General features: G+C 68.7%; 49 protein-coding genes and 2 pseudogenes (1 of these 51 only partly in view). 19 read left to right on the forward strand and 32 right to left on the reverse strand.

The genetic code is table 11. From position 1 onward, the window contains the following. Positions 1-55 precede the first annotated feature (55 nt). The 4 genes and pseudogenes from ACSFA5_RS19640 to ACSFA5_RS19655 all read left to right on the forward strand — a co-directional run. A complete protein-coding gene (locus tag ACSFA5_RS19640; protein WP_165840364.1) occupies positions 56-226 on the forward strand; it encodes a hypothetical protein in 171 nt (56 codons plus the stop codon). A gap of 81 nt (positions 227-307) precedes the next feature. Then, positions 308-637 (forward strand): hypothetical protein, encoded by a 330-nt coding sequence (locus ACSFA5_RS19645; RefSeq protein ID WP_435445707.1) that lies wholly within the window; start codon positions 308-310, stop codon positions 635-637. Positions 638-656: 19 nt separating this feature from the next. After that, entirely contained in the window at positions 657-1,691 is a 1,035-nt protein-coding gene (locus ACSFA5_RS19650) for a MerR family transcriptional regulator (protein ID WP_435445708.1), read from the forward strand. Positions 1,692-1,725: 34 nt separating this feature from the next. After that, a pseudogene (locus ACSFA5_RS19655) lies at positions 1,726-2,769 on the forward strand (acyltransferase family protein); the annotation flags it as partial. A 115-nt stretch (positions 2,770-2,884) separates the two neighbouring features. Here ACSFA5_RS19655 and ACSFA5_RS19660 read toward each other — a convergent pair. The 13 genes from ACSFA5_RS19660 to ACSFA5_RS19720 form a co-directional block, all read right to left on the reverse strand. Then, positions 2,885-3,814 carry a fatty acid desaturase family protein gene (locus tag ACSFA5_RS19660; protein ID WP_435445709.1) on the reverse strand — a complete coding sequence of 310 codons (930 nt, stop codon included), beginning with the start codon at positions 3,812-3,814 and terminating at the stop codon, positions 2,885-2,887. A gap of 73 nt (positions 3,815-3,887) precedes the next feature. Next, entirely contained in the window at positions 3,888-4,556 is a 669-nt protein-coding gene (locus ACSFA5_RS19665; protein ID WP_435445710.1) for a GntR family transcriptional regulator, read from the reverse strand. A 26-nt stretch (positions 4,557-4,582) separates the two neighbouring features. Beyond that, positions 4,583-5,857, reverse strand: a complete 1,275-nt coding sequence (locus ACSFA5_RS19670) for an FAD-dependent oxidoreductase (RefSeq protein ID WP_435445711.1) — start codon at positions 5,855-5,857, stop codon at positions 4,583-4,585. Continuing rightward, positions 5,854-6,102, reverse strand: coding sequence for a (2Fe-2S)-binding protein (locus ACSFA5_RS19675; RefSeq protein WP_435445712.1), 249 nt, complete (start codon positions 6,100-6,102; stop codon positions 5,854-5,856). Before ACSFA5_RS19675 ends, ACSFA5_RS19670 begins: the two co-directional genes overlap by 4 nt. A gap of 61 nt (positions 6,103-6,163) precedes the next feature. Continuing rightward, positions 6,164-7,267: an NAD(P)/FAD-dependent oxidoreductase gene (locus tag ACSFA5_RS19680; RefSeq protein ID WP_435445713.1), complete on the reverse strand. Its 1,104-nt coding sequence runs from the start codon at positions 7,265-7,267 to the stop codon at positions 6,164-6,166. 16 nt (positions 7,268-7,283) lie between these two features. After that, positions 7,284-8,225: a 4-hydroxyproline epimerase gene (locus tag ACSFA5_RS19685; RefSeq protein ID WP_435445969.1), complete on the reverse strand. Its 942-nt coding sequence runs from the start codon at positions 8,223-8,225 to the stop codon at positions 7,284-7,286. Between the two features lie 14 nt (positions 8,226-8,239). After that, positions 8,240-9,382: a branched-chain amino acid ABC transporter substrate-binding protein gene (locus tag ACSFA5_RS19690; protein ID WP_435445714.1), complete on the reverse strand. Its 1,143-nt coding sequence runs from the start codon at positions 9,380-9,382 to the stop codon at positions 8,240-8,242. Between the two features lie 58 nt (positions 9,383-9,440). Continuing rightward, the gene (locus tag ACSFA5_RS19695) at positions 9,441-10,355 is read right to left on the reverse strand and encodes a dihydrodipicolinate synthase family protein (RefSeq protein ID WP_435445715.1); all 915 of its coding nucleotides are present in this window, start codon (positions 10,353-10,355) and stop codon (positions 9,441-9,443) included. A gap of 165 nt (positions 10,356-10,520) precedes the next feature. Then, the gene (locus tag ACSFA5_RS19700) at positions 10,521-11,252 is read right to left on the reverse strand and encodes an outer membrane lipoprotein (RefSeq protein WP_435445716.1); all 732 of its coding nucleotides are present in this window, start codon (positions 11,250-11,252) and stop codon (positions 10,521-10,523) included. Between the two features lie 169 nt (positions 11,253-11,421). After that, entirely contained in the window at positions 11,422-12,393 is a 972-nt protein-coding gene (locus ACSFA5_RS19705; protein ID WP_435445717.1) for a tripartite tricarboxylate transporter substrate-binding protein, read from the reverse strand. A 41-nt stretch (positions 12,394-12,434) separates the two neighbouring features. Then, positions 12,435-13,640, reverse strand: coding sequence for a M20 aminoacylase family protein (locus ACSFA5_RS19710; protein WP_435445718.1), 1,206 nt, complete (start codon positions 13,638-13,640; stop codon positions 12,435-12,437). An 87-nt stretch (positions 13,641-13,727) separates the two neighbouring features. Next, the gene (locus ACSFA5_RS19715; RefSeq protein ID WP_435445719.1) at positions 13,728-14,582 is read right to left on the reverse strand and encodes a pirin family protein; all 855 of its coding nucleotides are present in this window, start codon (positions 14,580-14,582) and stop codon (positions 13,728-13,730) included. A 67-nt stretch (positions 14,583-14,649) separates the two neighbouring features. Beyond that, positions 14,650-15,036, reverse strand: a complete 387-nt coding sequence (locus tag ACSFA5_RS19720) for a DoxX family protein (protein ID WP_435445720.1) — start codon at positions 15,034-15,036, stop codon at positions 14,650-14,652. An 86-nt stretch (positions 15,037-15,122) separates the two neighbouring features. Between ACSFA5_RS19720 and ACSFA5_RS19725 the strand changes: the two genes are divergently transcribed. The 4 genes and pseudogenes from ACSFA5_RS19725 (at position 15,123) to ACSFA5_RS19740 (ending at position 17,419) form a co-directional block, all read left to right on the forward strand. After that, complete coding sequence (locus ACSFA5_RS19725) at positions 15,123-16,037, forward strand: LysR family transcriptional regulator (protein ID WP_435445721.1); 915 nt, start codon at positions 15,123-15,125, stop codon at positions 16,035-16,037. Between the two features lie 81 nt (positions 16,038-16,118). After that, positions 16,119-16,436 carry a virulence RhuM family protein gene (locus tag ACSFA5_RS19730; RefSeq protein WP_435445722.1) on the forward strand — a complete coding sequence of 106 codons (318 nt, stop codon included), beginning with the start codon at positions 16,119-16,121 and terminating at the stop codon, positions 16,434-16,436. 16 nt (positions 16,437-16,452) lie between these two features. After that, positions 16,453-16,946: pseudogene (gene rhuM / locus ACSFA5_RS19735) on the forward strand (RhuM family protein). Beyond that, positions 16,943-17,419 (forward strand): FKBP-type peptidyl-prolyl cis-trans isomerase, encoded by a 477-nt coding sequence (locus ACSFA5_RS19740; protein WP_435445723.1) that lies wholly within the window; start codon positions 16,943-16,945, stop codon positions 17,417-17,419. The pseudogene rhuM and the gene ACSFA5_RS19740 overlap by 4 nt, the downstream one beginning before the upstream one ends. A 37-nt stretch (positions 17,420-17,456) precedes the next feature. Here ACSFA5_RS19740 and ACSFA5_RS19745 read toward each other — a convergent pair whose 3' ends face one another. Beyond that, a complete protein-coding gene (locus tag ACSFA5_RS19745) occupies positions 17,457-19,001 on the reverse strand; it encodes a CYTH and CHAD domain-containing protein (protein WP_435445724.1) in 1,545 nt (514 codons plus the stop codon). A 157-nt stretch (positions 19,002-19,158) separates the two neighbouring features. Between ACSFA5_RS19745 and ACSFA5_RS19750 the strand changes: the two genes are divergently transcribed. After that, positions 19,159-19,575 carry a VOC family protein gene (locus tag ACSFA5_RS19750; protein WP_435445725.1) on the forward strand — a complete coding sequence of 139 codons (417 nt, stop codon included), beginning with the start codon at positions 19,159-19,161 and terminating at the stop codon, positions 19,573-19,575. A 161-nt stretch (positions 19,576-19,736) separates the two neighbouring features. After that, complete coding sequence (locus ACSFA5_RS19755; RefSeq protein ID WP_435445726.1) at positions 19,737-20,807, forward strand: pirin family protein; 1,071 nt, start codon at positions 19,737-19,739, stop codon at positions 20,805-20,807. 22 nt (positions 20,808-20,829) lie between these two features. Here ACSFA5_RS19755 and ACSFA5_RS19760 read toward each other — a convergent pair whose 3' ends face one another. From ACSFA5_RS19760 to ACSFA5_RS19770, 3 genes are all read right to left on the reverse strand, one after another. Continuing rightward, positions 20,830-21,120 (reverse strand): YciI family protein, encoded by a 291-nt coding sequence (locus ACSFA5_RS19760; RefSeq protein WP_435445727.1) that lies wholly within the window; start codon positions 21,118-21,120, stop codon positions 20,830-20,832. Positions 21,121-21,238: 118 nt separating this feature from the next. Continuing rightward, positions 21,239-22,243: a Bug family tripartite tricarboxylate transporter substrate binding protein gene (locus ACSFA5_RS19765; RefSeq protein WP_435445728.1), complete on the reverse strand. Its 1,005-nt coding sequence runs from the start codon at positions 22,241-22,243 to the stop codon at positions 21,239-21,241. 107 nt (positions 22,244-22,350) lie between these two features. Then, positions 22,351-23,442 (reverse strand): tartrate dehydrogenase, encoded by a 1,092-nt coding sequence (locus ACSFA5_RS19770; RefSeq protein ID WP_435445729.1) that lies wholly within the window; start codon positions 23,440-23,442, stop codon positions 22,351-22,353. 117 nt (positions 23,443-23,559) lie between these two features. Between ACSFA5_RS19770 and ACSFA5_RS19775 the strand changes: the two genes are divergently transcribed. Next, on the forward strand, positions 23,560-24,498 hold the full coding sequence (locus ACSFA5_RS19775) for a LysR family transcriptional regulator (RefSeq protein ID WP_435445730.1): 939 nt from the start codon (positions 23,560-23,562) through the stop codon (positions 24,496-24,498). Here the strand turns inward: ACSFA5_RS19775 and ACSFA5_RS19780 are convergent. Beyond that, positions 24,485-25,810, reverse strand: a complete 1,326-nt coding sequence (locus ACSFA5_RS19780; protein ID WP_435445731.1) for an Nramp family divalent metal transporter — start codon at positions 25,808-25,810, stop codon at positions 24,485-24,487. The two genes, ACSFA5_RS19775 and ACSFA5_RS19780, sit on opposite strands and share 14 nt — an antisense overlap. Before the next feature lie 123 nt (positions 25,811-25,933). On the opposite strand from ACSFA5_RS19780, the gene ACSFA5_RS19785 reads away from it, so the two are divergent. The 3 genes from ACSFA5_RS19785 to ACSFA5_RS19795 all read left to right on the forward strand — a co-directional run bounded on the left by ACSFA5_RS19785 (position 25,934) and on the right by ACSFA5_RS19795 (position 27,526). Then, entirely contained in the window at positions 25,934-26,242 is a 309-nt protein-coding gene (locus tag ACSFA5_RS19785; RefSeq protein WP_435445732.1) for a putative quinol monooxygenase, read from the forward strand. A 94-nt stretch (positions 26,243-26,336) separates the two neighbouring features. Continuing rightward, positions 26,337-26,906 (forward strand): hypothetical protein, encoded by a 570-nt coding sequence (locus ACSFA5_RS19790; RefSeq protein WP_435445733.1) that lies wholly within the window; start codon positions 26,337-26,339, stop codon positions 26,904-26,906. 26 nt (positions 26,907-26,932) lie between these two features. Next, positions 26,933-27,526 carry a hypothetical protein gene (locus ACSFA5_RS19795; RefSeq protein WP_435445734.1) on the forward strand — a complete coding sequence of 198 codons (594 nt, stop codon included), beginning with the start codon at positions 26,933-26,935 and terminating at the stop codon, positions 27,524-27,526. Positions 27,527-27,616: 90 nt separating this feature from the next. On the opposite strand, the gene gap is transcribed toward ACSFA5_RS19795, so the two are convergent. Together gap and ACSFA5_RS19805 are read right to left on the reverse strand one after the other, a co-directional pair. Then, positions 27,617-28,618, reverse strand: coding sequence for a type I glyceraldehyde-3-phosphate dehydrogenase (gap, locus tag ACSFA5_RS19800; protein ID WP_435445735.1), 1,002 nt, complete (start codon positions 28,616-28,618; stop codon positions 27,617-27,619). Between the two features lie 63 nt (positions 28,619-28,681). Beyond that, positions 28,682-30,784, reverse strand: coding sequence for a transketolase family protein (locus tag ACSFA5_RS19805; RefSeq protein ID WP_435445736.1), 2,103 nt, complete (start codon positions 30,782-30,784; stop codon positions 28,682-28,684). A gap of 144 nt (positions 30,785-30,928) precedes the next feature. Between ACSFA5_RS19805 and speD the strand changes: the two genes are divergently transcribed. Genes speD through ACSFA5_RS19820 form a run of 3 tightly spaced genes read left to right on the forward strand, consistent with a single transcriptional unit; the run spans position 30,929 to position 33,467 of the window. Continuing rightward, positions 30,929-31,324: an adenosylmethionine decarboxylase gene (gene speD / locus ACSFA5_RS19810; RefSeq protein WP_435445737.1), complete on the forward strand. Its 396-nt coding sequence runs from the start codon at positions 30,929-30,931 to the stop codon at positions 31,322-31,324. Positions 31,325-31,338: 14 nt separating this feature from the next. Continuing rightward, positions 31,339-32,067, forward strand: a complete 729-nt coding sequence (locus tag ACSFA5_RS19815; protein ID WP_435445970.1) for a nucleotidyltransferase family protein — start codon at positions 31,339-31,341, stop codon at positions 32,065-32,067. After that, positions 32,064-33,467 carry an aminopeptidase P N-terminal domain-containing protein gene (locus ACSFA5_RS19820; protein ID WP_435445738.1) on the forward strand — a complete coding sequence of 468 codons (1,404 nt, stop codon included), beginning with the start codon at positions 32,064-32,066 and terminating at the stop codon, positions 33,465-33,467. The genes ACSFA5_RS19815 and ACSFA5_RS19820 overlap by 4 nt, the downstream gene beginning before the upstream one ends. Here the strand turns inward: ACSFA5_RS19820 and ACSFA5_RS19825 are convergent. Continuing rightward, complete coding sequence (locus ACSFA5_RS19825; protein ID WP_435445739.1) at positions 33,409-34,383, reverse strand: LysR family transcriptional regulator; 975 nt, start codon at positions 34,381-34,383, stop codon at positions 33,409-33,411. The genes ACSFA5_RS19820 and ACSFA5_RS19825 overlap by 59 nt on opposite strands. A 130-nt stretch (positions 34,384-34,513) precedes the next feature. Here ACSFA5_RS19825 and ACSFA5_RS19830 point away from each other — a divergent pair, with 130 nt between their 5' ends. After that, a complete protein-coding gene (locus ACSFA5_RS19830; RefSeq protein WP_435445740.1) occupies positions 34,514-35,608 on the forward strand; it encodes an aldo/keto reductase in 1,095 nt (364 codons plus the stop codon). Between the two features lie 5 nt (positions 35,609-35,613). Here the strand turns inward: ACSFA5_RS19830 and ACSFA5_RS19835 are convergent, their stop codons facing one another. The 11 genes from ACSFA5_RS19835 to ACSFA5_RS19885 form a co-directional block, all read right to left on the reverse strand. Beyond that, positions 35,614-35,976, reverse strand: coding sequence for a DUF3325 domain-containing protein (locus ACSFA5_RS19835; RefSeq protein ID WP_435445741.1), 363 nt, complete (start codon positions 35,974-35,976; stop codon positions 35,614-35,616). Next, positions 35,976-37,646: a PepSY-associated TM helix domain-containing protein gene (locus ACSFA5_RS19840; protein ID WP_435445742.1), complete on the reverse strand. Its 1,671-nt coding sequence runs from the start codon at positions 37,644-37,646 to the stop codon at positions 35,976-35,978. The genes ACSFA5_RS19835 and ACSFA5_RS19840 overlap by 1 nt, the downstream gene beginning before the upstream one ends. Beyond that, the gene (locus ACSFA5_RS19845) at positions 37,643-37,951 is read right to left on the reverse strand and encodes an iron transporter (protein ID WP_435445743.1); all 309 of its coding nucleotides are present in this window, start codon (positions 37,949-37,951) and stop codon (positions 37,643-37,645) included. The genes ACSFA5_RS19840 and ACSFA5_RS19845 overlap by 4 nt, the downstream gene beginning before the upstream one ends. A 177-nt stretch (positions 37,952-38,128) precedes the next feature. Then, positions 38,129-39,481, reverse strand: a complete 1,353-nt coding sequence (locus ACSFA5_RS19850) for an esterase-like activity of phytase family protein (RefSeq protein WP_435445744.1) — start codon at positions 39,479-39,481, stop codon at positions 38,129-38,131. A gap of 84 nt (positions 39,482-39,565) precedes the next feature. Next, complete coding sequence (gene pbpC, locus ACSFA5_RS19855; RefSeq protein ID WP_435445745.1) at positions 39,566-41,941, reverse strand: penicillin-binding protein 1C; 2,376 nt, start codon at positions 41,939-41,941, stop codon at positions 39,566-39,568. Positions 41,942-42,174: 233 nt separating this feature from the next. Further along, positions 42,175-48,204 (reverse strand): alpha-2-macroglobulin family protein, encoded by a 6,030-nt coding sequence (locus ACSFA5_RS19860; protein ID WP_435445746.1) that lies wholly within the window; start codon positions 48,202-48,204, stop codon positions 42,175-42,177. A gap of 341 nt (positions 48,205-48,545) precedes the next feature. Beyond that, positions 48,546-50,192 (reverse strand): FAD-dependent oxidoreductase, encoded by a 1,647-nt coding sequence (locus ACSFA5_RS19865; RefSeq protein WP_435445747.1) that lies wholly within the window; start codon positions 50,190-50,192, stop codon positions 48,546-48,548. A 7-nt stretch (positions 50,193-50,199) separates the two neighbouring features. Further along, a complete protein-coding gene (locus ACSFA5_RS19870; protein ID WP_435445748.1) occupies positions 50,200-51,750 on the reverse strand; it encodes a polyamine aminopropyltransferase in 1,551 nt (516 codons plus the stop codon). A gap of 101 nt (positions 51,751-51,851) precedes the next feature. Beyond that, on the reverse strand, positions 51,852-52,070 hold the full coding sequence (locus ACSFA5_RS19875; protein WP_435445749.1) for a DUF350 domain-containing protein: 219 nt from the start codon (positions 52,068-52,070) through the stop codon (positions 51,852-51,854). 48 nt (positions 52,071-52,118) lie between these two features. Then, entirely contained in the window at positions 52,119-53,600 is a 1,482-nt protein-coding gene (locus ACSFA5_RS19880) for a DUF4178 domain-containing protein (protein WP_435445750.1), read from the reverse strand. Between the two features lie 103 nt (positions 53,601-53,703). Further along, entirely contained in the window at positions 53,704-54,753 is a 1,050-nt protein-coding gene (locus tag ACSFA5_RS19885; RefSeq protein WP_435445751.1) for an SPFH domain-containing protein, read from the reverse strand. Positions 54,754-54,946: 193 nt separating this feature from the next. On the opposite strand from ACSFA5_RS19885, the gene ACSFA5_RS19890 reads away from it, so the two are divergent. Continuing rightward, on the forward strand, positions 54,947-55,805 hold the 5' end (the start) of the coding sequence (locus ACSFA5_RS19890) for an NADP-dependent malic enzyme (protein WP_435445752.1). The gene runs 1,490 nt beyond the window's last position; the window shows 859 of its 2,349 coding nt (coding positions 1-859); the start codon lies at positions 54,947-54,949; its stop codon lies beyond the right edge, outside the window.

Consider the following 55,805-nt stretch of genomic DNA (forward strand, 5'->3'; position numbering starts at 1 on the left):
CTTGAATGTGGCCTAATTGCCCCTCGAACATTCATCACTTTTACCCGAGCTTTTCATGCCCAAGACATTCCGTACCGAAGCCGAACGCGTTGCCACCCCCAAGCCGACGCCGCTGCCCGGCTACACCGCGCCTCGCTCCGGTGGCGGCCAGAAGGTCAGCCTCGAACGCGGCACCGCAACGCGCAGCAAGAAGAACCCTGGCAAGCGTCCCAAGAAGGGCGGCTGATCCAGCACCCATGGCTCCCACGAGCCACGACGAACGCGCCCCTGGGCGCGTTTTGTCATTGGGGCCTCTGAAAAAACCGCCATGTCCGACGACAACCAGATCTTCATTCCGCCCTCGTTCTTCGCGGTGTACAGCGACACGCGCCAACGCCTGAGCGAGCCGATCGCCGTGGTGCGCGCGCGCTACGAGATCTGCGAAGACCTCGCCAGCCACCTCGTGGGCCACGCGCAGATCCAGCACCACACCGAGGTGCCCGTCGAAAGCGAGATCCTGCGGCGCATCCACGCCGGGCTGGCGACAGCCGAGTCGGGCGTGTCCACGGCCGAGGCCACGTGGATCGTGCAGCGGCTGGCCGAGTTGCTGGGCTGGCCGGGTTGGGAAGAGCCCTCGCCGGAGCCCACGGGCGACTGACTTGTCCAGGGAGCGATCCGTGCTGCTGAAGGTCGGAGAACTTGCCAGGCACACCGGCCTCACGGTGCGCACGCTGCACCACTACGACGCCATCGGCCTGCTCGCGCCATCCGCGCGCTCCGATGCCGGCTACCGGCTCTACAACGCCGCCGACATCGGCCGGCTGCATGCCATCCAGGCGCTGCGGCTGCTGGGGCTTGCGCTGGCGGAAATCGGCGGGCTGCTTGGTGCCGAAAGCGGCTCGCTGCCCGCGATCATCCAGCGCCAGATCGCATCGCTCGACCAGCAGATCGCCCAGGCCACGGTCCTGCGCGAACGGCTTGCCTTGCTCGAAGAGCGGCTCGCCGAAGGCGCCCAGCCCGACATGAAGGACTGGCTCGTCACGCTGGCGCAGATGACCACCTACGGCCGCTATTTCAGCCCCGCCGAGATCAAGTCGGTGATGGCCAACTGGCGCGCCGTGGCCGACCAGTGGCCCCCGCTCATCGCCGACGTTGCCGCGCTGATGGTGCGCGGCGTGCCCGCCGATGCGCTCGAGGTGCAGCCGCTCGCCTACCGCTGGATGAACCTCATGGGCCAGTGGATGGACGGCAACTACGACCTCGTCACGCGCTGGGGCGAGATGTACCGGCGCGAACCGGTGGCACGGCGCGACGATGGGCCGTCGGCCGACTTGATCGACTACATCGGTGCAGCCATGGACCTGCGCATGGCCGCGCTGCTGCGCCACCTGGACACCGAGGACTTCGCACGCCTGGGCAAGCCGCCCGAAGACGAATGGCGCCGCCTTGGCGAAGAGCTCGCCGCCCTCCAGGCGCGCGGCATATCGCCCGGAGACGACGCGGTGCAAGCCGTCGCGCTCGCCTGGGTGCGACTCTTCGATGCCTTCACCGACCACGACCCGGTGCTGGCCGAGCGGCTGATGAAGGCCATGGCCACGGAACCGGTGCTGCAGGCGGCAGCCGTGGTCGGGCCAGCGGTGCGCGGCTACCTGCTGCAGGCCATCGCCGTGCACCCGCAAAGAACTTCGAAGCCCGGCCCCGCCACCCCTTGACCCTGACGTTGCGTGAGGCTCGACAGTCGGCCCCATGAACAACGCACACGCCCCCCGACGGCTCCACGCGCTCGACAACCTCCGTGCCCTGATGATGTGGCTCGGCATCGTGCTGCACGTGGCCCTCAACCACATCACCGTCAATTCGCCGCTGCCCTGGCGGGACCCGCAGACCTCACCGGTGGCCGACCTGCTGCTGCTCTTCATCCACAGCTTCCGGATGCCGGTGTTCTTCGTGCTGGCCGGCTTCTTCGTCGCGCTGCTGGTCGAGCGGCGCGGCGCGGGTGGCATGCTGAGGAACCGCGGCCTGCGGCTCGCGCTGCCCTTCGCGGTGTTCTGGCCGCCGCTGTTCGTGCTGACCACCGTGCTGGCGATGGTCTACATCCACCTGACGGTGCACGGCGTGCCGGGCATAGACACTGCACTGACCCCCGCGCGGCAGCCGGGCGGCTCGCCCTTCAACACGATGCACTTGTGGTTCCTGTACCAACTGTTCTGGTTCAGCGTTCTGGCCTGGGCCGGCGTGCGGCTGCAGCGCTTCGTGCCGGTGCGGCTGCGCGATGCCGTAGCCCGCAGCTTCGCCTTGTTGGCGGAACGCCGCTGGGGCTTCCTGGTGCTCGCACTGCCGCTGGCGGCGACAGGCGCCTTCCATCCGTCGGGCTTCGTGATGGAAAGCGGCTCGTTCCTGCCGCAGTTCTCCGAGTGGATGCAGAGCGGGCTGTTCTTCGTGTTCGGCTGGTACCTGCATCGCGATCAGGATCGCCTGCTCGCGCTTTTTGCTGCGCGCTGCAAGGGCCTCGCGTTCACCGGGTTGGCGTTCTTCGTCGCAACCTTCGCGCTGCTGGGCGCGCTGCACGGCCGCGCCCCGTACCGCCTGCCGCACCCCGAGTTCTGTATCGCCTTCGCCTACAACGCGACCTCGTGGCTCTGGAGCCTTGCGCTGATCGGGTGCTTCGTGCGCTACGTGCCGCGCCAGAACGCGGTGCTCACGTACCTCTCGCAAAGCTCGTACTGGGTGTACCTGGTGCACATGCTCGGCACCATCGGATTCGGCACCCTGCTGTTCAACGCGCCCTTCGGCGCGCTCACGAAGATGGGGCTGAACATCGCTGCCACTTCGCTGGCGGCACTTGCGAGCTACCAGCTGCTGGTGCGCTACACGCCCATCGGCACGCTGCTGAACGGCCAGCGACTCAGGCGGGCGCGGCGGTCGCCTGCCTCAGAAGGCTCAGATACCCCGGCTGCAACTCCATCCGCCCCGTCGCGCCCTGGCGCTGTAGCAACCGGTGCGCCTTCGGCAGCGCCCAGCACGGCAGGCTGGTGAACATGTGGTGCTCGCAGTGGTAGTTGACCCAGTAGGGCGCCACCAGCAGCCGCGCCAGCCAGCCGGCATGCGTGGTGCGGGCCTGGCGCATCGGGTCGGCCTCGTTCTGTGCGACCAGCGCATGCTCGGCGATGTTGCGCACACGGCTCACCAGCGGCAGCCATGTGGCCATCGGCAGCAGCCACATCGCCAGCCATGCCCACCCGTAGCCGGCCAGCACGAAGGCCAGCAAGCCCAGGCCGTTGCCGATCAGGAAGCGCCGGTCCTTCGCAAGCTCCCGGCCCAAGACCTTCAACGCCGATTCGCCCGGTGCACGCGCGCGGATGCCCTCGGCGACATGGCCAAAGCGCTGCTTGTAGAAGGTCTGCCCGCTCAGGTCGCGCGCCACCTTGCGCCACATCGAGGCGCGCGTGATCGGAAAGGGCGCCGACAGCACGAGGTCGGGGTCCTCGGTCTGCTGCACGAAGCGGTGGTGCTGCAGGTGATACGGCCGGTAGTCGCGCAGCGACGACGAGCACAGCCAGTGGCCCACCCAGTCGTTGACCTTGCGGTGGCGGTGCAGCCCCGCATGCGCCGCATCGTGCATGAGGATGAACAGGCCCAGCTGCCGCGCGCCCACGATGGGCACCATGAGCGGCACGGTCCACGGCCATGCGATGCCCACCAGCATCGCCGCGCCGATGGTGCCCCAGCAATGCGCCACCAGCCACAGCCCCTTCCACGACGAGCGCGCGGTGAGCGCGCGCCACTCGTCGGCGGTGAAGAAGTCTTCGGGTTGGGCACGGGGGGCGGCGGCCATGCGTTTCAGTATGCGCCGCGAGCCCCGGCGGCACACGCGGAATTCCCCGGGGTACGGACAGAGGCCGCAGGGCCTACTTGTCGATGATCTTGCGCGCGAAGACCTCGAGGTAGTCCATCAGCCGTTCGGCGCCCGCGACGGCGGCGGCTTCGTCGCCGGTGGCGATGCCCTGCGCCAGTTCGAGGTGCGCGTTGGCCCCTTCGACGATCTCGCCCTCGTGCTGGTAGGCGTACCAGAAGCGCCGGCACTGCACGATCAGCGGCACCACAGCCTGCACCGCCGAGTCGTTGTGGCTGGCCTGGTGGTTGACGAGGTCGAGCGCATGGTCGGCGCGCATGTAGTCGGTGAGGTCGCCGCGGCCCGCGGCCTCGACCATCGCCTGTGCGCAATGCACGATCTGTTCGCGCTGCAGCGCGGTGGCGCGCCGCGCCGAGCAGGCGGCCACCAGCCGTTCGAGCACGCGCCGGGTCTGGATCACGTCCAGGTGGTCCGCCAGGTCGATAGCCGACACCAGCAGGCCCCGGCGCGGCTGCTGCACGATGAGCCCGATGGACACCATGCGCATCAGCGCTTCGCGCACCGGCGTGCGGCCCAGGCCCGTGCGCTCGGCAAGCTCGGCCTCCACGACCTGGCTGCCGGGCTGGATCTGCAGGGTCGACAGCAGCGTCTCGATGGCGTCGTAGGCCACGTCGGCGGCACGGCGCTTGGGGAGAGGGCGGGAGTCGGGGGTCGGGGCGGCCATGGGGTTGTTCTGCGGATGCGGCGGCGTCATTGTCGAGGGTCGCCGGGCTCGGCGAGCGCGGCCAGTGTCGCGATGCGGACCGGCGACAGCGGCGGGCGCGGCACGGGCGGTGCCCAGCCAAAGAGGAACTGCGCGGCGTCGCCGCAGACGCGGCCCTGGCAGGCACCCATGCCGCAGCGATGGTGCAGCTTGGCGTCGGTCCAGCCGGTGCATGTCGACAGCGCGGACAGCGGCACGTCTTCGCAGCGGCACACGAGCGTGTCGGGCCAGGGCATCGTGCGGAGGTCCGGCGCCAGAGCAAAGCTTCGGTGCAGCTGCGCGGCAAAGGCATCCCACCTGGCGCGTTCGCCCTGGTGTGACTTGGCTTGGGTTTCGTCGCCGACGGCCGCATGGCCCGCGATGGCGCCCTGGGCCAGCGCGCGCTCGCTGCCGCCGAAGCCCGTGCACTCGCCGGCGGCATAGATGCCCGCGACGCTGGTGGCTTGCAAGGCATCGACCGACAGGCCTTGTGCCCCAAGCGCGCAGCCGAGCATCTGGCCCAGCTGCGTGTTGGGCACGAGGCCGAAGCCGCAGGCCACGCGGTCGCAGGCGATCCCGGCCTCGCGGTCGCCCTGCCTGAGCCGGACCGATTCGACCTGCGCCGTGCCCTGCACCGCCACGATGCGCGACCCGGTGCGGTACTGCGCATTGGCCAAAGCGACGGCCTGCACTGCCTTGCCGGGCCAGCGCACAAGGCTGGCGCCGAAGCGCGCGACCGATGCGAACGAAGCCTGCTCGGCGATGCGCAACACCTTCGCGCCCGCCGCGCGCGCCGTCGCCGCGGCGGCCAGCAGCAAGGGCCCGCTGCCAGCGATGACGATGCGTTGGCCCTCGACCGGCATGCCCGCCTTGACGAGCGCCTGCAGGCCGCCCGCGCCCGTCACGCCGGGCAGCGTCCAGCCGGGGAAGGGCAGCAGCAGCTCGCGCGCGCCGGTGCACAGGACGAGCTTCTTCCATTGCATGCGCGCGGCGCCCTCGGCGTCCTCCAGCAGCAGTTCATGGGCGGCGGACACGGCCACGACGCGCGTGCCGCTGCGCACGCGGACGTTCGCGTGTCGCCCGAGCGCATCGCGCCACCGGTGCGCGGCAGGTGGCAGCGCCGCGCCCGGACCGTCGCGCCAGATCTGTCCGCCTGGCGCGGGGTTGTCGTCGATGACGACGACCGATGCGCCGCTGGACGCAGCCGCCACCGCCGCGGCCATGCCGGCCGGTCCCGCGCCGACGATCAGCACGTCGCACCGTTCCAGCGCAATGCCGTTCATTCCGTCGTCTCCACGCGCATGCCTTCGGCGCACACCGTCTGGCACGCCAGTCGGCGCCGGCCGTCGACCCACACGCGGCATTCCTGGCACACGCCCATGCCGCAGAACGGAGCGCGCGGCTGGCCCGTGACCGAGGTGCGCGCCACGCCCATGCCGCCGGCCACGCACAGCGCGGCGGCGACCGAGCTGCCCGCCTTCACGCGCACCAGGCGGCCGTCGATGTGCAGCAGGGTATGACCGCTCATTGGAGGACCTCCGCGCTGCGCGCTACGGTGCGAGCTTGCTTGGGGCGGCCCGGCGCGGCGCTCATGTCCTTTCCCGCAGCCCGCGCGGCGCGTACGGCGCCGCGTCGAATTCGGGCGTCGTGCCGGTCATCCGTGCGGCCAGCAGATGCGCGCTGCCCGGCGCGGTCGTCACGCCCAGGCCTTCGTGCCCGACGGCCAGCCAGAGCCTCTCGCGCCATGGGTGCTTGCCCAGCAGCGGCAGGCCGTCGGGCGACGCGGCGCGCAGGCCGGTCCACGAGCGCACCGCGTTCAGGTTCGCAAGGCCCGGCAGGTAGTCGAGCGTGCGCTGCAGCATGCGCGCCAGCATCGGCGCCTCGACCGCCGGGTCGGTCGTGTCGAACTGGCGCGACGAGCCGACCAGCAGTTGCCCGGTCGGTCGCGGCTGCACGTTGAAGGCCACCGAGTCGCCGTCGCTGTGGTGCGCGCTGGTGACGTAGCCGAGCTCGACGAGCTGGTGGTGCACCGTGCCCGGATACCGGTCGGTGATCAGCAGGTGGCCCTTCTTCGGGCGAATCGGCAGTTCCGGGCACAGCGCCGTCGCCTGCATGCCGTTGGCCAGCACGACCTGCGGCGCGCTGCGGCGGTTGCCGTCGGTCAGGCGCAATGTGCCGTTGTCTTCGATGGCTTCGACCTTGGCGTGCTCGATGCGGACAGCTTGCCCTTCTCGAGCGAGCAGCCAGCGCGCCGCATTCGGCGCATAGAGAATGCCGTCGCCCGGCACTTCGAGCGCGCCCGCGAGGCCCTTGCGCAGCGCGGGTTCGGCGCTTGCCAGTTCGGCCGCGCCGAGCAGGCGGCTGTCGATGCCGTGCGCGTGCAACCGCTGCCGCTTGCGCTCGGCCTCGGCCATCTCTTCGTCGTTGGCGGCGATCCACAGCGTGCCGCAGGGGCTGTACGCGCAGTCTTCGCTCATGCGCGGGGCCAGCGCGCGCCACCGCGCCACCGAATCGCGGCTCAGCGCCAGCTCGGCCGGGTTGTCGTCCATCACCACGAGGTGGCCCATGCCCGCGCCGGTGGCGCCGCCGATGCGCGCATCGAGCACCAGCACCCGGGCGCCCTTTTGCGCGAGCGCCTGCGCGCAGGCCGCGCCGACGATGCCGGCGCCGATGACGATGACGTCCGCGTCCATGCCGAGCGGCCCGGCGTCAGCGCCGGATGCCCCAGCCGAAGGGGTCGTCGTCTTCGATCAGCAGCGTGGCCTCGGCGCTGATGTGCGCGCGGCCGCGCAGCGTGGGAATGACCTGGTCGCCGTCCATCGCGTAGCTGGCCTCGAACACGCTGCCGATCACGCTGGCCTGCTTCCACACGGCGCCCGGCGCGAGCTTGCCGTCGGCCGCGAGGCACGCGATCTTGGCGCTGGTGCCGGTGCCGCAGGGCGAGCGGTCGTAGGCGTCGCCGGGGCACAGCACGAAGTTGCGGCTGTCGGCGCCTTCGTCATCGTCCGCGAACAGTTCGATGTGGTCGATCTCCGCGCCGTTCGCGCCCGTGATGCCCTGCGCCGCGAGCGCCTTTCGCAACGCAGCGGTGTAGTCGGTCAGCACGGCGAGGTTGTCGCTGGCCACGCGCTGGCCGTGTTGGCCTTCGCTCACCAGAAAGAACCAGTTGCCGCCGTAGGCCACGTCGCCACGCACCGTGCCGTGGCCGGCCAATTCGACCGCCACCTGGTGCAGGTGCCGGAAGGCCGGCACGTTGCGCACGCTCACCGAACCGTCTTCGTGCAGCGTGGTCGTCACCGTGCCCACGGGCGTCTCGATGCGGTGCTCGCCCACGCCGATGCGCCCCATGTGCGCCAGGCTCGCGACCAGCCCGATGGTGCCGTGGCCGCACATGCCCAGGTAGCCGGCGTTGTTGAAGAAGACCACGCCCGCGGCCGCATCGGGCGACACCGGCGCGCACAGCAGCGCGCCCACCACCACGTCGCTGCCGCGCGGCTCCAGCACGGCGGCCGCGCGCCACTTGTCGTGGCGCTCGGCCAGCAGCGCGCGGCGCTCGGCCATGGAGCCGGTCCCCAGGTCGGGGAAGCCGCCGATCACGAGGCGCGTGGGCTCGCCGCCCGTGTGGGAATCGATGACCTGGATGCGTTCCATGGGCATGGTTGCGTTCAGTAGCTGGCGATGGGCACGGGCACCGCGTTCCTGAAGGTGAAGACGGTGATGGGCGCCTGCTTCATGTTGCCCTTGTCGTCGTACGCATACGTGGCGGCCACGCCCTTGTAGGTGGCCTTGTAGAGCTCGGCGCCCACCTTGTCGGGGTCGATGGAGTTGGCCTTCTTCATCGACTCGCCGATGAACAGCACCTGGTCGTAGTACGAGGCCGCATACGCGTCGGGGTCGGCGTTGAAGCGCTTCTTGAACTTCTCCTTGAAGGCCGGGCCGGTCTGCGCCTTCTCGAGCATGGAGCCGCCCTGCGCGCAGAACACCAGGTCGTTGACCGCGTCGCCGCCCAGCTTGCCGGTGGCCGGGCTGCACACGGTGTCGCCGCCCAGCAGCTTGCCGGGCACGGCCAGCTGCTTCATCTGGCGCGCCATGGGGGCGGCCTGCGGCGCATAGCCGCCGAAGAAGATGGCCTCGGGCGCCTTGGCCTTCATGTTGGTCAGGATGGCGGTGAAGTCCACGGCCTTGTCGGTGGTGAACTCCTGGCCGACCACGGTGAGGCCCTGCTTCTTCGCCTCCTTGGTGAACTCTTCCGCCAGGCCCTGGCCGAAGGCGGTGCGGTCGTCGATGACGCCGACCTTCTTCACCTTCAGCTCCTTGGCCGCGTACACGGCCATGGCGGAGCCGATCTGGTTGTCGCTCGCGATGATGCGGTAGAGGTTCTTGTAGCCGCCCTGCGTCACCTTCGGGTTGGTGCCCACGGTGGAGACCAGGGTGCCGCCCTCGCTGTAGAGGCGCGAGGCCGGAATGGCCACGCCCGAGCAGTACGGGCCCATGACGTACTTGACGCCGTCGTCCACGAACTTCTGCGCCACGCTCACGCCGGTCTTGGCGTCGCACTGGTCGTCTTCGGACACCAGCTCGAACTTCAGCGTCTTGCCGCCCACGCTGAGCTTCTTCGCGTTGAGCTCTTCCACCGCGAGGCGCACACCGTTTTCGTTGTCCTTGCCCGCGAAGGCGTTGGGGCCCGACAGCGGCCCGCTGTGACCGATCTTGACCACCTGTTCCTGCGCGTGCGCCTGGCCGGCAACGGCAAGGGCCGCCAGGCCGGCAAGACTGAAAGAGGAAACCATGCCTGCTCGTGTCTTCATGCTTCTTCCTAGGTTGGGGACGATGAAAAGTGCGGTTGCGTGCAAGTGCTCGCGGTGACTACATGACCGATTGGTACTGCGCGGGCCGCGTGGCCAGCGCCTTCTTGACGACGCCTTCGATGAAGGCGCGCTCCTCGCCGATCAGCGGCAGGCGCGGACGGCGCATGTGCTCGCTGCCCACGCCCACCAGCACGTCGATGAGCTTCAGGTTCTGCACCAGCTTGGTCGACACGTCCAGGTGCAGCATCGGCGTCATCCACTGGTAGAGCTTGAGCGCCTCGGCGAACTTGCCGGCCTTCATCAGGTCGTACAGCGCCACGGTCTCGCGCGGGAACGCGCAGCCCACGCCGGCCAGCAGGCCGTCGCAGCCCAGCGCCAGGCCTTCGTAGGCCAGGTCGTCCACGCCCAGGAACAGCTGGTAGCGCTCGCCCACCGTGTTGCGCAGGTCGGTGATGCGGCGGATGTCGTCGGTGCTTTCCTTGATGGCGGCGATCCATTCGCAGTCGGCCAGCTCGACCATGTGCTCGGGCTTCAGGTCCACGCGGTAGGCCACCGGGTTGTTGTAGACCATGATGGGTTGCTGCGCGGCGTTGGCGATGGTGCGCACGTTGCGCATGGCTTCGCGCGCGTCGGCCACGTAGATCACCGAGGGCATCACCATGAAGCCGGCCACGCCGAGCTTGTTGGCGCCGTCCACGTAGCGCAGCGCCTCGCGCGTGCTCGTTTCCGACACGTTGGCCAGCACCGGGACGCGGCCGTCGGCCGCGTCGAGCGCGATCTTGGCGACCTGCAGCTTTTCTTCCAGCGTCAGCGTGCTGGCCTCCCCCAGCGAGCCGCAGGTGACGAGGCCGTGGATGCCGTTGCGGATCTGGAAGTCGATGTGGCGCGCGGTGCCCTCGGCATCGATGCTTTCGTCGGCGTGGAACTTGGTGGTGACGGCGGGAAAGATGCCTTGCCAGCGGGGATTGCTCACTTGATCGCTCCTTGTGGATGTGCGGTGTGGAAGCGTCGCACTTTAAATATATTAAGGATATATCGTCAAGATATTCCTGAGACAAGCGAGCTTCCGGTGCCGGTTCTTCTGTGATATCGGAGAAAACGCCGGGCCGCGCGCCGTCGGGGCGGCCCGGCTCGCGGGCTACTTGCGGCCGTCGACAGGGCGCAGCACGCCGCGCTTGAGCGTGACCGGCTTGCCGATGGGCGGCGCGGACTTCGTCTCGACGGTGCGCACCGTCCCGTTGTCCATGCGCACCGCCACCTCGTACACCGTGACGGTGCGCACGTGCTTCTCGATCTCGTTGCCCGCGAAGCCGCCCCCGACCGCGCCCAGCACCGTGGTCGCGGCGCGCCCGTTGCCGTGCCCGAACTGGTTGCCGACCAGGCCACCCACCACGCCCCCGGCCACGGCACCGACGCCGCTGGTGCTCTGCAGGCGCTTCTGCACCGGACGAACCGACTCGACGCGGCCGCAGACCGCGCAAGGCGGGGGGGCGGGCCGCGCAACGGCGACCGGGGCGTTCACGCCGGGGGCCGGCCCGGGCTGCAGGGCCTGGGCCGGCAGGGGCGCGGGCATCGGCGCCACCGCCACGGCCTGGGGCGCCGGGGCTGCCGCCATGGGGGGCACGGCAGGCGCCAACGGCATGGCTTCAGGTTTGAAGTCGTCCGGTGCGTTCGGGGTGCGGGACGGCGCGGCAGCCACGACGGGCGGTGGTGCGCTTGCATTCACGTCGGGCCCATGGCGCTGCAGCAACACGCCGCCGAGTGCCACGACGGCCACGCCCAGCACGCCGATCACGGCCCACAACGCCTTGGGCGACTTGCTGCCCACGGGCGAGCCTGGGGGCGGGTTGAGTGGGGAAGACGAGTCCATGAAAAAGTCCTTTGTTGTCCGAAGCGGATGCCCCGGAACCCTTCAGGGAGCATGAGCGCGGGCGGCGCTTTGTACAATTGACTGGCGTCCTACATGGAGCGTCGTGGGTCGGGGAGCACCCGGCGGCCTGTGCACCCGCCCTGAACCACGGCGCCAAAAACAGCAGCCCTCAGTCGATCTTCGCGCCCGAAGCCTTCACCACCACGCCCATCGCATCCCAGTCCGAGCGCAGCAGCTTCTGGAATTCTTCAGCGCTCTGCATGCGCGGCTCCACGCCCAGGCGCTTGAAGCGTTCCTGGATCACCGGGTCCGCCAGCACCTTGTTGGCCGCGACGTTGATGCGCTCCACCTCGGCCTTGGGCGTGCCGGCCGGTGCGAGCAGGCCGATCCATGAATCGAAGGCGTAGCCCGGCAGGCCGCTCTCGGCCACGGTCGGCAGCTTGGGCAGGAAGGGGCTGCGCGATTGTCCGGTGGAGGCCAGCAGCTTGATGCGCGCGTCGTCCTGGAAGCCGATCACGCCGATGCTCGACGAGATCACCGCCTGCACCCGGCCCGCCAGCACCTCGTTGACCGCCTCACCGGTCGACTTGGTCGGGATGTGCGTCATCTGCAGCCCCGCCTTGGCGAGGAACGACGCCATGGCCAGGTGCGTGGCGCTGCCGTTGCCGGCCGAGGCGTAGTTGTACTTGCCCGGGTTGGCCTTGACCTCCTTGATGAAGTCCGCCGTGTTCGACACGTTCAGGCCGCTGGCCACCGCCAGCACATAGCCCGCATTGCCCACGTTCGCCACGCCGACGAAGTCCTTCAGCGGGTCGTAGCTCAGCTTGTTGTACAGAAAGCCCGCGATGTTGTGGCTCGCGGCCGCCAGCACCATCGTGCTGCCGTCGGCCGGCGCGCGCGCCACCATTGCCGCGCCCACGGTGCCGCCCGCGCCCGCGCGGTTCTCGACGATGGCGCTGGCGTTCAGCGCCGCGCCCAGCTCGTTGTTGAAGGCGCGCGCCACCGTGTCCTGCACCGCGCCGGTGCCGAAGGGCACGACGATATGGATCACGCGCTGCTGCGCATGCACCGGGGAAAAGGCGCAGAGCGCTGCAGCGGCAAGCGCGCCGAGGAAACGTCGGGTGAACGGGGTCGAGGGCATCGTGGTGTCCGCTTTCTTCATCGTCAACAGGGGGAAGGATTTCAGGTGCCCGACGGCAGCCAGCGCTGCGCGAGTTTCACGAAGTAGCTGGCACCGATCGGGATGATCTCGTCGTTGAAATCGAACGAGGTGTTGTGGATGATGCAAGGGCCGGGCCCGTGGCCGTCGAGCCGGTGGTCGCCGTCGCCGTTGCCCAGGAACGCGTAGCAGCCGGGCCGCGCGACCAGCATGTGCGCGAAGTCTTCGGCGCCCATCACGGCGGGGAAGTCGTCGGTGACCATGTCGTCGCCCACCACCTCGCGCATCACGCCGGCGGCAAAGCGCGCCTCCGCCGCGTGGTTCACGGTCGGCGGCGACGAGCGGTTGAAGAACACCTCGGCCGTGCAGCCGTGCGCCGCCGCCACGCCGGCCGCCACCTCGCGCAGGCGGGCCTCGATCTTGTCGATGGCGTCGAACGAAAAGGTGCGGATGGTGCCGCCCACCGTGGCCACGTCGGGAATGACGTTGGGCGCGTCGGAGCCCTGCAGCTGCGTCACCGCGAGCAGCGCGCGCTCGGTGCTGGGAATGGTGCGCGGCACGATGGTCTGCAGCTGCTGCGCCAGCGTGACCACCGCGGCCACCGGGTCGATGCCCGTGTGCGGCATCGAGGCGTGCGTGCCGCGCCCGCGCACGGTGATCCTGTAGGTGTTGCTCGAGGCCATGAGCGCGCCTTCGTTGAGCGCGAAGCGGCCCACGTCGCCGACGGGAAAGTTGTGCAGCCCGAAGACTGCGTCGCACGGAAAGCGCTCGAACAGGCCCTCGTCGATCATCTTCTTCGCGCCCGCCTTGCCCATTTCCTCGGCGGGCTGGAAGATGAAATTCACCGTGCCGTCGAAATCGTCGGGGCCCTGCTGCGACAGGTGCCAGGCGGCGGCCAGCAGCATGGTGGTGTGGCCGTCGTGGCCGCAGGCGTGCATGCGGCCGGGGTTCGTCGACTTGTGGGCGAAGTCGTTGGCCTCGTGCAGCGGCAGCGCGTCCATGTCGGCGCGCAGGCCGATGGTGCGCATGCCCGTGCCCTTGCGCAGCACGCCCACCAGGCCCGTGCCCGCGATGCCGCGGTGCACCTCGATGCCCCACTCGGTGAGCAGGTTGGCGACCTTCTCGGAGGTGCGGTGCTCCTCGAAACCGAGTTCGGGGTGGGCGTGGATGTCGCGTCGGATCTCGACGAAGCGCGCGGCGTTGGCAAGAAAGGCGTCGGCGATGTTCATGGCGGGGCGTGGTGCGGGAAGTCGTTCGAAGGAGCGAACGATTCTGGCGCAGCCGCCCGCCGCGCGCACGCCTGGGTTTCGGCGGCTTTACCCGAGCCGGCCTTCCTGCCGCAGCTTCGCGCCGATGCGCCGGATCTCGGCCTCGCCCTGCTCGAGGGTCGAGCGGCTCGTGTGCACCGAGTAGTGGCCCATGACCAGTTCGTGCGGATGCTTCACCGCCGAGCCCAGCACGAAGGCCGTGTCGCCACGGGCCGTGAAGTCGATCGCGTCCTGCGACTCCTCGAACACCGCGAGTTCGCCACCGCCGATGGGGCCGCCCCGGTCGTCGCCGGTGTCGAGCGCGCCTTCGTTGACCGCGACCCAACCCACCGTGTGCCCGGCCGGCGGCACGTAGCGCCAGTGCTCGCCGTCTTTCAGCTGCACGGCCAGGTAGTTCATCGACGCGGGCGCCGCGATGGCGCTGCGCGCCGCGCCGTGGCGCCCGAGCAGCACGCGCGCCGGGCCTTCCTGCGGCACCTGCGAGGGCGTGAGGTAAACGCTTTGCGCGGGCGCGTTTTCTTCCGAAGCCGGCAGCGCCACCCACAACTGGAAGCCGCGCACGCGCGTCACGCCCGGCGCGGGGCCGCCGGTATGCCACACGCCGTTGCCGGCGCGCATCCACTCCACGCCGCCGCCCCGCAGCGTGCCCTGCTCACCGATCGTGTCTTCGTACAGCGTGTCGCCTTCGATCAGGTAAGTGAGCGTGGCGATGCCCGAGTGCGGATGCAGGCCGAAGCCCTTGTGGCCGCCCGTGGTGTCGAAGCCGAAGAGGTCGAGGAAAACGAAGGGCTTGAGAAACTCGCCCAGGTCGCCCGGGCTCACCAGCCGCGTGATGCCGCCGTGCCTGGCGCCGCGCGTGCGGTGGACGATGGCGCGGGCCTGCGTGACTGTGTCGGTGGTCATGCGGTCTCCCTGGCGGTGTTCGGTTGGGTCATGGGGTACTCCGGAATGGGGGACAAGAAGAAATCGATCAGGCCGCGATGGCCGCCTGCTGCGGCACCGGACGCAGGCGCCACGCCACGAAGCCCGACAGCAGCGCCAGCACCACCGCCGGCGCGGGGTTGCCGCCGATCAGCACCACGTGCGTGGCCACGGCGCAGACCATGGTCGCGGCCAGCAGCAGGCCGCCGAAGAAGCCGGTGGCCGGCACGAGCAGCAGCACCACGCCGCCGAGCTCGACCAGCCCGGTCACGTAGCGGAACCACTGGCCGAAGCCGATGGCGTCGAACACCTGGACCATCTGCGGCACGCCGGCGAGCTTGGACACGCCGGCCGCGCCGAAAGCCAGCGCCAGGAGGATGCGAATGCCCCAGACGACGCGGCGCTGGGTGGGGGAGGTGCGGGATGAGGAAGTCATGGGTACAAGGTTAGGCACGCACCCATTGATCGACTAGACGGTAGAGTCGGATTGCACTCGTCCAAAATCAGAAGGAATCACCGCCCATGCTCGACCTCAACGACATCGCCATGTTCGTGCAGGTGGTGCGCCACGGCAGCTTTGCCGAGGCCGCCCGCCGGCTCGGCCTGCCGCCCAACACCGTGAGCCGGCGCGTCCAGCAGCTCGAGGCGCAGCTGGGCACGCGGCTGATGCAGCGTTCCACGCGCAAGCTGACGCTGACCAGCGCGGGGCAGGCCTTTCACGACCGGTGCGCGGGGGCGGTCGACGGGCTGGTGGCGGCGGGGCAGGAACTGGTGGCGGGCGGGCAGGCGCCGAGCGGGTTGGTGCGGGTGGCGGCGCCGGCCGATTTCTTCGATTTCTTCCCGATGGAATGGGTGGCGGACTTTTTGGCCGAACACCCCCTGGTCAGGCTCGATTTCGTGCTTAGCGACGCGACCGCCGACCTGATCGCCGAGCAGATCGACGTGGCGTTCCGCGGCGGCGTGCTGCGCGATTCGGGCTACATCGGCCGGCGGCTGGCCACGCGCAGCGGCGGCCTGCTGGCCAGCCCCGCCTACCTCGCGCGGCGCGGCGCGCCCGCGACTTTGCAGGCGCTGGCGAACCACGACTGCGTGACGCCGCCGCATCCGTCCGGCCACACCACATGGCGGCTCATGGGCCCCGACGGAGTGGAAGAAGAAGTGCAGGTCGCCGGGCGCTTCACGGGCAACACGGCGCAGGCGCTGCGCAAGGCCGCGCTGGCCGGCCTGGGCATCGCGCAGCTGCCGCCGTCGATGGCGACGCGCGACGAGCACGAAGGCCTGCTCGTGCGGGTGCTGCCGCAGTACGCGTACACGGGGCGCGGGCTGAGCGTGGTCTACCCGAGCCGCAAGCACCTGCCGCTGGCGGTGGCTGCGTTCATCGAGATGGTGATCGGCAAGCTGGGGCAACTGGACGTGCTGTCTGACGTTGCGCCGTAAGCTCATTGCCTTGCGCGCCACTCACGCTCGAACCGGCGCCTCGAGAAAAGCAGATGGACAACTACCTGAAAGAACTCGCTCATGCGTGATTCAGCAGACGAAGAAGAACCTTCGGGCCAGGGAGAACTGGTGCTCTACGCCACGGAGGACGGCAGTGCCCGGTTCTTCCTGCGCGCAAGGGACGGCACCGTATGGCTGACGCAGATGGAGCTGGCGGCGCTGTTCCAGACCTCGATTCCGAACGTCAACATCCATATCAAGAACGTGCTCGATGAGGGTGAGTTATTGCCCGAGGCAACTATTAAGGACGACTTCATGGTTCGAATCGAAGGCAAGCGAGAGGTTCGTCGACCTCTGAAGTCGGGCGTCGGAAAAGCGCTTCTATCAAAAAGTTCGTGAGCTTTTCGCGCTGTCGGTGGACTACAGGGACGACACGGTTTCAGTGGGTCTGTTCTTCGCCGAAGTACAGAACAAGATGTTCATCCGAAGAACTACCTCGACGCCGACGAGATCGATCACCTCAATCGAATCGTCATCCTGTTCCTGGACTTCGCAGAGCTTCGCGCCCAGAGGCGCAAAGACCTGCGCATGGCGGACTGGCGCGCTTATGTCGACACGTTCATCGAGTTCAATGAAAGCCCATTGCTCAAAGGAGCCGGACGCATGAGTCACGACGCGATGGTCGAGATCGCGCACGAACGGTATGAAAGGTTCGACATGCAGCGGCGCGAGGCGCAGGCGCGGGAAGCCGACGCCGAGGACCTCAAGGAACTGGAACGGGCGGAACGCTCGCTGCTGGAAAAAAAGGCGGGCGCGATGCTTCCTGATGGGCCCGTCACGAAGGAATCGCCCCGGCTCGGAATGCAGGAAAATTCGTCGATCCGCATCCGTCAGGCAATCACTTCATGAAAATCGAAAAAGACACCGTCGTCACCATCCAATACAAAGTCTCCGACGCCCAGGGCAAACTCATCGAGGCGAGCCCCGAGCCGATGGCCTACCTGCATGGCGGCTACGAGAACACGCTGCCCAAGATCGAGGAAGCGCTCGACGGCAAGGAAAAGGGCTACCAGACCGTGGTGACCCTGTCGCCCGAAGACGCCTTCGGCCAGCGCGACGAGGCGCTGGTGCGCAGCATTCCCAAGGCCGAATTTCCGCCCGGCGTGAAGATCGGCGGACAGCTGCAAGGCCGCCTGGACGACGGCACCGAGCATGTCTTCACGGTGATGAAGATCAAGGGCCCGGTCGTGCTGCTCGACGGGAACCATCCGTGGGCCGGCAAGGCGCTGAAGTTCAGCCTGCAGGTGACGGACGTGCGCACGGCGCTGCCGGTGGAGATCGAGCACAAGCATGTGCATGGGGCGCACGGGCACCATCACTGACGACTGACGCGGCCGGGTCTTCAGGCCCGACGGCCGCTCAGTTCTTCTTCCAGAACCTCGGCGCGTCCGCGATCTTCTCCAGCGCCTTGCGGCAGGCCTTCGCGCCACCCGCATGGCGCGCGGTGAACCAGCCGACCGCGAACCACGCCCGCGCATCGCGTTGCGTGGCCTCGCGGTACAGCGCCAGCGCCACCGCCTCGTCGTTGAACTCGCCCAGCGCGTCCTGCGCGGGCCGCAGCGCCCTCAGGTAGCGCTCGGCGGCCTCCTTGTCTTCGCCCTCGAACAGCGGCGCCACGAACTCCCCCAGGTAGCGCAGGCGCTTGAGCCGCTTGCGCACGCGGTGCTGGTTGTCGGTGGCCAGCGACTCGAAGCGCTCGCCGTCACGCACCGCCTGCGTGTGCAGCCGCTGCAGGCGCTTGCGCAGCAGGCGGCGCGCTTCGTCGGCGCTGGCCGCTGCGGATTCCACCGGCGCCAGGGCGGTGAAACCGATCAGTGAGACGAGCACGTTCTGGAACGCCGGCGCACGCACGACGTCGCCGGCCGACGGCGAGTGGGCCGCCGCATCGCCCGCCAGCGGGTCGAACGCCGGCCCGCCCGCCTCGCGCAGCCGGGGCTGCGCGAGCTTCACGACCTGTTCGCGGTCGCGCAATTCGCCGAGCGCGCGGAAGGCGTCGACCAGCGGCGGCTCCCACGTGGCCGCCTCGAAAAGCCCTGACTCTGCATCGAGCGGCGCCAATTCGCGCAGCGCCGTGCGCAGCCGGCGGATGCCGATGCGCAACTGGTGAACCTGCTCTTCGTCCGCAGGCTCGACGGTGCCCGCCGCGATCTCGCTGGCGTTCGGCAGCATCTGCGCCAGGCAGGACGCGACCACGGCCTGCTGAATCGCTCGGCCGTCGGGGTGCTGCTCGGCGAAGCGCGGCGGCTCGGCCTTCACTGCGTTCACGCTCTCCTGCGCTGCCAGCAGCCGCGCGCCGCGCTCCGCCTTCGACACCGTGCTGAACCACAGCCCATGCTGCTGCGACCAGCGCCGCGCGAGCGACACCAGGCCCTGCACGTCGCCGCTTTTCAGTTCCAGCTCCAGCTCGCAGACGGGCGATTCGCGCTGTTCGGGCGTGCCCGCGTGCGCGACGACCTTGCCGACGTCCAGCGCCATCTCGACCACCGCGCCGCCGGGCCCCGTCACGCGCACGTCGCGCGTGAGCCGCACGATGTCGGTCGATTGCCGCTCGACCAACACAGCAGCACCGCCGTCACCCTCGGCCAGCAGCCTGGCGAGCCGCTCGCCCACGGGCGTGCCGTGGTGGCGCTGCGGATCGATGTGCGGCGCCTTGCCCGCCGTGCCCAGGTCGACGTTGTGCTCCAGCCGGTGCAGCGCGTTGTCGCCCGTGGCCTTCACGGTCTGCACCCAGCGCGGGCCTTCCTTGCGCAGCCGCAGCACCATGCCGCCGGCGGCCAGCCGCTGGTCGGCGGTGTCGAAGTAGCGGGCCTGCAGGCGGGTGCGCACGACGGCGCCGCGCTTCAGGGCGGCTTCGACGGCCTTCAGGCGGGCGGGGGGAATGCAGAACTTGAACTCGATTTCCATAGCCGCCGATGATGCGCGCGCCGCACCCGCCGGCAGCGCAAAACCCCCTGCCGACGATTCATGTAGACGCCGCGGATCTTCTTTGCTATCGTTTGTGGACGGCGTACACAATATGTCGGCAGCCCCCGAACCCTTTTCATCAACACAGGACGACACCATGGCCACCAAGCAGATCTTCGTGAACCTCCCCGTCAAGAACCTCGACAAGACCAAGGCCTTCTTCGCCGCATTGGGCTACACCTTCAACCCGCAGTTCACCGACGCCAACGCCGCGTGCATGGTGGTGCAGAAGGACAGCATCCACGTCATGCTGCTGGTGGAAGAATTCTTCAAGACCTTCACGACCAAGGCCATCGCCGACACCGGCAAGACCACCGAGGTGCTGCTGTGCCTGTCGTGCGAGAGCCGCGCCGAGGTCGACGACCTGGTGGCCAAGGCGGTGGCGGCCGGCGGCACCACGCCACGCGCGCCGCAGGACCACGGCTTCATGTACGGTCACGGCTTCCAGGACATCGACGGCCACCTGTGGGAGCTGGTGTTCATGGACCCGAACGTCGAAATGCCCAAGCAGTAAGGCATCGAGCGACCGGGCAACAGGAAAGAGCGATGCCCATCGTTCCATACGCGCTCTTCACTGTTGCAGGCAAGGCACCTACCGGAAGGCGCCTGCGCCCCGATATTCCATCCATCGGCAAGGCACCATCGGCCATGCCCCCCATGGAAAGGAACAACGACATGTCCGAAGACAACAACAGCCAGCGCAACAGCCCCGTCCTGCAGGTGGCGCCCCTCGGGTTCCCGTGGCAGACCATCGACCCGTTCCTGTTCTGCGTGTACCACGACGACGCCTACCCGCAGGGCAACGCCCGCATGGGCCCCGAATCCTCGCTGGCAGGGCGCCAGATCGGCCAGGACTTCAGCCGCAAGGACGGCTGGAGCATGTACCACGGCGACACGGTGCCGGGCTTTCCCTCGCACCCGCACCGCGGCTTCGAGACGGTGACCATCGTGCGCAAGGGCCTGGTCGACCACTCCGACTCGCTGGGCGCCACCGCGCGCTTCGGCGGCGGCGACGTGCAGTGGCTCACGGCCGGCAAGGGCATCGTGCATTCCGAGATGTTCCCGCTGCTCGACGCCGGCGCGCCGAACCCGCTGGAGCTGTTCCAGATCTGGCTCAACCTGCCGGCGCGCAGCAAGATGGCCGAGCCGCATTTCACGATGCTGTGGTCCGACGACATTCCGCGCTTCGCGTCCGACGACGCCAAGGGCGGGCGCACCGACGTCGCGGTGATCGCGGGCCGGCTCGGCGACGCCGTGAACGGCCAGGCGCCGATCCAGCCGCTGGCGCCGCCGCCCGATTCGTGGGCCGCGCAGGCCGACGCCGACGTGGCCATCTGGACGCTGAAGATGACGCCCGGCGCGCAATGGACGCTGCCCGCCGCCACGGGCGAAGGCACGCGGCGCATGCTGTACTTCTTCAAGGGCGCGACGGCGCACGTGGGCGGCCAGCGCGTGCAGGGCCCGGCGGCCATCGAGCTGCGCGCGGACATGGACGTGGAGCTGGTCAACGGCCCCGACGAGGCGAGCGAGTTCCTGGTGCTGCAGGGCCGCCCGATCGCCGAGCCGGTGGTGCAGTACGGCCCCTTCGTGATGAACACGCAGGCCGAAATCAATCAGACCATGGCCGACTACCGGCGCACGCAGTTCGGCGGCTGGCCCTTCGACGACGCGGCGCCGGTGCACGGCAGCGACACCGCGCGCTTCGCGAAGCACCCGGGCGGGCGCGAGGAAGTGCCCGCGGTCTGACGGGCCCCTGCGGGCCGGGGCGTCAGAGGGTCTTCAGCACCTCGGCGCCCAGCGCGGTCATGCTCGGAACGAACTCCAGCACGTGGGTGTGGGCCACGCCGTTCTGCACGAACGGGTCGCGTGCCAGCACCGCGTCGAGCGCGTCCCGGTCGCCCGAGCGCGCCAGAATCACGCCGCCCTTGCGCGGCACCTGTCGCCCTGAGGCCACGAACAGGCCGCTCGCGTAGTGCTTCTTGAGCCAGGTGACATGCGCGTCCATCAGCGCGTCGAGTTCCTCGAGCGGGCGCACGTAGGTGAGGGTGACGATGAACATGGCGGAACAACGGGAGTTCAGGAATTCCCATCGTAGGGGCTCGGCGTGTTGCCAGCTGCGCCAAGGTGTGCGCACCGGTAACCGACGGCACGACGGCCCGATGGCCCGATGGCGCGCGCTACTCGATCGCCACGCCGCCTTCCTTCACCAGCTTCGCGAACTTGGCCGTCTCCTCCCGGATCTGCCGCGCCATCTCGGCCTGCGTGCCGCCCAGCGGCTCGGCGCCGATGGCCTGCATGCGCTGCGCGAAGTCGGGCGAGTGGATGATCTTCACCATCTCGGCATTGAGCCGCGCCACGATGTCCTTCGGCGTGGCCGCCGGCGCGAGCACACCGAACCAGGTGCCGATGTCGAACCCCTTGAGCCCCGCTTCTTCCAGCGTGGGCACGTCGGGCAGCACCGACGAGCGGCGCGCCGTGGTCACGGCCAGCGCGCGCAGCTTGCCGCTCTTGATGTGCTGCAGCACCGGCGTGATGGTGTCGAAGGACATCGCCACCTGCCCGCCGAGCAGGTCGGTGGTGAGCGGGCCGCTGCCCTTGTAGGGCACGTGCAGCAGCGTGGTGCCGGTGCTGGCCTGGAACTGCGTGCCGATCAGGTGCTGCGCCGTGCCGTTGCCGTTGGAGCCGTAGGCCAGCTTCTCGGGCGCGGCCTTGGCCAGCGCCACCAGTTCGGCCACGTTCTTCGCGGGCGTCTGGGCCGCATTGACGACCAGCACGTTGGGCACCATGGCCACCACGGTGACGGGCGCCAGGTCTTTCTGGAAGTCGTAGGGCAGCTTCTTGTAGACGCTGGTGGCGATGGTGTGGTGCACCGCGCCCATCAGCAGCGTGTAGCCGTCGGGCCTGGCCTTGGCCACGTAGTCGGCGCCGAGCGTGGCGCCGGCGCCGGGCCGGCTCTCGACCACCACGGGCTGGCCCAGCGACTGCGAGAGCTTGTCGGCCAGCGCACGCGCCAGCACGTCGGTGGTGCCGCCCGCGGGGAAGGGCACGACGAGGCTGATGGGCCGCGCGGGCCAGCCGGCGGGTTGCTGCGCGAAGGCCAGCGCGGTCGCACCCAGGCCGAGCGCCAAAGCGGTGGCGCGAAGCACGGTGCGCCGACGGCGCGCGTGGAAGGAAGCGGTCATGGTGTTTGTCTCCGGCTCGTTGTCGTGGTGCGCGCATCGAGGCGCGCGGATACCGTCGGGTCGCTCGAGATCGATCAGGCCTTCAGTGCCATCAGGGCACCCCGCCGTCAGGCCGCAAGGCGCTGCGGCACGCCGGCGATGTGTTCGCACACCGCGCGCGTCACCTGCGCCGTGGTCGCGCTGCCGCCCAGGTCGCGCGTGTGCAGCGACGGGTCGGCCGTGACGTGCTCCACCGCCGCCATCACGCGGCGCGCGGCCTCGGCCTCGCCCAGATGCTCGAGCAGCATCACCACCGACCAGAAGGTCCCGACCGGGTTGGCCAGTCCCTTGCCCATGATGTCGAAGGCCGAGCCGTGGATGGGCTCGAACATCGAGGGGTAGCGGCGCTCGGGGTCGATGTTGCCGGTGGGCGCGATGCCCAGGCTGCCTGCCAGCGCGGCCGCCAGGTCGCTCAGGATGTCGGCGTGCAGGTTGGTGGCGACGATGGTGTCCAGCGTGGCCGGGCGGTTGACCATGCGCGCGGTGCAGGCGTCGACCAGCTCCTTGTCCCAGGCGACGTCGGGGAACTCCCTGGAGATCTGCAGCGCGATCTCGTCCCACATCACCATCGCGTGGCGCTGCGCGTTGCTCTTGGTCACCACCGTGAGCAGCTTGCGCGGCCGCGAGCGGGCCAGGGCGAAGGCGAACCGCATGATGCGTTCCACGCCCGCGCGGGTCATCATGCTCACGTCGGTGGCGGCCTCGATCGGGTGGCCCTGGTGCACGCGGCCGCCGACGCCCGCGTACTCGCCCTCGGAGTTCTCGCGCACGATCACCCAGTCGAGCTGGCCCGGCGCGCAGCGCTTGAGCGGGCCGTCGATGCCCGGCAGGATGCGCGTGGGCCGCACGTTGGCGTACTGGTCGAAGCCCTGGCAGATCTTCAGGCGCAGGCCCCACAGCGTGATGTGGTCGGGAATGTGCGGGTCGCCCGCGGAGCCGAACAGAATGGCGTCCTTGTGGCGCAGCGCGTCCAGGCCGTCGGCCGGCATCATCTCGCCGTGCGCGCGGTACCAGTCGCCGCCCCAGCCGAAGTCCTCGAAGCTGAACTGCAGCGCGCCGCCGGAGGCCGCGGCCAGCGCTTCCATCACCTGGCGACCCGCGGGGATCACTTCCTTGCCGATGCCGTCGCCGGGAATGGTGGCAATGCTGTAGCTGCTCATCGATGTCCTTCTTGTGAATGTGTGCCGTCGCAAGAGCCCACTGTAGGATTCGATGCGCCGAACGATTCATGCCGGAAGTGAATCCATCCTTAACTTCAATTCAACAATGAGGTGGCCATGACATCCCCCGTCCAGCCCGCCGACCTCGGCTTCTTCGCCACGCTCGCGGCCTGCGGCAGCCTGAGCGCCGCGGCGCGCGAGCTCGGCATCAGCACGCCGGCCGTGAGCAAGCGGCTCGCGCTGATGGAAGCGCGCCTGGGCGTCACGCTGGTGAACCGCACCACGCGGCGCATGAGCCTCACGCCCGAGGGCGAGCTCTACGTGGCCAGCGCGCGGCGCATCCTCGGCGAGATCGACGACATGGCGCAGCAGCTCGGCGGCGCCAAGGGCGAGGCGCAGGGCCTGCTGCGCGTGAACGCCACGCTGGGCTTCGGGCGCAGCCATGTGGCGCCGCTCATCTCGAAGTTCGTGCGCAGGCATCCGCAGGTGGAGGTGCAGCTGCAGCTCTCGGTCAACCCGCCGCCGCTGACCGACGACGCCTTCGACGTCTGCATCCGCTTCGGTGCGCCGCCCGAGGCGCGCGTGATCGCGCGGCGCCTCGCGTCGAACCGGCGCCTGCTGTGCGCCTCGCCCGCCTACCTGGCGCGGGCCGGCACGCCCAAGGTACCGAACGACCTCACGCACCACCGCTGCATCGGCATCCGCCAGGGCGACGAGGCCTACGGCGTGTGGCGCCTGAGCACGGGACGCGGCACGGCGCAGCGCACCGAGGCCGTGAAGACGCGCGGCGCGCTCAGCACCAACGACGGCGAGATCGCGGTCAACTGGGCGCTGGACGGCCACGGCATCCTGATGCGCGCCGAGTGGGACATTGCGCGCTACCTGCGCAGCGGCCGGCTGGTGCAGGTGCTGGCCCACTGCCGCACGCCCGACGCCGACATTCACGCGGTGTACCCGCAGCGCCACCAGCTCTCGGCGCGCGTGCGGGCCTTCGTCGATTTCATGGCGGCGGCGCTCGGCAAGGACCCCGCCGAGCCGGCGCTCAGCCGCCGCTGAGCACCGACGCCACCAGCCACACGTTGGCCGCGCCGATCACGCCGAAAAGGCCCCAGGCCAGCAGCTTGACCACCGGCCCGTTGGCGAAGCTGCCCATCATGTCGCGCCGGCTCGTGAAGCGAATCAGCGGCCACATCGCGAATGGCAGCTGAAAGCTCAACACCACCTGGCTGAGCACCAGCATCTTGCCCACGCCGCCATCGCCGAACCACCACACGCCGAGAAACGCCGGGCCCAGCGCCAGCAGGCGCGTGATCAGGCGGCGCTGCCAGCATGGGATCTTCAGGTCGAGAAAGCCTTCCATGATGATCTGGCCCGCGATGGTGCCGGTGAAGGTCGAGCTCTGCCCCGAGGCCAGCAGCGCGATGCCGAACAGCGTGGCCGCGAAGGCGCTGCCCACGATGGGTTCGAGCAGCCGGTAGGCGTCGTCGATCTCTGCCACTTCGCGGTGGCCCGTGGCGTGGAAGGCGCTGGCCGCCAGCACCATGATGGCCGCGTTGACCAGCAGCGCGAGCGACAGCGACACCACCGCGTCGAGCGTGCAGAAGCGCACCGCCTCGCGCCGCGCGGCGTCAGTGTCGGCCACGAGCCGGGTCTGCACGATGGACGAATGCAGGTACAGGTTGTGCGGCATCACGGTGGCGCCGACGATGCCGATGGCCAGGTACAGCGCGCCCGGCTGGTGCAGCCGCTCCAGGCTGGGCGCGAAGCCCATCGCCACGCCGAACCAGTTGGGCGGCGCCATCGCCAGCTCGACGATGAAGCAGCCCGCGATGGTGCCCACCAGCCCGAGCACGATGGCCTCCACGCGCCGGAAGCCCGCGCCCTGCAGGCCCAGCACCAGCAGCGTGTCGAAGGCCGTGATGGCGATGCCCACCGGAATCGACACGCCGAACAGCAGGTGCAGCGCCAGCGCGCTGCCCAGCACCTCGGCCAGGTCGCAGGCCACGATGGCCAGCTCGGCGCCCAGCCACAGCAGGCGATTGACGCGCGGCGAATAGTGGTCGCGGCAGGCGCGCGCCAGGTCCTTCTGCGTGACCAGGCCCAGGCGCACGCACAGCGTCTGCAGGAGCATCGCCGCCAGGCTCGCGAGCAGCACCACGAACAGGAGGCCGTAGCCGAAGCGCGAGCCGGCCTCGATGTCGGTGGCCCAGTTGCCGGGGTCCATGTAGCCGACCGACACGAGCAGGCCGGGGCCCGCGTAGCGCATCAGTTTCTTGAAGAAGGGCAGGTCTTGCGCAACGGCGACGCTGCCCTTCACTTCGGACGGGCAGAAAGGCGCGGTGGCCGTGCGGGGCAGCGGAAAGAACATGCGGGCGATGATAGGTACAAGCCCGTGGCCTTGTCGCCCACCGGACCCGCGCCCTCTGCGCGACGGCGCGAAACCTTTTAGATTCGACCGTCGAAATTCCTACACACCCTGGAGACCTTTCACATGATTCACGTCGTCGCAGTCATCACCGCCAAGCCGGGCCAGCGCGCCGCCTTGCTCGAGGCCTTTGCCGCCAACCGCGCGGCCGTGCTGGCCGAAGCGGGCTGCATCGAGTACGGCGCCACGGTCGATGCGCAGGGCATTCCCGCGTCCAAGGCCAGCTTCGGACCCGAGACCTTCGTCGTCATCGAGAAGTGGGAAACGCTGGCCCACCTGCAGGCCCACGGGGTGGCGCCGCACATGAAGGCGCATGGCGCGAAGACGAAGGAACTCGTCGAGAGCCGGCTGATTCACGTGCTCGAGCCGGTTTGAGTTTCGGTGCACGCCGAAGGGCGTGACGAAGTGCCATGCAAACGACGTAACCTCATGTTACCGTCGCGCCTCCAACAACCAAGAGGAGGAGAGCATGGCGATCACTCGCATGCACGGTGCTGCCTTCTGTGCCCTGGCCGTTCTCGCAACGGGCTGCGCGCAGCTGAAGGCCCCGCCCTACGCGGCGGACTACGAAGTCCTTGACAGGCTCAAGGCAAGCAAACCCGCCGCAGTCGCGGTGGTGAAGGTGCAACCCACCGACCCGAACGATCCGGTCAACAACCTGTCGTTGCGCGGTGCACGCCTGGTTTCCCCCAGCGGCACCTTCGCCAAGTACCTGGAGGACGCGCTGGTCAGCGACCTCAAGGAGGTTTCGGCGTACGACGCCAGGTCCCGCACGCGCATCGACGCCCGCATCCTCGGCAACGAGATCAGCGTGTCGAACGTCGTCACGGGCACGGGCGCGATGGAAGTGCAGATCGAAGTCACGCGCGAGGGCGTGCAACGGCTCAAAAAAACCTACAAGGCGAACACCCGCTTCGAGTCCAGCTTTGCGGGCATCGTGGCCATTCCCGCAGGCCAGGCGGCCTATTCGGACCTTGTGCGCACGCTGCTGCGGCAGGTGTATTCCGACCCCCAGTTCGCCGCCGCCCTCGCCCAATGACCCAACAGCATCAGGAGAAGAAATTCATGTCCCTTGTTTCCCGAACCCTTCGCGCCGTCATGGCGCTGTCCTTCGCAGCCGTGCTCGTCGGCTGTGCGCATCCCATCAACGTCGGCACCGACACCGCGCCGCCGCGCGTGGAAGCCACCCTGGTCCAGAAGAAGGTGGCCTACACCATGACCGACGCCCAGCGTGCCCTGCAGGCCGTGACGCCCGGCGGCGGCGGTGACCGCGTCAGCTACTACCCCTACCGCGACCTGGAAAAGTCGATTCGCGACGCGCTGCGCGCCGTTTACCAGGACGTGGTCGTCCTGAAGTCCGCCGCCGACGCCGCCGCGGTCCAGGCATCGGGCGCCGCGCTCGTCTTCACGCCCGAGATCAAGACCGACTCGGGCTCCCCGTCGCCCTTCACCTGGCCTCCCACGTACTTCACCACCGAGGTGTCGTGCGTGGTGAGCGACCCGGCTGGCGTCGAACTCACGCGCGTCAAGGCCTCGGGCCGGGGCGAGGCCGAGTTCAGCGAGTTCAAGGGCGAGTTCGGCCTGTCCGCCAAGCGCGCGGCGACGAACATGTCGACGCAGCTCGCCAGCGAAATACTGAAGAACGAGAAGCTGCGCTGACGCGCATCGCGGTATTGCGGTATTGCGGTATTGCGGCCGCCCATGAAAAAACGCGCCCTCGGGCGCGTTTGTCATTGAAGCCGCGAAGTCTTACTTCGACACGACCTTCACCATTTCGAGGCACTTGTTCGAGTAGCCCCATTCGTTGTCGTACCAGCTCACGAGCTTCACGAAGGTGCTGTCCAGGGCCAGGCCGGCTTCGGCGTCGAAGATGGAAGTGCGCGGGTCGCCGCGGAAGTCGGTGGCCACCACCTTGTCTTCCGTGTAGCCCAGCACGCCCTTGAGCGCGCCTTCGCTCTGTGCCTTCATTTCGGCGCAGATTTCCTTGTAGGTGGCTTCCTTCTCGAGCTCGACCGTGAGGTCGACCACCGACACGTCGGAGGTCGGCACGCGAAAGCTCATGCCCGTGAGCTTCTTGTTGAGCTCGGGAATCACCACGCCCACGGCCTTGGCCGCGCCGGTGCTGGACGGAATGATGTTTTCCAGGATGCCGCGGCCGCCGCGCCAGTCCTTGTTGCTCGGGCCGTCGACCGTCTTCTGCGTGGCGGTGGTGGCGTGCACGGTGGTCATCAGGCCGCGCTTGATGCCCCACTTGTCGTGCAGCACCTTGGCCAGCGGGGCCAGGCAGTTGGTGGTGCAGCTGGCGTTGCTGATGATGGCTTCGCCGGCGTACTTCTTGTCGTTCACGCCGTAGACGAACATGGGGGTGTCGTCCTTCGACGGTGCCGACAGGATGACCTTCTTGGCGCCCGCGTCGATGTGCTTCTGCGCCGTTTCCTTGGTGAGGAACAGGCCGGTCGATTCGAGCACGACGTCGGCGCCGACTTCGTTCCACTTGAGCTGCGACGGATCGCGCTCTTGCGTCAGGCGAATCTTCTTGCCGTTCACGATCAGCGTGTTGCCTTCGACCGTGACTTCACCCTTGAAGCGGCCGTGCACCGAGTCGTACTGGAGCATGTAGGCCAGGTAGTCGGGCTCGAGCAAGTCGTTGATGGCAACGATTTCGATGTCGTTCTTGAAGTTCTGCACCGCTGCGCGCAGCACGTTGCGACCGATACGGCCGAAGCCGTTGATACCGAGTTTGATAGCCATCTGACTTGCTCCTAAGGTTGAATAACTTGTTGTGAACCGGCGGAAAGAAACGCTGCGCGACGGTCAGTCGCGCAGTGCCGCTTCCACCGTGGCGGCCACGTTCTCCGCCGTGAATCCGAAGTACTTGAACAGCTCGGGCGCCGGTGCCGATTCGCCGTACGTGTCGATGCCGACGACAGCGGCGCAACCGTACTTCCACCAGCCGCCGGTGCAGCCCATTTCGACGGCGATGCGCGGCAGCTTCTTCGGCAGCACAGCCTTCTTGTAGGCGAGGTCCTGGCGGTCGAAGGTGGTGGTCGAGGGCATCGACACCACGCGCACGGCGATCTTCTTTTCGGCCAGCAGCTTCTGCGCGGCAATGGCGAGCTGTACTTCGGAGCCGGTGGCGATGATGACGGCCGCGGTCTTCTTGCTCTTCAGGCCCACGGCTTCAGGCTCGGACAGCACATAGGCGCCGCGGCTGATGTCGCCCAGTTCGCTCTTCGCCGCATAGGCGATGTTCTGACGGCTCAACAACAGCGCGGTCGGGCGCGTCTGGTTCTGCAGCGCCACGGCCCAGGCCACGGCGGTTTCGGCCGTGTCGCCCGGACGCCAGACGTCCAGGTTGGGAATCAGGCGCAGCGAGGCGGCGTGCTCGATCGACTGGTGCGTGGGGCCGTCTTCGCCCAGGCCGATGGAGTCGTGCGTGAACACGTGGATCACGCGGTGCTTCATCAGCGCGGCCATGCGGATGGCATTGCGGCTGTAGTCGCTGAAGGTGAGGAAGGTGCCGCCGTAGGGGATGTAGCCGCCATGCAGCGCCACGCCGTTCATGATGGCCGCCATGCCGAACTCGCGCACGCCGTAGTTGATGTGGCGCCCGATGGTGCCGTGCGGCACTTCGGCTGGAACCGCAGGCTTGGCTTCGTCTTCGGCGCCTTGCTTGGCCTGGACCGCCGGCACGTTCATGACCACGGCGCCGGTCTTCGGATCGAAGCGCAGCGCGGCGGTGCTCTTGGTGTTGGTGAGGTTGGAGCCGGTGAGGTCGGCACTGCCGCCGAGCATTTCGGGCAGCGCGGCCGTGAAGGCTTCCAGCGCGAGCTGGCTGGCCTTGCGGCTGGCCACGGTCTCGGCCTTGGTGTGGGCGGCGACCACGGTGTCGAACGCCACCTGGTGGAAGTTCTTGGGCAGCTCGCCCTTCATGCGGCGGGTGAACTCGGCGGCCAGGTCGGGGAAGGCGACGGCGTAGGCGGCGAACTTGTCGTTCCACTCGGCTTCGATCTTGGCGCCCTGGGCCTTGTGGTCCCAGTCGGCATACACCTCGGCCGGGATCTCGAAAGGCGGGTAGTGCCAGTCGATGGCGTCGCGCGTGAGCTTGATTTCTTCGGCGCCCAGCGCCTCACCGTGCGCCTTGGCGGTGCCCTGGCGGTTCGGGCTGCCCTTGCCGATGACAGTCTTGCAGTTGATGAGCGTGGGCTTGTCGGTCGACTGCCTGGCCTTGGCGATGGCCTTGGACACTTCGGCGGCGTCGTTGCCGTCGATCGGGCCGATCACATGCCAGCCATAGGCGTGGAAGCGTTCGGCCACGTTGTCGATGTACCAGGGCTTCACTTGGCCGTCGATGCTGATGCCGTTGTCGTCGTACAGGGCAATGAGCTTGTTCAGGTGCCAGGCGCCGGCCAGTGCGCAGGCTTCGTGGCTGATGCCTTCCATCATGCAACCGTCGCCCAGGAAGGCGTAGGTGTGGTGGTCGACGATGCCGTGATCCTTGCGGTTGAACTCGGCCGACAGCAGCTTCTCGGCCAGCGCGAAGCCGACCGCATTGGTGATGCCCTGGCCCAGCGGGCCGGTGGTGGTTTCCACGCCGGGGGTCACGTCGACTTCGGGGTGGCCGGCGGTCTTGCTGTGCAGCTGGCGGAAGTTCTTCAGTTCGCCGATGGGCAGGTCGTAGCCGGTGAGGTGCAGCACCGAATACAACATCATCGAGGCGTGGCCGTTCGAGAGCACGAAGCGGTCGCGGTCGAACCAGTGCGGGTTCGCGGGGTTGTAGCGCAGGTGATCGCCCCAGAGCGCAACGGCCATGTCGGCCATGCCCATCGGTGCACCCGGATGTCCGGAGTTCGCTTGTTGGACGGCATCCATGGCCAGCGCGCGAATCGCGTTGGCCATCAGGGCTTGGTTTGCCATGGGCATGGGGCTTTCGGGGGAAAAGGGTGGGTGGGACGGGGGGAACCCGCGATTTTACCGGGCGAGCCCGCCATGGCGCCGATACAGGCCGAACACCCGTTCGATGCTCTACGGTGCCGGGCCGGACTGCTAGAGTCGCCACCCATGCTTGGGCTGCACCTCACCGCCGACCTCCACGACTGCCAATGCGGCCTTCAATGGCTCACCGACCGGGAGGCCCTGGGTGCCGTCTGCATGAAGGCAGTGGCCGCCGCCGGCCTGCAGGCGGTGGGCCAGCTGGTCCACGGATTTCCCGCCACGCCCCTGGGGCCGGGCGGCATCACGGCCACGGTGCTGCTGGCCGAATCGCACCTGTGCATCCACACCTGGCCCGAGCAGCGCGGCGTGACGCTGGACGTGTACGTGTGCAACTTCGGCGGCGACCATTCGGCCAAGGCGCATGCGCTGATGGAATGCCTGGTGTCGCTGTTCCAGCCGCGGCACAGCGAGCGCCACGAACTGCACCGCGGGCACGTGTCCATTTCGGCAGGGGCGCGATGACCCCGGTTCGCGCCATGGTGCTGGCCGCCGGGCGCGGCGAACGCATGCGCCCGCTGACCGACACCTGCCCCAAGCCCCTGCTCGACGTGCGCGGCAAGCCGCTGATGCAGTGGCCGATGGAAGCGCTGGCGGCCGGCGGCTTCACCCGGCTGGTGGTCAACACCGACTGGCTGGGCGCTCAAATTTCAGACCGTTTCGGCGCAACACCGTTGATGAGCGTGGGTGTCTCGCTATCAATTTCATACTCCGACGAGGGCCGCGACTTCGGCGGTGCGCTGGAGACGGCCGGCGGCATCGTGCGCGCGCTGCCGTTGCTGGGCGAGGTGTTCTGGGTGGCGGCCGGCGACGTGTTCGCGCCCGATTTCACCTTCACCCAGGCCTCGGTCGAGCGCTTCGTCGACAGCGGCAAGCTCGCCCACCTGTGGCTGGTGCCGAACCCGGCGCACAACCTCAAGGGCGACTTCGGCCTGGCGCCCGACGGCCTGGCGCTGAACACCGCGCCCGAGAAGTTCACCTTCTCCACCATCGGCCTCTACCGCGCCGCGCTCTTCGCGCCGCCGTACTGCGACATTCCCGCCGGCAACCCGGCCGGCCGCAAAGCCCCGTTGGCGCCGATCCTGCGCGCCGCGATGGACAATGAAATGGTGAGCGCCGAGCTCTACACCGGCGCCTGGACCGATGTGGGTACGCCCGAGCGCCTCGGTCAGCTCAATCAACTGAATCAACCGAACACGCCGAGATGACTTCAGACACCACCACGACCTCCAAGATCTACGCCGAGCGCCGCGCGCGCCTCGCCGCGCAACTGGGCACGGACGGCATCGCCCTCATCCCCACCGCGCCCGAGCGCCAGCGCAACCGCGACAGCGACTTCCTGTTTCGCCACGACAGCTACTTCCATTACCTGACCGGTTTCACCGAGCCCAACGCGTGGCTGGTGCTGTCGGGCGACGGTCGCGCCACGCTGTTCTGCGCGCCCAAGGACCTGGAACGCGAAATCTGGGACGGCTTTCGCCTCGGCCCCGAGGCCGCGCCCGCTGCGCTGGGCGTGGACGACGCCCTCTCCATCACTGAGCTCGACGCGAAGCTGCCCAAGCTGCTGGAGAACAAGTCGACCGTGTGGTTTCCCTTCGCCACGCACAAGGGCCTGGAGACCCGTATCGACGGCTGGCTGCAGTCGGTGCGCGCGCGCGTGCGCTACGGCGCGCTGTGCCCCGAGGAGCAGCGCGACCTGTGCGGCCTGCTCGACGAAATGCGCCTCGTGAAAGACGCGCACGAGCAGGACGTGATGCGGCGCGCCGCGCAGATCAGCGCGCGCGCCCACATCCGCGCGATGCAGCTGTCGGCGCGCATGCTGCGCGAGGGCCAGGACGTGCGCGAGTACCACCTGGACGCCGAGCTGCTGCACGAGTTCCGCCTGGGCGGCTCGCAGTACCCGGCCTACGGCTCCATCGTGGCGGCGGGCGCCAATGCCTGCGTGCTGCACTACCGCGCCGACGCCGCGCCGGTGCGCAAGGGCGAGCTGGTGCTGATCGACGCGGGCTGCGAGCTCGACAGCTACGCCAGCGACATCACGCGCACCTTTCCGGCCGACGGCAAATTCAGCGGCCCGCAGCGCGCGCTGTACGACCTGGTGCTGCAGAGCCAGTACGCCTCGGCCGCCGCCACCAAGGCCGGCAACCGCTTCAACGACCCGCACGACGCGGCGGTGAAGGTGCTGGCGCAGGGCATGCTCGACCTGGGCCTGCTGGACGCCGACAAGGTCGGCGGGCTGGACGACGTGATCGAGTCGCGCGCCTACTTCCAGTTCTACATGCACCGCACCAGCCACTGGCTGGGCATGGACGTGCACGACTGCGGCAGCTACGTCGAGCCCACGCAGGTGGGCGAAGTGAGCGAGCGAAAAGATCCGCTGTCCAACGAAGTGATCAAGAACCGCCCGAGCCGCATCCTGCACCCGGGCATGGTGCTGACGCTGGAGCCCGGCATCTACGTGCGCCCCGGCGAGGGCGTGCCCGAGCAGTTCCACCACATCGGCATTCGCATCGAGGACGACGCGATCGTCACGGCCACGGGTTGCGAGCTCATTTCGCGCGGCGTGCCGGTGGACGCGGACGAGATCGAGGCGTTGATGCGGGCTTGACCGCCCGCTGCGACACCGGCGGCGGCGCATGCCGCGCCTGCAGGAAGTCGATGAACACCCGCAGCTTGCGCGGCATCTGCGCGCGGCTCGGGCAATAGATGTAGAAGCCCGGAAAGCTCGGCCACCAGGGCTCCAGCAGCGGCACCAGGCGGCCGCTTTCAAAGTCCTGGCGCACCGCCGCCTCGAACGCCACCATGATGCCCGCGCCGTCGCGCGCCGCGGCCAGCAGCACGTCGCTGTCGTTGCTGATGAGCGGGCCGGCCAGCTCGATGTCGAACTCGCGCCCGTCCTGCGCATATTCCCAGCGGTAGAGCCCGCCCGTGGTCAGCCGGTAGTTCAGGCACCGGTGCGTGCGCAGGTCTTCGGGTGTCCGGGGCAGCGTGCGGCCCGCAAGGTAGCGCGGCGACGCGAAGGTCACCATGCGGATCGGGCCGCCGACGGGAACGGCCACCACGTCCTGCGCCAGGCTTTCGCCCAGCCGCACGCCAGCGTCGAAGCCGCCCTCCACCAGCTCGACCATGCGGTTGTCGCAGACCACCTCGAGCGTGATGTCGGGCCAGGCGTCGGCGAAGTCGCCCATGTGCGAGAAGAGCAGCAACTCGGCCGCCGTGCGCGAGACGTTCAGGCGCAGCAGGCCGGCGGGCTTGTCGCGTGCTTCGTCCAGGCCTTCGACCGCCTGCGCCAGCGCGTCCAGCGCGGGGCGGGCACCGTTCAGCAACTGCTGGCCCAGTTCGGTCACGCCGACCCGTCGCGTGGTGCGGTCCAGCAGGCGCACGCCCAGGCGCTGCTCCAGCGTGCGCACGGTCTGCGACAGGGCCGAAGGCGACACGCCGAGTTCTTCGGCCGCGCGCGTGAAGCTGGCGTGGTGCGCCACGCGGGCGAAGGCGGCGATGGCGGGGAGCAGTTCGGGCGACATGGCTTTCATTATGAAGACGGGCTTCACAAAGCATCAACCCCAGCGGGCTGTTTCCCAAGCAATGCCGGAACTACCTTCGAGGCCATGGCGATGCGACCGCAACGCCAGACCCCTTGAAAGGACATTCACCATGAAGCTGGACAACTACCTCACCCTCGGCCGCTCGGGCCTGCGCGTCAGCCCCCTGTCGCTGGGCACCATGACCTTCGGCAGCGACTGGGGCTGGGGCGCCGACGCCGTGGAGTCGCGCCGCATGTTCGACCTGTACGTGGAACGCGGCGGCAACTTCATCGACACGGCCAACTTCTATACCAACGGCAGCTCGGAGAAGCTGCTGGGCCAGTTCATCGCCGAGCGGCGCGAGTCGGTGGTGCTGGCCACCAAGTACACGCTGAACATGCAGCCCGGCAACCCCAACGCGGGTGGCAACCACCGCCGCAACATGGTGCGCTCGGTCGAGGCCAGCCTGAAGCGCCTGGGCACCGACTACATCGACCTGCTGTACCTGCACATCTGGGACAACCTCACGCCCGTCGACGAAGTGATGCGCGGCTTCGACGACCTGGTGCGCTCGGGCAAGGTGCTCTACGCGGGCATCTCCGACACGCCGGCCTGGCAGGTGGCGCGCATGCAGACGCTGGCCGACCTGCGCGGCTGGACGCCGCTGGTGGCGCTGCAGGTCGAGCACAGCCTGATCGAGCGCACCACGGAGCGCGAACTGCTGCCGATGGCGCACGAGCTCGGCCTGGGCGTGATGGCGTGGTCGCCGCTGGGCAGCGGCGTGCTGTCGGGCAAGTACACGCGCGCCGACCTCGCGCCGATGAAGGGCGCCACGTCGGGCACGTCGGGCACGTCGGGCACGGCAGGTGTCTCGGGCACGCGCAAGGACCTGGTCGCCATCAACGGCGCGCTGAGCGCCCGCACGCTCGACATCGCCGACGTGGTCGCGCAGATCGCGAAGGAGCAGGGCCGCTCGTCCGCGCAGATCGCGCTGGCCTGGCTGCTGCACCGCAGCGCGCCGACCGTGATGCCCATCCTCGGGGCGCGCACCTTCGCGCAGTTCGAGGACAACCTGGGCGCGCTCGACGTGGAACTCGATGCCTCGGCGCTGCAGCGGCTGAACGCGGTCAGCGCCGTGCCGATGGGCTTCCCGCACGACTTCATGGCGCTGCCGGTGACGCAGGGCGTGCTCTCGGGCGGCACCACGGCGCGGCGCCCGGCCTGAACGGCTCAGGCCGGCAGCAGGGCCAGCAGGTAGAGCAGGCCGCCGCCCACGGCGACGAGCGCCGCGGCCGAACCGATCCACGGAAACCGCCGCGGCGCCCAGCCCAGCAACCCGACCGTGGCCAGCGCCGCGGCCGTGAGCGCGCCCAGCCACAGCACCCAGCCGATGGCGCTGCCCGCGGCCTGCAGGCTCGCCGCCAGCGACAGGCTCAGCAGCACGGTGCCGCCCAGTTGCAGCCAGCGCCGCCACGTACCCGGCGAACTGCCGCGGCCGAAGACGTCTTCGCTGTGGCGGTCCATCGCCAGGCTCAGCGCGCAGAAGCCCGCGAGCGAAGCGGCAAACACGAGGGGCAGGAGCAGCGAATCCATCACGAACCCTGTTCCGAAGTGACGAGCGCGGACTGCGTCGCAGGCGCTGCTTTTGCCACCGCGCCGGCCTGCTTGGCGAGCGACTTGCGGCGCTTGCGCTCCACGATCCAGACTGCGCTTGCCAGGCCCAAGCCCAGCGCGATCGCGACGAGGTCGAAGCCGGCCACAGCGCTCGGGCCCGAGCGCAGGCTCACGGTCAGCGGCGTGGGACCGGTGAACGCGTTGAGCACCGGCAGCAGCACGAACAGCAGCGCGCCGAGTGCCAGCTGCGCCTGCCACATGCGCAGCGTCGGGCGCAGCAGGCCCAGCACGGCGGTCGCGCCCCAGACGATGAAGAACCAGCGGATTTCGACCGCGCCTCGCTCGGCCACGTCGACCGGCACCAGCCGGTTGGCCCAGAAGAAGGCGGCCATCGCCACCGGCAGGCCCGCGACGGCACCCACGTTCAACCCGTCGACCAGCCGCAGGCCGAAGCCGATGCGCCCGCCCTGCTTGAGCGCCTTCGCGAACTTCTGCCGCTCCTTCACGGCCCACAGCAGCAGCCCGGTCGCCACCATCAGGCAGCCGGCCAGGCCCGACAGGAAGAACAGCGCGCGCACCAGCGGATCGCCGAAGCGCCCGATGTGCAGGCCGTAGAGCACGCCGCGCGTCTCCGCGGCCGGCCTGGGCACGTCGCCGAAAGCGCCGATCAGCGCGCCGGTGGCGCCGTTGAACTGCATCGACGGCTGGTCGTACGACAGCTGCGGCCCTTCGGCGCGCGTGATGGCCACCACCGCGTTGGCGTCGCCGGGCTGGTGCACGGTGATGCGGCCCACGGCGGCGCCGTTCCAGTGCGCCGAGGCCTGGGCCAGCATCGGCGCGAGGGGCGCCAGCGGCGCCTTGTTGCCCGAGGCCTTGACCTGGTCGCGGCCGCTGCCCGGGAAGGCTTCGGCGAAGAAGGCCTGCTCGCCGCCGCGGTCCTTGTAGGCCACCTGCGGGCCCCAGGGCATGTACATGAACATCAGCGTGACCAGGCCGGTGTACGTGATCATCAGGTGGTAGGGCAGTGCAAGCACAGCCGTCACGTTGTGCGCGTCGAGCCAGGAGCGCTGGCCCTTCTTCGGGCGGAAGGTGAAGAAGTCCTTGAAGATGCGCTTGTGCGTGACGATGCCGCTGAAGATGGCCACCAGCATGAACATCGCGCAGAAGCCCACGATCCATCGTGCCCACAGCGCGGGCATGTAGTGCAGGTCGAAGTGCAGGCGGTAGAAGAACTCGCCGCCGCGGGTGGCGCGCGGCGCGGACATCGCCTCGCCGGTGGCCGGGTCGAGCGAGGCGCGGTCGAAGCGGCGGCGCGGCCTTTCGGCGGGTGCGGCGCCGGCGGCGGCGGGCGCCGGCGGGGCGAGGTACAGCACGTCGGTCGAGGGCTGGCGCTCGGTCGGCAGGTTGATGAACCAGCGCGGGCTGCCGGCGCCGTGCCGCTGCAGGTAGGCCACCGCGCCTTCGGCCGCCTGGGCCGGCGGCACGGCATGCTGCGCAACCGCGTGCAGCTCGGGCTTCATCCAGAACGTGATCTCGTCCTTGAAGTACGAGGCCGTGCCGGCCGCGAACACCATGAACAGCACCCAGCCGACCAGCAGGCCCGACCAGGTGTGCAGCCACGCCATCGACTGGCGAAAACCTTCCTTCATGCGGCGCCCCCGGTGATGCGCAGTAGCACGAACAGCAGCACGGCCAGCGGTGCGGCGGCAACCGCCAGGCCGGACCATGCGCGCGCGGCGGTGCGCGCGGCAAAGACCCACATCACGGCCAGCGCGAAGACGATGAAGGAGGCCAGCGTGCCGGTGGTGACGGCTTCGCTGCGCGCCATGCCGAAGGCGGCGGGCAGGCACAGCGCGAGCACGGCGGCGGACAGTGCCGCCACGCCGTAGCCGCCGGCAATGGCGGCCGCCGCGCGCGACGCCACGCCGAGGCGATAGCGCAAGCCGGTGCTCACGCCGCGCGCCGGACGGCGCACAGGGTCGTTCGGGAATTCATTGAAGAGGAAGGGAAGTGGAAGTGCGCTTGAAGATGAGAATCATACGCATCTGACACGGTTTCCCCAACTCGCTCGTCGCCCGCCCTGCACGCGCGCCGGGGCATTGCGGCCCCGGGAATGGCTCGTTCCCGCCGCCTACTTCGCCTGCAGCAGCGCGCCCGCTTCCAGCAGCACCAGCTCGTTGTCGTCGGCCTTGTTCGGCTCGCGGCTGCTCGAGAAGGGCAGGTTGTTGTCGTTGCCGACCACGATGTGCGTGGCATCGACCACGTCGACGTTCTCGATGGTGAAGAACGGGAACTTCAGCACGCCGTCGTTCAGCGGCTTGCGCGCGAGCTTGTCAGGGTCGGCGATGTTCAGCAGGTCGATGTAGCCGATCTTGCGCACCGGGCCGCCCACGTTGGCGTCGCTCAGCTCGACCTTGTAGACGCGCTTGAACTTCGCGATGTCGTGGAAGCAGTCGGTGCGCTTCTGGCCTTCGGGGCAGGCCTTGTCGGCCGTGCCTTCGCCGTTGTCACGTTCGATGATCAGGCCCGTGGTGGCGTCGATCATGTTGAAGTCGCCGATGGCGTTGCCGTTGGCTTCCAGCACGTACTTCCAGTGGCGCCCCGTCCACTTTTCGGTGGCCACGTCGAACTCCAGCACGCGCAGTGCCTCCTTGCCCTCCACACGCTCGTAGTCCTTGGCCTCGGCGTTCCACACCGGGCCTTCGAGCAGCGCATACAGCTTGCTGCCGTCCTTGGAAGACGCCATGCCCTCGAAGCCCTTGGAGCGCTTGATCTGGAAGTCGACCGCGCCACCGGGCGCGCCCGGCGTGGTCACGCCCGGGTGGTCGGGCGAGCGCACGGCCTTGCCGTCGACCAGCGTGTCGAACACCGCGAGCACGCGGCCCTTCAGGTCGGCCTTGATCAGGAAGGGGCCGAACTCCTCGCCGATCCACAGCGCGCCGCCGGCGAACTGGAAGCTCTCGGGGTCGAAGTCCGAACCCGTCAGGTAGCGCTGCTTGGTGCCTTCGTGGACGATGCGAAACGGCACCTTCTTGTCGGGGTCGTGCAGGAACACGGTCTCCAGCTGGTTGAACTTGCCGCTCTTGAAGTCCACCTTGTAGTGGTTCAGGTAGAGCATGAAGTCGGGCGAGTTGGCCTTGGTGCCGGCGCCGTTGTCCGTAATGATCCAGAAGCTGCCGTCGTCCATCTTCTTGATGCCCGAGTGGCCCTGCAGCGGCTGGCCCTTGAAGGGCACCGACAGGCCCGTGCCGCGCCCGGCCGACAGGCCTTCGACCGTGCCGATGGCCTCGACGCGCCGGGGCGTCGTGAACTTGCCGCTGACCTGCAGGTCGGCCGGCGCATCTTTGGGCGCGGCCACGAAGCTCTGCGCGGGCAGCACGGCGTGGCCGGCGAGCGTGGCGGGAAAGGCGGTCTGCGCCGACACGCTGCCGCAAGCGAGTGCGGTAGCCAGGGCGATGAAGGAAAGGGAAGCGAGGCGCGTCATGAACGTGGAAGTTCCAAGTCGAAAACGCGTGACCATGCCGGGCAGGCATGACGCGGCCATGACATCCGGCGCCATGACATCCGCTCAGGGCGCGATGTCCACCGTCACCTCGCGCGATTCGGCGCGTCCCTGGTCGTCGACCGCGCGCAGCACGTAGCGCCGGCCGCTCTCCGACAGGCTCGGCATCCAGGTGATGCCTTCGCCCGGCGCGGCGCGGCCGATGAGCGCGTCGTCGGCGAACCAGTACACCGCCTGCGTGCCGGCAGCGGCTTCGGCGCGCAGCACCAGCGGCTCGGGCTTGTTCACGCGCAGCGTGTGGCGCACGCCGCGCAGCGGCGAGGTGATGAGCGGCGCGCCCTCGGGTGCATCGCCGTCTTTCTCGCAACCGTCGGCCGGTGCGCTCGCGCGCGGCAGGCCGGCCTGGCGGAACAGGCGGCGCATGTCGCTGCCCCACTGCTCCACCACCTGCTGGCGCGCGTTGGGCTGCGGGCCGCACACCACCTTGCCGGTGGTCTCGTCGACCCACACCGCGCGGTGCAGGTTGCTCACCTGGATGGGCGACTTGCCGGCGATGAACCACGTCGTCGCGCGCACCGGGCACAGCGCATCGGGCAGGCCGCCGGTGGCCGCGCACACCTCGACCTGGCGCAGGTCGGGCGGCGGGCGCGAAGCAACCTCACCCGGGTCGAGCCGCTCGGCGCGCAGCGCATCGACCATGCGCAGGAACAGCGGCGCGGCCGCATCGACGCCCACCAGCGCGGGGTTGCTGGTGCCGTCGAAGTTGCCGACCCACACCACCAGCACGTGACGGCCGAACACGCCGGCCGTCCATGCATCGCGAAAGCCCCATGACGTGCCCGTTTTCCATGCGACGGCCGGGCGCGCGGGCAAGGTGGTGTCGGGGCGCGGCGTGTGGCGCAGCATGTCGAGCGTGATGAACGATGCCTCTTCGCTCAGCAGGCGCAGCGGCTGCGCGGGCGGTTCGCCGGGCGCGGGCTGCGTGTAGCGGATGGGTTGCGAAATGCCGCCGTTGGCCAGCGTCGCGTACATGCCCGCCAGTTCCTCGGGCGTGACCTCGCCGCCGCCCAGCACCAGTGCCAGGCCGTAGTGCGATTCGCTCTGCAGCTTCTGCACGCCGGCCAGCCGCATGAAGTCGTAGAGCCCCGGCTTGGAAAGCCTGGCGGCCACGGCCACCGCGGGAATGTTGCGGCTGCGGATCAGCGCCTCCTGCGCCGACAGCGGCCCGGCGAAGCGGTGGTCGAAGTTCTCGGGCGTGTAGGGGCCGAAGGAGGTGGGCGCGTCCTTCAGCATCGTGCGCGGATGCAGCAGGCCCTGGTCGAGCGCCAGCGCATAGATGAAGGGCTTGAGCGTGGAACCCGGCGAGCGCCTGGCCAGCACGCCGTTGACCTGGCCCGCGATGGCGTCGTTGCGGAAGTCGGCCGAGCCGATCATGGCGCGCACCTGCATGGTCGAGGCGTCGAGCAGCAGCGCGCTCGCGTTGGTCATGCCCACGTCGGCATGCGTGCGCAGGTACTGGCCCATCACGCGTTCGAGCGTGGACTGCATGCGCAGGTCGATGGTGGTGCGCACCTCCTGCACGCCGCGCTCCTGCGCGAGCAGCATGTCGGTGGCGTGCGGCGCCAGAAAGGGCAGGCTGCCGCGCGACTGCGCCGAGAGCGCGAGCTGCGCGTCGGGCGCGTGCTGCCTGGCGGTCGGGTCGCGCTCGGCCCACAGCGCCCACAGGCGTTCGCGCGCCGACTGCAGCTCGGTGTTGCGCCCGCGCTCGGCAATGCGCTTGACGGGGTTCTGCGGAATCACCGCGAGCGTCAGTGCCTCGGGCAGGCTGAGCCTGGCGGCGTCCTTGCGGAAGTAGATGAGGCTCGCGGCCTGCACGCCTTCGATGTTGCCGCCGTAGGGCGCGGTGTTGAGGTAGGCCTCGAGGATGTCGCGCTTGCCGAAGCGCGCTTCGAGCCACAGCGCGGCGAAGATCTGCGCGACCTTGCCGGTGGGCGTGCGGCTGTCGATGCCGTACACGCGTCGCGCGAGCTGCATGGTGAGCGTGGAGCCGCCCTGGCGGCGCTCGCCGCTGGCGATGCGCCATGCACTGCGCGCCAGTGCGGCGGGGTTGACGCCGGGGTGTGCGTAGAAGCGGCGGTCTTCGTACAGCAGCACCGCATCGACCAGCGTGGGCGAGATGCGCGAGAGCGGCACCCAGAGCCGGTACTGCTCGTCGCCCGCGAGCGTGAGGCGCATCAGTTCGCCGCCCTGGGCGTAGACGGCGCGCGAGCTGCCGACGGTTTCGCTGAGCGGGGCGTGGGGCCAGAGGCGGAGCAGGGCGAGCAGCAGCGCGACGATCGCGAAGGCGATGAGCGTCTTGCGCGCCCGTGTCTTGCTCCCTCTCCCGCTTGCGGGAGAGGGCTGGGGTGAGGGCAGCGGCGATGGATCGGGCAGCGTGTTCATACGAAGGCCGCACCCTCACCCTGACCCTCTCCCGCAAGCGGGAGAGGGGACAAGAAAGAAGAGGCCGAGGGTCGGGTCACGGCGCGCTGCCTTGCTCCCTCTCCCGCTCGCGGGAGAGGGCTGGGGTGAGGGCAGCGGCGATGGATCGGGCAGCGTGTTCATGCGAAGGCCGCACCCTCACCCTAGCCCTCTCCCGCAAGCGGGAGAGGGGACAACGCGCACTGTCGTCGTGGTCAATTCGCCACCACCTGGAAGCGCCCGCCCGCCGAGCGCGAGAACACGCGGCGGTCGTACATCGCTTCGCCGTACGCCGCCGGCACCACGTAGTCGCCCACGTTGGTGGCGCGCGCCTTGTAGGTCACTTCGAGCAGCTCCTTGCCGACGCCGCCGTAGAACACCACGCGGTCTTCGCGGATGTCGGCGTACTGCACCTGCCACGAGCCGCCGCCGCCCAGGCGCTTCTTCCAGATCGGTGCGTCGGCGTTGGCATCGTCGTCGTCGCCCACGGCCTGCAGCACTGGCTCCAGCCCGCCGGGCAGCACGTCGACCAGCGCCACGTCGGCGATCTGCGCGCGGTCCAGGCTGCGCACGCGCACCCGCACCGTGACCTCGTCGCCGAGCTTCACCTTGGTGACCGGGCTGCCCTTGGCGTCGAGCACCTCGTGGACTATTTCCATGCCCTGGTTCACCGGCGTGGCTGGCACGTTGCGCTCGAAGCCCTGCTCGGCCCAGCTGTAATACAGGTTGAAGTCGCTGTCGTTCGACAGCTTCAGCTTGGCGGTGCCGGCCGGCACCGCGGCGCGCGTGATCGGGTTCACCGCACCCAGTGCCAGCGCGGCAGCCTGGCCCTGCGCATCGACGGCGCTCGCCGTGAGCTTGCCTTCGGCGTTCTGCCCCACGGCCTCGAAGTACGAGTCGACCGCCAGCAGCATCGAGGCCGACGACAGGCTGTTGTACCAACCGTCGCGCACCATCGCGGCCATGCCTTCCCACACGGCGGGCTTCAGCGTCTTCAGGCGCGCCGGAAAGTGCCGGCCCACCAGGTGCAGCGTCATGCTGTCGTGCACCAGCGGGTCGTAGTAGGCGCCCCAGACGTTGCGGCGCTGCTTCTTCTCGGTGCGCGCGAGCAGGTCGCTCCACACCGGGTCGAGCAGCTCGCTGGCCACCTGCTCCTGCTTCACGAGCTGGTAGCTCGCGGCCAGGTACACGGCACCCAGGTCGTCGTTCCAGCCCTGCGTTTTCTTGTTGCGCCAGGCTTCGCGCAGGTTGGCCAGCGCGGCCGGCGCGATGATGCCCTGGCGCGTCAGCAGGTAGGCCGCCTGCGTGCGCTGGCGCCAGCCGTCCAGCGTGGCGTCGCCGCTGCCGAGCCAGCTCTGCAGGTAGGTGTTGGCCTTTTGCAGCAGGTCTTGCGGCACCGGCAGCTTGTGGTCCCTGGCCTCAACCAGCAAGTGCACTGCGTAGAGCGTGGCGAACGGGTCGGTGCCCGCGCCGGGCCACAGCGAGAAGCCGCCGTCGGCCGTCTGCCGCGCGCGCAGCTGCACCAGGTAGCGCTCGAAGGTCTTGCGCGCCTCGGGCAGCGGGCCTTGCTCCGCGGTGCGGCCCCGCGCCATTTCCTTCACCAGCTCGGGCCGGCCCGACAGCAGCACCGCCGGGAAGGTCTGGCTCGTGATCTGCTCGGTGCAGCCGTGCGGGTAGGCCTCCAGGTACTGCATGAGGCCGGTCGCGAAGGCCCAGGGCGCGGCCGACACGGCCACGTCGCTCTGGCGGAAGTTCGGGTACAGGTCGGCCTTGCTGCTCAGCTCGCCCGCACGCTGGAAGCTGCCGGCCTGCACCAGCGTGACGAAGGGCGACGCGGGCCGCACGCTCACCTCGGTCGACAGGCGGGCGCTGAAGGTCTTGTGCGTCGAGGTGAACACCAGCGCGGACGAACCCAGCACCGCCTGCGCGCCCGGCTTGGCACGCACGTTGAATTTGGTGCTGGCTTCGCCGCGCTCGTTGATCTTCAACGTCTGCGTGGCGTCGCCCACCACTTCGAGCCCGCCCGAGGCGGTGAGCGTCAATGCGATCGGCGCTTCCTTGCCGGAGCCCGCGATGTTGTTCGCCAGGCCCACGCCCACCTCGACGGTGTCGCCAGGTGCCATGGCGAGCGGTGCGTTCGGCAGGATCACCATGTCGCCGCGCACCACGGTGCGCGTGCTCTTGGCGGCAGTGGTTTCGTCGTTGATGGCCACGGCCATCACGCGCAGGCTGCCGTTGAAGCTCTCGGGCACGGTGTAGCTGAACTCGCGGCTGCCGTTCACGTCCACCAGCCCCGACCAGTAGGCCACCGGCTTGTCGCGCTTGCGCTTGAACGGGTTCAGGTGCTTGCCGAGTTCGCCTTCGCCGTCACCGCCGGGGGCCGCGCCCTGCATGAGCTTCTTGAACTCGGGAAGGATCAGGTCGAGCGTTTGCAGCGTGCCCACTTCGAGCGCGCGCTTCTGGAAGAAGTGCTTCAGCGGGTCGGGCGTCTTGTAGCGCGCCACCTGCAGGATGCCCTCGTCCACCGCGAACACCACGGCGCGCGTGGGCTTGTCGCTGGTGAGCTTCATCTTCACCGTCTGCCCCGGCTTCACCAGCTCGCTGCTGGTGAGCTGCAGGTTGGCGGTGCGCTTGGTCAGCGCGGTGGCGAAGGGCACGATGCCGTACGACAGCGGGCTCATGTAGACCTCGTCCGAGGCCGGGTCGCGCACGAAGTGCACGTTGATGTAGCCGGTGCCCTCGAAGTCCTTGGGCAGCACGATCTTCTGCACCGAGGCGGTCTTGTCGGTCTTGAACCACGCATGGGCGTACACCTTGTCGCGCTCGATGGTGATGAGGCCCGCGCCCACGTAGGGCGCGCGAATGCTCACCGCAATTTCCTGGCCCGGCTCGTAGTCCTTGCGGTCCAGCGTGAGCTGCAGCTCGGCATTGCGGTCCAGCGAGCGCGACACGTTGGCGTTGCCCGCCACGCTGTACTCCACGCGGTTGAGCTCCTGGCCCTGCGCGTTGCGCACCACGTAGCCGAAGTTGCCGGGCGCGGCGGTGTCCAGCGCCACGGTGTTGCCTGCGGCGGCAATGGCGAACGGCTTCTCGTCGAGCACCACTTCCTTCTTGCGCGACTCGTAGCGGTACAGGCCGTTGTCCTGCTTGACGAGCACCGACAGCACCTTGCGCTCCACGCGCTCGAGCTTCAGCTCGGCCACGGCCGTCTTCTTCGCCTGCGGGTCGATGGCGATCACGGTGGCGTTGCGCGCGGCGCCCTTGCTCACGTAGCTGGTGTCGCCGTCGACCTTCACGCCGACCAGGTAGGGCATGTCGCTCACCAGCGTCTGCGCCTCGGCCGACACGCTGCGTCCGCCCTCGGGCTCGAAGGCCTTGGCCAGCACATGCACCTGGTAGGTGGCGGCGTCGAAGCGCGACAGGCGCAGGTCGAACTCGGCCTTGCCGTCGGCACTCGTCTGCACGCTGCCCAGGTCGTCGACCTGCTTGTCGGCGGCTCGCTGCGGGTCGAAGAAGGCGTAGTCGGTGAACGCGCGGAACACCGGGAAGCCCGGGCTCAGTGTGAGCGTGCCTTCGACCTTGCGATCGGGCGCGGGCGTGCCGAAGAGGTTCTGCACATCGACGAAGGCCTTCAGGTCCTTCGGCCTGACCCAGCCTTCGGACGCTTCGCTGCTGAGCCTGGCCGTGACCTTGGTGCGGTCGGGCAGAAACTCCTGCACCTTCACGGTGGTGCTGCCGATGAGCAGGCCTTCGACCTCGGGAGTGCCGGGCGACGATTCGCGCGGCAGGTAGAGGTTGACGGTGTAGTTGCCGGTGGGTGAGGTGTCCTGCGTGGTGTGGGCGATTTCCGCCGCGCCGCCGGGGCCGAGCTTGAGCTTCTCGCGGCGCACGCCGAGGCCGCGCGCATCGATGATCTCGGCTTCCAGCGGCAGGTCGCGCAGCGAGGTGCCCCAGTTGCCGGCTTTCACCATCATCGCGATGTGCATCGTGTCGCCGGGGCGGTAGATGCCGCGGTCGCTGAACACGTAGGCCGTCATCTGGTTCGGCACGCCGGCCGCGCGCAGGCCGCCGACGTCGAAGCGCGAGATGTCCAGCGTGCGGTCGCTGCGGTTGAAGGGCAAAAAGCTCAGGTCGCCGTCCTTGCGCACGACCAGCACCACGGGTGTCTTCTCGCGCTGGTAGCCGGCCAGGTTGGGCAGCTTGGCCGCGCCGGTGGCGTCCGTCGTTTGCGACGCGACGATCATGCCGTTGCGACCCCACACCTCCACCAGCGCATTGGCCACGGGCTGGCCGTTGGCAATGCTCTGCACGAACACGTCGCGCGTGCCGTCGAGCGACTTCTTCGCGACGATGCCCAGGTCGGTGACCAGCACCAGGCGCTGGTCGAGCTGCTGCTCGGGGTTGCCGGCTTCGGCGTTGCCTTCTTCGTCGGAGGACTGTTCTTCCTGCTGCTGTTCTTCTTCGGGCCGGGCTTCGCCGTCGCCTTCGGACTTCGCTTCCGGCTTCTTCTTGGCCTTGGGGTCGTAGCCCTGCACCTTCAGCAGGAACACCCCGCGCCGGTCGGCCACGTCGTTGCGCAAGTACTCGGCAAAGTCGACCGTCTCGTAGTGCGCCTTGCCGGCGGGAATGCTGAGCGGAATCTCCTTCTGAAAGCGGTCGACCAGGTTGTCCGACGTGAGGCCGCCGTAGAACTGCGGGTGCGAGAAGTCGCCGTTGGTCTGCGTCACCAGGTGCTGCAACTGCTGCGGCAGCAGGCGGCCGATTTCCAGGCGGATGCCGGGCAGGTCGCGCACCAGGATCGGCAGCTTGCGCTCGCCCGACAGCGCGAGCAGCGAGCCCTGGCTCATGATGCTGAGCTCGGGCGCGAAGGTCTTCAGCAGGCGCACGTCCTGGCGCGCCGCACCCAGCTGGTAGCCGCCGGGCGTCTTCAGGCCCTTGGCAATGCGCACCAGCAGGTAGCGCCCGCCCTCGGCCTGGGGCATGCGAAAGCTGACCATGTCGGTCACTTCGCGCTCGCTGGCGATGGGCTGCAAATTGATCTTCTTCGCGCGGCGCAGCACGGCGTCGGTCACCTTCGCGGGGTCGGCCGACCAGTCGAACTTGTCGTCGCTGTCGTCCTTGTTGCCCTTGGCTTCTTCTGTGGCGGGCAGCAGCCAGGCTTGCACCACGCGCGCCATTTCGCGCTCGTGCACCGGCATGGAGGCGCTGACGTGCATCACGTGCTCGGGCTCGCCGTTCTCACCGGTGACGATGGTCGGGTCGATGCTGGCGATGCTCAGGCTGAAGAGACCGGGAATGTCGACGGCGCGGGACACGTCGTTGCGCAAGGCCGGGCCGCCCTTTTGCGCGAGCGCACCGGCCGTGAGGCTCAGCACCACGGGGCGGGTCTTCTCGGGAATGGGCAGCGGCTCGGACTGCAGCGTGGCGTAGAGGCGCAGCTTGTCGTAGCTGACGGTGAACTTCTCGCTGGCGCACTTGCCGACGCTGAAGAACGAGGTGCTGCAGGCCTGGTCGTAAGTGAGCACGAGTCGCTTCTCGAACTCGGCGGTGTTGACGGGGTGCGAGAAGCGCACCTGGAACAGCGCGCGGCGCACATTGGCCTGCACCGGGTCTTGGTAGAACTCGGCGCCGGCGATCTGTGCGGTGAACTCGGGGGAGCTGAACTCGTACTTGCGTTGCGCCATCTCGATGTGCGGTGCGAGCGCGTTGCCGGCAAGCTGCACCTTGTAGGGCTGGCCGACGGGCCAGTCTTGCGCTGGCAGGAACTCGAGCCGGTTCTGTCGGGCCCAGGTCCAGCGCCCGGCGATGGCAGGCTCGATGCTGACGCCGGTGGCCTCCTGGCCGATGCGCGCAATGGGCGCCACCGAGGCCGAGAAGTTCATGACGAAGGGGTTCGGCCCCTTGTCGAGCTCGATCTGCGTGCGCTGCGGCGGTTCGATCTTGGCGGTGGCGACGACGGGCTCCACGCGGTCGGGCGTCAGGCCGTGCCACCACTTCAACACATGCGGGCTGGCGATCCATCCGGCCCCCACCAGCAACAGGACTACGGCCAGCCAGGCCAGGCGCTGCTGCAGCCATTGCAGCCCGAGCAGCGCGAAAGCGCCCGCGATGCGCAGCCAACCCGGCGGTCGCCATGACCCGATGAGTCCACGGGCCACCGGACGCAAGAAGCCGAGCACGCGGCCCAGGCCGGTGAAGAGCACGTCACTGAGCGACGCGAGTTTTCGATTGGCGACTTGAAGCATGGAAGCTCCCTTGATGTTTTTGTTGGCGTCCGCGAGTGTGCAGACCGTCTGTGAAGCAATGGCGCTGCGTGTGAAGTCTTCGTGAAAACTGCACGAGAGGGGTCCGTGAGGGGCGCGTGCACAGGACACGCTGTCGGTGCGTCCTGATCAACGACTGCGCTGACCACGCTCACGCCGATGGGGTGTCTTGCGCAGCGAAATCAAGGAGGAGCGAAGCGGGGGACATTCTCGGAGCAAGGCACCCCGTCCGCGTGAGCTCGGCAACGCAATGCCGGGGTCTGCGGCCAGCGCGCGGCAGATGCGCGCACCGAAGTTACCGTAGCCGCCGAGCACCAGTGTCTTCATGCCAGTGCGGTCCCGGCCACGTGCCCGCGCGTGAAGGCTTCCTCGAAGATCGAATAGCCCGACCAGTCGGCATGCGCGAACGACAGCCGGCCCGCCACGACGCTGCCTCGATGGCCGTCGCCAGGCGCGCTGCGCTGCGAGCCGATCTGCGCGAGCAGGCCGGGTGTGGGAATGGACATCGCGTGCCCGTAGCGCGTGATGTCGATGCGCGTGGCCAGCGAGGGCAGGTCGGGGTGCGGCACCGACAGCTCGGCGAGCAGGTCGTCGCGCCAGCCGGTCCAAGGGCGCTCCAGCAGCAGCTTGCGGCCGTCGGCCGTGTCGTGGCTGCTGGCGCCCAGCGGGCGGTACCAGCTCAGCACGGTGCCGCGCGGTGTGGGGTCCAGCGTCTGGTGGCGCGCATCGACATAGCCCAGGCCCTGGGTGCCGTACACCACGTTGTCCCAGCTCGGCGCGGCGCCGTGGCGGTCGGCCAGCGCGCCGCGCAGGTGGATGTTGGCCACCAGCCAGGGCGCGTAGCGCACGTGCGCGGCGGCGTTCTTCAGCACCTCGGGCGGGTTCTGGACCACGCGCGCGGCGATGAACACGGGCAGCGCGACGATGCAGCGCTCCGCCTGCCAGCGCACCAGCGACTGCGTGGCGGTGTCCCACGCATCGACCTCGACGCCGCCGCGCACGTCGGCGATGCGCGTGACGACCTGGCCGGTGCGCAGCCGCTCGCCGAGCGGGCGGGCCAGCTGTTTCGTGAGCCAGCCGTTGCCTTCGGGCCAGGTGAGGATGCCGTCGCGCTCGGGGTTCGCGTCGTTGGCGCTGCCGGTCGGATCGCCGGGCGCATGAAAGCCGTGGCGGCTCGCGAAGTAGTGGATGCCGGCCCAGGCCGACACCTGCGCGATGCCCGCGCCGTAGTCGTCGCGGCAGCAGTACTCCAGGTACCAACGCAGCTGCACGTCGCTGAAGCCCTCGCTGTCGAGCCAGCTCGAAAAGGGGATGGCGTCGAGCGCCAGCAGCTCGGGCGTGACCGCGACCTTGAGCGTGGGAATGGCGAAGTGCGCCGCGTGCTGCAGCGCGTCGATGCGCTGCGAGAACTTGCGGTACTGCGCGAGCGTGCTTTCGCCCACGCCGTGCACGGGCAGCAGGCCGTCCTGCCATTCGCCCCGAAAGAACAGGCGCTCCTGCGGGCTGTGGCACAGCGTGACCTCGTCGTATTCCCAGCGGCCCGCCACGCGGCGGCGCAGGCCGAGTTCCTCGAGCAGGTCCTGCACCTCGCGCGCATCGTCGCCGGGCACGGGCAGGTAGTGCGCGCCGAGCGGGCAGGCAATGCCGTTGACCATGCCGCCGCGCGCGTTGCCGCCGGCGGTGTCTTCGAGTTCGAGCAGCGTGAAGTCGTCGATGCCTGCAAGCCGCAGGGCGCGCGCGGCGGCGAGCCCGGAGACCCCGCCACCGGCGATGACGACACGGGTGCGCTTCACGACTGCGGGTGACGCGCCCTTGAGCGCGCCGTCGCGCATCGCATGGCCGCGCGCCACGTCGATGCCGGTGAAGCCGCCTTCGATGGGCGGCATCGGCGCCTCGCAGCCCGCGAGCGCAAGGGCGCCCAAGGCACTTGCGGCAGTTGCCGCCACACCGAGGAATTCGCGTCGTTGCATCGCGCGGCTAGTGCGCCATCACCTTGCCCCACTCCTGTTCATAAGTGGTGACAAGGATCTGGTTCGACAGGCGGTTCACTTCGGTCGGCACGCGCGCCATGTCGAGCGGAAAGTCGAACATCAGCGGCAGCGTGGAAGGCGAAAGAAAGCGCAGCCCGTCCGGCAGTGCGTCGGGCATGCGGTACGGCCGGCGGCTCGCGATGATGTAGCCCCATTCGCCGAAGCTCGGCACATGCGCGTGGTAGGGCGTGGCGCGCAGGCCCACCGATTCGATGGTCGTCGCCACGGTCCAGTAGCTCTTGCGCGCCACCAGCGGCGAGGTGGTCTGGATCACCGCATAGCCGCTGGCCGACAGGCGCTTTTCGAGCAGCGAATAGAAGCTGTTGGTGTAGAGCTTGCCGATGGCGAAGTTGGTCGGGTCGGGAAAGTCGACCACGATCACGTCGTACATGTCGCCGGGTTGCTGCAGCCACTGGAAGGCGTCGGTGTTGACGATCTTCACCTTCGGCGACGACAGCGAATGGCCGTTCAATGCGGCCAGCGTCTCGTGCGTGGTGAAGAGCTGCGTCATGTTCGGGTCGAGCTCCACCAGCGTGACCGATTCGACCGAGGGGTACTTCAGGATCTCGCGCACCGCCATGCCGTCGCCGCCGCCGAGCACGGCGACCTTCCTGGGCGCACCCTGCGCGGCCATCACCGGATGCACCAGGGCCTCGTGGTAGCGGTACTCGTCGCGCTCGGCGAACTGCAGGTTGCCGTTCAGGAACAGGCGGTGCCCGAGCAGCCCGCGCGTGACCACGATGCGCTGGTAGGGCGAGGTGGCGCTGAAGACGATGTGGTCCTGGTAGAACTTGTCCTCGGCCAGCGTCGTGATGTGGTCGGCCCCGATGAAGGCCGCGAGCAGCGCAGCCAGCGCCAGGAAGCAGGCCAGCGCATGCGCGCCGACGCGGCGCAGCTCATGGCGGAACAGCCACAGCGCCCACACCGCCACGGCCGCGTTCATGAAGCCGAACAGCAGGCCGGTGCGGATCATGCCGAGCTGCGGCACCAAAATCAGCGGGAACGCCACCGACACCGCCAGCGCGCCGAGGTAGTCGAAGGTCAAGACCTGCGACACCAGGTTCTTGAGCACGATGTTGCGCTTCAGGATGCGCATCACCAGCGGAATTTCCAGCCCGACCAGCGTGCCCACGACCATCACCAGGCCGTACAGCAGCAGGCGGAACGCGCTGGGCACGTAGGCGTTGGCCAGGAACAGGATCGCGGGCAGCGCGCCGCCGATCAGCGCCACCATCAGCTCGATGCGAAGAAAGTGCGCCGGCAGCTGCCGGTCGAAATAGCGCGAGAGCCACGAGCCCACGCCCATGGCGAACAGGTAGGTGCCGATGATGGTGCTGAACTGCAGCACCGAGTCGCCGAGCAGGTAGGAGCTGAGCGCGGCCGCGCTCAGCTCGTAGACGAGGCCGCAGGCCGCGACCACGAACACGCTGGCGAGCAGGGCGATCTCCACGGGTTGCGGGCCTTTGGCAGGCTGCGCCGGAGTGGCAGGAGCGTCCATTGGATCAGGCGGTCGCCGCTGGACCGCCCCAAGGCGAGCCGCGCCTCCCCCTCGGGGGGTGGCGAATGACACGTAGCGAAGCGAAGTGCAAAGCCGGTGGGCTAATGAATCGCTGCAGCCACGATGATGCAGATGCCCAGGCTCATCGCGGCAACGACCATGCCGAGCGCCACGTTCTGCTTCTCGACGATCTCGGCCCACAGGTCGTAGGGCGTGATCTTGTCGATGATCAGGAAACACAGCCAGAAGATCACGACGCCGATCAGCGCGTACACGAGCGATCCGAGGACCACGCCCGGTTTCAGCCATTCAAATCCCATGGGGACCTCCAGTCATAGCAGTAAGAAATATCGGGTACATCTTCGTTGTCATTTGTGGCCGCCGCCACTCGAGTAGCCGCCATACGAGCCGCCCGAACTGCGCGAGCCGCCGGACGATCCGCCGCTGCAGGTGCTCAGGATGATCAGCAGGACGATGATCACCACGACGATGAGGACGATGGTGCCGCAGCCCATGCCCGAAGCGGCGCTCACGGGCAGCGCGTCGGCCCGCTTGAACATGTCCTTCTTGGCGTCGAGCTTGAAGGAGGTGGCTACCACGCCGCTGTCGAGCTTGATGCCCGACGACCACGTGAGCTCGTTGGCCGAGCGCTCCATCGACAGCAGCGCGGGGCCGTTGGCGAAGTCGCGGTTGAAGGTTTTCTGGCCGCGCGCGACCTGCCAGTAGAACTCGCCCGCCACGTAGGTGGTCTCGGCGTTGTAGGCGTACTGCTGCTGGTAGCGCTTGTTGAGGTAGCTGGCGGTGCTGCCGTTCTCGGCCATCACCGGCGCGCCGGTGGTCGGCTTGACCAGGCTCCAGCCGTCCTCGGCGTCCACCAGGAAGCTGAAGCCGCGCTTCTTGTTGTAGAGCAGGTACTCGTCCCAGCCGAACATCTCGTCGTCGCCGGGCTCGGTGCCCATGCGGTGCTGGAAGCCGACCACCTGCCACTGCGCGCCCTGCAGCTGGCCCATGGCGCCCAGCGCGATGAGCGGGCGCACGGGCTCGTCCTGCGCGGCGTGCTTCAGCTCGCCGCCGATGCCTTGCGACAGGTCGATGATGCTGTTGCACGAGCGGCAGGTGATGCTCTTGCTGTCGGCCAGGTTGACGGTGACGGGCGAGCCGCAATTGGGGCAGTTGAAGCTGCGGCCCGTCTCGTTCCTGGCGGAGTCCTCGCGCAGGCCGGTGAGCTGCAGGTCTTCCAGCTGCACCGAGCGGCCCAGGGAGGCCGCGGGCGGGGCGGTGCCGTAGTCCAGGCTGAGCACCAGCCCCTTGTCGTTGCGCAGCTCGACCATCGCGAACGAGCGGCCGAGCTCGGGCAGGTGCGGCAACTCGCCCTGCGCGGAGGTCAGCGCCACCTGTTCGTTGGAGGTGACGGTGTAGCTCTGGCCGGCGAAGGCGGTGGTGGCGCCCACGCGCAGTTCGTTCCATGGCGGCGCGGCGCGCTGGATGTCGAAGGGCAGCGCGAACACATAGGCGCCGTTGTCCTCGCTGAGCACACCGGTGCGCTCGCCGTCGAGCGCGGCGATCCACTCGGTCCAGCGACCGCCGGGGTAGGTGTACTGCAGCCGGCCGATCAGCGTGAACGGCTTGTCCTGGATGCGGCCGGCAGCGAACAGCTGCAGCGGGCTGAAGTCGTCGAACAGCTCGGCCATCTTGCCGGTGCGCGCGAGCGTGTCGCCCTGGCGCACGACGGTGCTCTGGCAGTAGGGACAGACCGCGTGCGTCGACTGCGCCGAGCGGAATTCGACCGGCGCGCCGCAGCCGGGGCAGGGCGCGCGGTAGTAGCGTTGGTTGCCGGTTTCCTCAGCCATGGCGTTGGGGCCATGGTTCGGACAACCATGATTTTTTCAAGCCGAAAAGGCTTATGACGCACGTAGCACGTGCGTCAGGCGCTATCAAAAGCATAGCGCCGGGCTAGACCAGCTTCTTGAGCAGTTCGACCTTCTTGGCGTCGAACTCTTCCTGCGTGAGGATGCCCTTGGTCTTGAGTTCGCCGAGTTTTTCGAGCGTGGTCATCACGTCGACCGGGCTCACCACGGCCACGGCGGGTTGCTGCTGCGTGGCCGCGGCCTGGGCCGCCGCGTTCGGGCTCAGCCCCTGCGCGAGGTTCTGCGCCAGCACCTGGCCGAGCGCCACGCCGGCCCCCAGGCCCATGGCGTCGCCCACCACGCCGCCGCCGTTGGCAGCGCCTTCGGCGAACTTCGGAATGGCCTGCGCCGTCTGGTACTGCATGAACTTGCCCATGTCGTTGCCGACCATGCCCATGCCGATCTTCTGGTCCAGGATTTTCTGCAGCTCTTCGGGCAGCGAGACGTTCTGCACCGTGAGGTTTTCGAGCTTGATGCCGATCTTCTCGAACTCGGGCACCAGCTGCGCGGCCAGGGCCTGCGCAAACTGGATCTGGTTGGCCGCAAGGTCGAGAAAGGGCACGCCGCTGGACGCAATGGCGTTGCTGATGTTCTGCAGCACCAGGCCGCGCAGCTGGCCGTCGAGGTCGGCCACGCTGTAGATGTCGCGCGTGCCCGAAATTTCGGTGTGGAACAGCTTGGCATCGCCGATGCGGAAGCTGTAGTTGCCGAAGGCCCGCAGGCGCACGGCGCCGAAGTCCTTGTCGCGGATGGTGATCGGCTGGGGCGTGCCCCACTTCTGGTCGATCTGCTGGCGCGTGCTGAAGAAATAGACGTCGCTCTTGAAGGGGGACTCGAAGAGCTTGTCCCAGTTCTTCAGGTACGTGAGCACGGGCAGCGTCTGCGTCGTGAGCTTGTACATGCCGGGGCCGAACACGTCGGCCACCTTGCCTTCGTTGACGAACACCGCCACCTGCGACTCGCGAACGGTGAGCGAACCACCGTTCTGGATTTCCATCTCCGCCATCGGGAAGCGCCAGGCCAGCGTGCCATCGCCGGTCTCCGTCCACTGGATGATGTCGATGAACTGTTTCTTGATGAAATCCATCAGCGCCATGGTCGCTCCTCTTGGGGTTTTTTCAGGTTTTGTCCGAGCCGTGCATATTGCCACAGCGACTTGACGGCGTAACCCGTGCATTTGGTCATGCGCGCCCCCTGGCCATGCGGCGCATGGCCTCTGCCGTGGGCCTCGCGGAGCGAGGTCTACAATCGGCGCCCCCAGAAGAAGCGCCACCAGGAGCTACAGGCACATGTCCGATTCGACCCCCTCGACCTCATCGACTCCCACGCCCGAAGACAAGCGCGCCGAGCTGCGCCGTGCGGCCCTCGAGTACCACGAGTTCCCCGTTCCCGGCAAGATCGCCATCGCGGCGACCAAGCAGATGGTCAACCAGCGCGACCTGTCGCTGGCCTACTCGCCCGGCGTGGCGGCGCCCTGCGAGGAAATCGTCAAGGACCCGCTGAACGCCTTCAAGTACACCTCGCGCGGCAACCTGGTGGGCGTCATCACCAACGGCACCGCGGTGCTGGGCCTGGGCGACATCGGCGCGCTGGCGTCCAAGCCGGTGATGGAAGGCAAGGGCGTTCTCTTCAAGAAGTTCGCCGGTGTCGACGTGTTCGACATCGAGATCGACGAGAAGGACCCGGTCAAGCTGGTCGAGATCATCGCCTCGCTGGAGCCGACCTTCGGCGCCATCAACCTGGAAGACATCAAGGCCCCGGACTGCTTCTACGTGGAGCGCGAGCTGCGCAAGCGCATGAAGATCCCGGTGTTCCACGACGACCAGCACGGCACGGCCATCACCGTGGCGGCCGCCATGGTCAACGGCCTGAAAGTGGCCGGCAAGAACATCGCCGAGGTCAAGCTGGTCACCTCGGGTGCGGGCGCCGCGGCGCTGGCCTGCCTGAACCTGCTGCTCAAGGTCGGCCTGAAGCGCGAGAACGTGTTCGTGACCGACCTGGCCGGCGTGGTCTACGAAGGCCGCGAAGAGCTGATGGACGACGACAAGCGCCAGTACATGCAGAAGACCGACATGCGCAAGCTGTCGGAAGTCATCGCCGGTGCCGACGTGTTCCTCGGCCTCTCGGCCGGCGGCGTGCTCAAGCCCG

The sequence above is a fragment of the Variovorax monticola genome, assembly GCF_051216855.1.
Lineage (GTDB): Bacteria > Pseudomonadota > Gammaproteobacteria > Burkholderiales > Burkholderiaceae_C > Variovorax.

What these genes read in the sequence shown, in the direction of transcription:
- ACSFA5_RS19640 (WP_165840364.1), top strand. Translation starts at nt 56, where the DNA reads ATGCCCAAGACATTCCGTACCGAAGCCGAACGCGTTGCCACCCCCAAG.
- ACSFA5_RS19645 (WP_435445707.1), top strand. Translation starts at nt 308, where the DNA reads ATGTCCGACGACAACCAGATCTTCATTCCGCCCTCGTTCTTCGCGGTG.
- ACSFA5_RS19660 (WP_435445709.1), bottom strand. Translation starts at nt 3,814, where the DNA reads ATGGCCGCCGCCCCCCGTGCCCAACCCGAAGACTTCTTCACCGCCGAC.
- ACSFA5_RS19665 (WP_435445710.1), bottom strand. Translation starts at nt 4,556, where the DNA reads ATGGCCGCCCCGACCCCCGACTCCCGCCCTCTCCCCAAGCGCCGTGCC.
- ACSFA5_RS19670 (WP_435445711.1), bottom strand. Translation starts at nt 5,857, where the DNA reads ATGAACGGCATTGCGCTGGAACGGTGCGACGTGCTGATCGTCGGCGCG.
- ACSFA5_RS19675 (WP_435445712.1), bottom strand. Translation starts at nt 6,102, where the DNA reads ATGAGCGGTCATACCCTGCTGCACATCGACGGCCGCCTGGTGCGCGTG.
- ACSFA5_RS19680 (WP_435445713.1), bottom strand. Translation starts at nt 7,267, where the DNA reads ATGGACGCGGACGTCATCGTCATCGGCGCCGGCATCGTCGGCGCGGCC.
- ACSFA5_RS19685 (WP_435445969.1), bottom strand. Translation starts at nt 8,225, where the DNA reads ATGGAACGCATCCAGGTCATCGATTCCCACACGGGCGGCGAGCCCACG.
- ACSFA5_RS19690 (WP_435445714.1), bottom strand. Translation starts at nt 9,382, where the DNA reads ATGAAGACACGAGCAGGCATGGTTTCCTCTTTCAGTCTTGCCGGCCTG.
- ACSFA5_RS19700 (WP_435445716.1), bottom strand. Translation starts at nt 11,252, where the DNA reads ATGGACTCGTCTTCCCCACTCAACCCGCCCCCAGGCTCGCCCGTGGGC.
- ACSFA5_RS19705 (WP_435445717.1), bottom strand. Translation starts at nt 12,393, where the DNA reads ATGCCCTCGACCCCGTTCACCCGACGTTTCCTCGGCGCGCTTGCCGCT.
- ACSFA5_RS19710 (WP_435445718.1), bottom strand. Translation starts at nt 13,640, where the DNA reads ATGAACATCGCCGACGCCTTTCTTGCCAACGCCGCGCGCTTCGTCGAG.
- ACSFA5_RS19715 (WP_435445719.1), bottom strand. Translation starts at nt 14,582, where the DNA reads ATGACCACCGACACAGTCACGCAGGCCCGCGCCATCGTCCACCGCACG.
- ACSFA5_RS19720 (WP_435445720.1), bottom strand. Translation starts at nt 15,036, where the DNA reads ATGACTTCCTCATCCCGCACCTCCCCCACCCAGCGCCGCGTCGTCTGG.
- ACSFA5_RS19725 (WP_435445721.1), top strand. Translation starts at nt 15,123, where the DNA reads ATGCTCGACCTCAACGACATCGCCATGTTCGTGCAGGTGGTGCGCCAC.
- ACSFA5_RS19730 (WP_435445722.1), top strand. Translation starts at nt 16,119, where the DNA reads ATGCGTGATTCAGCAGACGAAGAAGAACCTTCGGGCCAGGGAGAACTG.
- ACSFA5_RS19740 (WP_435445723.1), top strand. Translation starts at nt 16,943, where the DNA reads ATGAAAATCGAAAAAGACACCGTCGTCACCATCCAATACAAAGTCTCC.
- ACSFA5_RS19745 (WP_435445724.1), bottom strand. Translation starts at nt 19,001, where the DNA reads ATGGAAATCGAGTTCAAGTTCTGCATTCCCCCCGCCCGCCTGAAGGCC.
- ACSFA5_RS19750 (WP_435445725.1), top strand. Translation starts at nt 19,159, where the DNA reads ATGGCCACCAAGCAGATCTTCGTGAACCTCCCCGTCAAGAACCTCGAC.
- ACSFA5_RS19755 (WP_435445726.1), top strand. Translation starts at nt 19,737, where the DNA reads ATGTCCGAAGACAACAACAGCCAGCGCAACAGCCCCGTCCTGCAGGTG.
- ACSFA5_RS19760 (WP_435445727.1), bottom strand. Translation starts at nt 21,120, where the DNA reads ATGTTCATCGTCACCCTCACCTACGTGCGCCCGCTCGAGGAACTCGAC.
- ACSFA5_RS19765 (WP_435445728.1), bottom strand. Translation starts at nt 22,243, where the DNA reads ATGACCGCTTCCTTCCACGCGCGCCGTCGGCGCACCGTGCTTCGCGCC.
- ACSFA5_RS19770 (WP_435445729.1), bottom strand. Translation starts at nt 23,442, where the DNA reads ATGAGCAGCTACAGCATTGCCACCATTCCCGGCGACGGCATCGGCAAG.
- ACSFA5_RS19775 (WP_435445730.1), top strand. Translation starts at nt 23,560, where the DNA reads ATGACATCCCCCGTCCAGCCCGCCGACCTCGGCTTCTTCGCCACGCTC.
- ACSFA5_RS19780 (WP_435445731.1), bottom strand. Translation starts at nt 25,810, where the DNA reads ATGTTCTTTCCGCTGCCCCGCACGGCCACCGCGCCTTTCTGCCCGTCC.
- ACSFA5_RS19785 (WP_435445732.1), top strand. Translation starts at nt 25,934, where the DNA reads ATGATTCACGTCGTCGCAGTCATCACCGCCAAGCCGGGCCAGCGCGCC.
- ACSFA5_RS19790 (WP_435445733.1), top strand. Translation starts at nt 26,337, where the DNA reads ATGGCGATCACTCGCATGCACGGTGCTGCCTTCTGTGCCCTGGCCGTT.
- ACSFA5_RS19795 (WP_435445734.1), top strand. Translation starts at nt 26,933, where the DNA reads ATGTCCCTTGTTTCCCGAACCCTTCGCGCCGTCATGGCGCTGTCCTTC.
- gap (WP_435445735.1), bottom strand. Translation starts at nt 28,618, where the DNA reads ATGGCTATCAAACTCGGTATCAACGGCTTCGGCCGTATCGGTCGCAAC.
- ACSFA5_RS19805 (WP_435445736.1), bottom strand. Translation starts at nt 30,784, where the DNA reads ATGGCAAACCAAGCCCTGATGGCCAACGCGATTCGCGCGCTGGCCATG.
- speD (WP_435445737.1), top strand. Translation starts at nt 30,929, where the DNA reads ATGCTTGGGCTGCACCTCACCGCCGACCTCCACGACTGCCAATGCGGC.
- ACSFA5_RS19815 (WP_435445970.1), top strand. Translation starts at nt 31,339, where the DNA reads ATGGTGCTGGCCGCCGGGCGCGGCGAACGCATGCGCCCGCTGACCGAC.
- ACSFA5_RS19820 (WP_435445738.1), top strand. Translation starts at nt 32,064, where the DNA reads ATGACTTCAGACACCACCACGACCTCCAAGATCTACGCCGAGCGCCGC.
- ACSFA5_RS19825 (WP_435445739.1), bottom strand. Translation starts at nt 34,383, where the DNA reads ATGTCGCCCGAACTGCTCCCCGCCATCGCCGCCTTCGCCCGCGTGGCG.
- ACSFA5_RS19830 (WP_435445740.1), top strand. Translation starts at nt 34,514, where the DNA reads ATGAAGCTGGACAACTACCTCACCCTCGGCCGCTCGGGCCTGCGCGTC.
- ACSFA5_RS19835 (WP_435445741.1), bottom strand. Translation starts at nt 35,976, where the DNA reads ATGGATTCGCTGCTCCTGCCCCTCGTGTTTGCCGCTTCGCTCGCGGGC.
- ACSFA5_RS19840 (WP_435445742.1), bottom strand. Translation starts at nt 37,646, where the DNA reads ATGAAGGAAGGTTTTCGCCAGTCGATGGCGTGGCTGCACACCTGGTCG.
- ACSFA5_RS19850 (WP_435445744.1), bottom strand. Translation starts at nt 39,481, where the DNA reads ATGACGCGCCTCGCTTCCCTTTCCTTCATCGCCCTGGCTACCGCACTC.
- pbpC (WP_435445745.1), bottom strand. Translation starts at nt 41,941, where the DNA reads ATGAACACGCTGCCCGATCCATCGCCGCTGCCCTCACCCCAGCCCTCT.
- ACSFA5_RS19860 (WP_435445746.1), bottom strand. Translation starts at nt 48,204, where the DNA reads ATGCTTCAAGTCGCCAATCGAAAACTCGCGTCGCTCAGTGACGTGCTC.
- ACSFA5_RS19865 (WP_435445747.1), bottom strand. Translation starts at nt 50,192, where the DNA reads ATGCAACGACGCGAATTCCTCGGTGTGGCGGCAACTGCCGCAAGTGCC.
- ACSFA5_RS19870 (WP_435445748.1), bottom strand. Translation starts at nt 51,750, where the DNA reads ATGGACGCTCCTGCCACTCCGGCGCAGCCTGCCAAAGGCCCGCAACCC.
- ACSFA5_RS19875 (WP_435445749.1), bottom strand. Translation starts at nt 52,070, where the DNA reads ATGGGATTTGAATGGCTGAAACCGGGCGTGGTCCTCGGATCGCTCGTG.
- ACSFA5_RS19880 (WP_435445750.1), bottom strand. Translation starts at nt 53,600, where the DNA reads ATGGCTGAGGAAACCGGCAACCAACGCTACTACCGCGCGCCCTGCCCC.
- ACSFA5_RS19885 (WP_435445751.1), bottom strand. Translation starts at nt 54,753, where the DNA reads ATGGCGCTGATGGATTTCATCAAGAAACAGTTCATCGACATCATCCAG.